51 protein-coding genes and 2 tRNA genes (1 of these 53 running past the window's edge) are annotated in these 57671 nt (G+C 41.8%); 23 read left to right on the top strand and 30 right to left on the bottom strand.

The annotated features are described in order from the left end of the window. The 3 genes from GKD17_RS03360 to GKD17_RS03350 form a co-directional block, all read right to left on the bottom strand. Positions 1-354 carry the 5' portion of a TatD family hydrolase gene (locus GKD17_RS03360; protein ID WP_007836234.1) on the bottom strand. 420 nt of this gene lie to the left of the window's left edge, so only the first 354 of its 774 coding nucleotides appear in the window; its start codon is at positions 352-354; the stop codon falls past the left edge of the window. Position 355: 1 nt separating this feature from the next. Continuing rightward, entirely contained in the window at positions 356-1333 is a 978-nt protein-coding gene (locus GKD17_RS03355; RefSeq protein ID WP_007836235.1) for a polyprenyl synthetase family protein, read from the bottom strand. Between the two features lie 81 nt (positions 1334-1414). Further along, positions 1415-2098, bottom strand: a complete 684-nt coding sequence (locus GKD17_RS03350; RefSeq protein WP_007836236.1) for an energy transducer TonB — start codon at positions 2096-2098, stop codon at positions 1415-1417. 186 nt (positions 2099-2284) lie between these two features. Here GKD17_RS03350 and cmk point away from each other — a divergent pair, with 186 nt between their 5' ends. From cmk to pfkA, 3 genes are all read left to right on the top strand, one after another. Further along, positions 2285-2974: a (d)CMP kinase gene (cmk, locus tag GKD17_RS03345; protein ID WP_007836237.1), complete on the top strand. Its 690-nt coding sequence runs from the start codon at positions 2285-2287 to the stop codon at positions 2972-2974. Beyond that, positions 2967-3833, top strand: coding sequence for a 4-hydroxy-3-methylbut-2-enyl diphosphate reductase (locus GKD17_RS03340; RefSeq protein ID WP_007836238.1), 867 nt, complete (start codon positions 2967-2969; stop codon positions 3831-3833). Before cmk ends, GKD17_RS03340 begins: the two co-directional genes overlap by 8 nt. 81 nt (positions 3834-3914) lie before the next feature. After that, a complete protein-coding gene (pfkA, locus tag GKD17_RS03335) occupies positions 3915-4895 on the top strand; it encodes a 6-phosphofructokinase (protein ID WP_005845845.1) in 981 nt (326 codons plus the stop codon). Between the two features lie 90 nt (positions 4896-4985). Here the strand turns inward: pfkA and meaB are convergent, their stop codons facing one another. Together meaB and GKD17_RS03325 are read right to left on the bottom strand one after the other, a co-directional pair. Continuing rightward, positions 4986-6083 carry a methylmalonyl Co-A mutase-associated GTPase MeaB gene (gene meaB, locus GKD17_RS03330; RefSeq protein ID WP_005845843.1) on the bottom strand — a complete coding sequence of 366 codons (1098 nt, stop codon included), beginning with the start codon at positions 6081-6083 and terminating at the stop codon, positions 4986-4988. Between the two features lie 2 nt (positions 6084-6085). After that, positions 6086-7162, bottom strand: a complete 1077-nt coding sequence (locus tag GKD17_RS03325) for a DUF1573 domain-containing protein (RefSeq protein ID WP_007836241.1) — start codon at positions 7160-7162, stop codon at positions 6086-6088. A 130-nt stretch (positions 7163-7292) separates the two neighbouring features. On the opposite strand from GKD17_RS03325, the gene GKD17_RS03320 reads away from it, so the two are divergent. Beyond that, on the top strand, positions 7293-7730 hold the full coding sequence (locus GKD17_RS03320; protein ID WP_007836243.1) for a hypothetical protein: 438 nt from the start codon (positions 7293-7295) through the stop codon (positions 7728-7730). Between the two features lie 55 nt (positions 7731-7785). On the opposite strand, the gene GKD17_RS03315 is transcribed toward GKD17_RS03320, so the two are convergent. The 4 genes from GKD17_RS03315 to GKD17_RS03300 all read right to left on the bottom strand — a co-directional run bounded on the left by GKD17_RS03315 (position 7786) and on the right by GKD17_RS03300 (position 15062). Next, positions 7786-13464 (bottom strand): alpha-2-macroglobulin family protein, encoded by a 5679-nt coding sequence (locus GKD17_RS03315; protein ID WP_007836245.1) that lies wholly within the window; start codon positions 13462-13464, stop codon positions 7786-7788. Positions 13465-13576: 112 nt separating this feature from the next. After that, the gene (locus tag GKD17_RS03310; protein ID WP_032936376.1) at positions 13577-14515 is read right to left on the bottom strand and encodes a HipA domain-containing protein; all 939 of its coding nucleotides are present in this window, start codon (positions 14513-14515) and stop codon (positions 13577-13579) included. Beyond that, on the bottom strand, positions 14515-14850 hold the full coding sequence (locus GKD17_RS03305; protein ID WP_007836249.1) for a HipA N-terminal domain-containing protein: 336 nt from the start codon (positions 14848-14850) through the stop codon (positions 14515-14517). Before GKD17_RS03305 ends, GKD17_RS03310 begins: the two co-directional genes overlap by 1 nt. After that, positions 14847-15062 carry a helix-turn-helix transcriptional regulator gene (locus GKD17_RS03300; protein ID WP_007836250.1) on the bottom strand — a complete coding sequence of 72 codons (216 nt, stop codon included), beginning with the start codon at positions 15060-15062 and terminating at the stop codon, positions 14847-14849. Before GKD17_RS03300 ends, GKD17_RS03305 begins: the two co-directional genes overlap by 4 nt. A 914-nt stretch (positions 15063-15976) precedes the next feature. On the opposite strand from GKD17_RS03300, the gene GKD17_RS03295 reads away from it, so the two are divergent. Next, positions 15977-16444 carry a nucleoside deaminase gene (locus GKD17_RS03295; RefSeq protein WP_007840695.1) on the top strand — a complete coding sequence of 156 codons (468 nt, stop codon included), beginning with the start codon at positions 15977-15979 and terminating at the stop codon, positions 16442-16444. 65 nt (positions 16445-16509) lie between these two features. Here GKD17_RS03295 and GKD17_RS03290 read toward each other — a convergent pair whose 3' ends face one another. Both GKD17_RS03290 and GKD17_RS03285 read right to left on the bottom strand, forming a co-directional pair. Further along, on the bottom strand, positions 16510-17970 hold the full coding sequence (locus GKD17_RS03290; RefSeq protein WP_007836257.1) for an aminoacyl-histidine dipeptidase: 1461 nt from the start codon (positions 17968-17970) through the stop codon (positions 16510-16512). Next, positions 17967-18971, bottom strand: a complete 1005-nt coding sequence (locus GKD17_RS03285) for a lysylphosphatidylglycerol synthase transmembrane domain-containing protein (RefSeq protein WP_007836258.1) — start codon at positions 18969-18971, stop codon at positions 17967-17969. Before GKD17_RS03285 ends, GKD17_RS03290 begins: the two co-directional genes overlap by 4 nt. 98 nt (positions 18972-19069) lie before the next feature. Here GKD17_RS03285 and rsmA point away from each other — a divergent pair, with 98 nt between their 5' ends. The 3 genes from rsmA to GKD17_RS03270 all read left to right on the top strand — a co-directional run bounded on the left by rsmA (position 19070) and on the right by GKD17_RS03270 (position 23354). Then, entirely contained in the window at positions 19070-19912 is an 843-nt protein-coding gene (gene rsmA / locus GKD17_RS03280; RefSeq protein ID WP_007836259.1) for a 16S rRNA (adenine(1518)-N(6)/adenine(1519)-N(6))-dimethyltransferase RsmA, read from the top strand. 31 nt (positions 19913-19943) lie between these two features. Continuing rightward, the gene (mgtE, locus tag GKD17_RS03275) at positions 19944-21284 is read left to right on the top strand and encodes a magnesium transporter (protein WP_005845823.1); all 1341 of its coding nucleotides are present in this window, start codon (positions 19944-19946) and stop codon (positions 21282-21284) included. A gap of 261 nt (positions 21285-21545) precedes the next feature. Further along, complete coding sequence (locus GKD17_RS03270; protein WP_007836261.1) at positions 21546-23354, top strand: DUF349 domain-containing protein; 1809 nt, start codon at positions 21546-21548, stop codon at positions 23352-23354. Between the two features lie 334 nt (positions 23355-23688). On the opposite strand, the gene GKD17_RS03265 is transcribed toward GKD17_RS03270, so the two are convergent. Beyond that, positions 23689-23759 (bottom strand) — tRNA-Gln (locus tag GKD17_RS03265). A 319-nt stretch (positions 23760-24078) separates the two neighbouring features. Between GKD17_RS03265 and rsfS the strand changes: the two genes are divergently transcribed. From rsfS to GKD17_RS03250, 3 genes are all read left to right on the top strand, one after another. Continuing rightward, complete coding sequence (gene rsfS, locus GKD17_RS03260; protein WP_007836264.1) at positions 24079-24438, top strand: ribosome silencing factor; 360 nt, start codon at positions 24079-24081, stop codon at positions 24436-24438. Between the two features lie 17 nt (positions 24439-24455). Continuing rightward, complete coding sequence (gene ftsH, locus GKD17_RS03255; protein ID WP_007836269.1) at positions 24456-26462, top strand: ATP-dependent zinc metalloprotease FtsH; 2007 nt, start codon at positions 24456-24458, stop codon at positions 26460-26462. Between the two features lie 151 nt (positions 26463-26613). Further along, on the top strand, positions 26614-27453 hold the full coding sequence (locus tag GKD17_RS03250; RefSeq protein WP_007836270.1) for a phosphatidate cytidylyltransferase: 840 nt from the start codon (positions 26614-26616) through the stop codon (positions 27451-27453). On the opposite strand, the gene GKD17_RS03245 is transcribed toward GKD17_RS03250, so the two are convergent. From GKD17_RS03245 to surE, 3 genes are read right to left on the bottom strand one after another with little or no spacing between them, the layout of a single operon-like run. Further along, positions 27445-28179: a NigD1/NigD2 family lipoprotein gene (locus tag GKD17_RS03245; protein ID WP_032936377.1), complete on the bottom strand. Its 735-nt coding sequence runs from the start codon at positions 28177-28179 to the stop codon at positions 27445-27447. The genes GKD17_RS03250 and GKD17_RS03245 overlap by 9 nt on opposite strands. A 55-nt stretch (positions 28180-28234) precedes the next feature. Continuing rightward, positions 28235-29374 carry a lipid-A-disaccharide synthase gene (gene lpxB / locus GKD17_RS03240; RefSeq protein ID WP_007836272.1) on the bottom strand — a complete coding sequence of 380 codons (1140 nt, stop codon included), beginning with the start codon at positions 29372-29374 and terminating at the stop codon, positions 28235-28237. After that, positions 29371-30144 (bottom strand): 5'/3'-nucleotidase SurE, encoded by a 774-nt coding sequence (gene surE, locus GKD17_RS03235; RefSeq protein WP_007836273.1) that lies wholly within the window; start codon positions 30142-30144, stop codon positions 29371-29373. The genes lpxB and surE overlap by 4 nt, the downstream gene beginning before the upstream one ends. Positions 30145-30401: 257 nt before the next feature. Between surE and GKD17_RS03230 the strand changes: the two genes are divergently transcribed. The 5 genes from GKD17_RS03230 (at position 30402) to GKD17_RS03210 (ending at position 36485) form a co-directional block, all read left to right on the top strand. After that, positions 30402-31169 (top strand): ParA family protein, encoded by a 768-nt coding sequence (locus tag GKD17_RS03230; RefSeq protein WP_032936379.1) that lies wholly within the window; start codon positions 30402-30404, stop codon positions 31167-31169. Positions 31170-31172: 3 nt separating this feature from the next. Then, a complete protein-coding gene (locus tag GKD17_RS03225; RefSeq protein WP_005845804.1) occupies positions 31173-32069 on the top strand; it encodes a ParB/RepB/Spo0J family partition protein in 897 nt (298 codons plus the stop codon). Positions 32070-32084: 15 nt separating this feature from the next. Then, entirely contained in the window at positions 32085-32846 is a 762-nt protein-coding gene (locus GKD17_RS03220) for a DUF5683 domain-containing protein (protein ID WP_229103351.1), read from the top strand. A 4-nt stretch (positions 32847-32850) separates the two neighbouring features. After that, a complete protein-coding gene (locus GKD17_RS03215; protein ID WP_007836276.1) occupies positions 32851-34113 on the top strand; it encodes a lytic transglycosylase domain-containing protein in 1263 nt (420 codons plus the stop codon). Positions 34114-34214: 101 nt separating this feature from the next. Beyond that, on the top strand, positions 34215-36485 hold the full coding sequence (locus tag GKD17_RS03210) for a RelA/SpoT family protein (RefSeq protein ID WP_007836277.1): 2271 nt from the start codon (positions 34215-34217) through the stop codon (positions 36483-36485). A 90-nt stretch (positions 36486-36575) separates the two neighbouring features. Here the strand turns inward: GKD17_RS03210 and GKD17_RS03205 are convergent, their stop codons facing one another. Both GKD17_RS03205 and GKD17_RS03200 read right to left on the bottom strand, forming a co-directional pair. After that, on the bottom strand, positions 36576-36923 hold the full coding sequence (locus GKD17_RS03205) for a MerR family transcriptional regulator (RefSeq protein ID WP_007836278.1): 348 nt from the start codon (positions 36921-36923) through the stop codon (positions 36576-36578). Between the two features lie 33 nt (positions 36924-36956). After that, the gene (locus tag GKD17_RS03200) at positions 36957-37925 is read right to left on the bottom strand and encodes a M23 family metallopeptidase (RefSeq protein ID WP_007840678.1); all 969 of its coding nucleotides are present in this window, start codon (positions 37923-37925) and stop codon (positions 36957-36959) included. Between the two features lie 137 nt (positions 37926-38062). Between GKD17_RS03200 and alaS the strand changes: the two genes are divergently transcribed. Then, the gene (gene alaS / locus GKD17_RS03195; RefSeq protein ID WP_007836280.1) at positions 38063-40681 is read left to right on the top strand and encodes an alanine--tRNA ligase; all 2619 of its coding nucleotides are present in this window, start codon (positions 38063-38065) and stop codon (positions 40679-40681) included. A 323-nt stretch (positions 40682-41004) separates the two neighbouring features. Here the strand turns inward: alaS and GKD17_RS03190 are convergent, their stop codons facing one another. After that, on the bottom strand, positions 41005-42423 hold the full coding sequence (locus GKD17_RS03190) for an ATP-dependent DNA helicase (protein ID WP_007836283.1): 1419 nt from the start codon (positions 42421-42423) through the stop codon (positions 41005-41007). Positions 42424-42520: 97 nt separating this feature from the next. Here GKD17_RS03190 and GKD17_RS03185 point away from each other — a divergent pair, with 97 nt between their 5' ends. From GKD17_RS03185 to GKD17_RS03175, 3 genes are read left to right on the top strand one after another with little or no spacing between them, the layout of a single operon-like run. Next, positions 42521-43207 (top strand): hypothetical protein, encoded by a 687-nt coding sequence (locus GKD17_RS03185; RefSeq protein ID WP_007836284.1) that lies wholly within the window; start codon positions 42521-42523, stop codon positions 43205-43207. 2 nt (positions 43208-43209) lie between these two features. After that, positions 43210-44028: a DUF3822 family protein gene (locus tag GKD17_RS03180; protein WP_007836286.1), complete on the top strand. Its 819-nt coding sequence runs from the start codon at positions 43210-43212 to the stop codon at positions 44026-44028. Beyond that, positions 44019-44579 carry an RsmD family RNA methyltransferase gene (locus GKD17_RS03175; RefSeq protein WP_007836288.1) on the top strand — a complete coding sequence of 187 codons (561 nt, stop codon included), beginning with the start codon at positions 44019-44021 and terminating at the stop codon, positions 44577-44579. The genes GKD17_RS03180 and GKD17_RS03175 overlap by 10 nt, the downstream gene beginning before the upstream one ends. Here the strand turns inward: GKD17_RS03175 and cls are convergent. From cls to GKD17_RS03160, 3 genes are all read right to left on the bottom strand, one after another. After that, a complete protein-coding gene (gene cls, locus GKD17_RS03170; protein ID WP_007836290.1) occupies positions 44548-45984 on the bottom strand; it encodes a cardiolipin synthase in 1437 nt (478 codons plus the stop codon). The genes GKD17_RS03175 and cls overlap by 32 nt on opposite strands. Before the next feature lie 93 nt (positions 45985-46077). Further along, positions 46078-48975, bottom strand: coding sequence for a TonB-dependent receptor (locus tag GKD17_RS03165; RefSeq protein WP_007836292.1), 2898 nt, complete (start codon positions 48973-48975; stop codon positions 46078-46080). 75 nt (positions 48976-49050) lie between these two features. Beyond that, positions 49051-49455, bottom strand: coding sequence for a hypothetical protein (locus tag GKD17_RS03160; protein WP_007845871.1), 405 nt, complete (start codon positions 49453-49455; stop codon positions 49051-49053). 97 nt (positions 49456-49552) lie between these two features. Here GKD17_RS03160 and aroB point away from each other — a divergent pair, with 97 nt between their 5' ends. Together aroB and GKD17_RS03150 are read left to right on the top strand one after the other, a co-directional pair. After that, on the top strand, positions 49553-50614 hold the full coding sequence (gene aroB, locus GKD17_RS03155) for a 3-dehydroquinate synthase (RefSeq protein WP_007836297.1): 1062 nt from the start codon (positions 49553-49555) through the stop codon (positions 50612-50614). A gap of 272 nt (positions 50615-50886) precedes the next feature. Next, complete coding sequence (locus tag GKD17_RS03150; RefSeq protein WP_007836303.1) at positions 50887-51747, top strand: AraC family transcriptional regulator; 861 nt, start codon at positions 50887-50889, stop codon at positions 51745-51747. 403 nt (positions 51748-52150) lie between these two features. Here GKD17_RS03150 and GKD17_RS23140 read toward each other — a convergent pair whose 3' ends face one another. The 9 genes from GKD17_RS23140 to GKD17_RS03105 all read right to left on the bottom strand — a co-directional run bounded on the left by GKD17_RS23140 (position 52151) and on the right by GKD17_RS03105 (position 57018). After that, positions 52151-52279, bottom strand: coding sequence for an SEL1-like repeat protein (locus GKD17_RS23140; RefSeq protein WP_227191478.1), 129 nt, complete (start codon positions 52277-52279; stop codon positions 52151-52153). A 107-nt stretch (positions 52280-52386) separates the two neighbouring features. After that, on the bottom strand, positions 52387-52590 hold the full coding sequence (locus tag GKD17_RS03140) for an SEL1-like repeat protein (protein ID WP_007836306.1): 204 nt from the start codon (positions 52588-52590) through the stop codon (positions 52387-52389). A 475-nt stretch (positions 52591-53065) separates the two neighbouring features. Next, on the bottom strand, positions 53066-53386 hold the full coding sequence (locus tag GKD17_RS03135) for a HigA family addiction module antitoxin (protein ID WP_007836307.1): 321 nt from the start codon (positions 53384-53386) through the stop codon (positions 53066-53068). A gap of 8 nt (positions 53387-53394) precedes the next feature. Next, positions 53395-53715: a type II toxin-antitoxin system RelE/ParE family toxin gene (locus GKD17_RS03130; protein WP_007836308.1), complete on the bottom strand. Its 321-nt coding sequence runs from the start codon at positions 53713-53715 to the stop codon at positions 53395-53397. A 189-nt stretch (positions 53716-53904) separates the two neighbouring features. Then, entirely contained in the window at positions 53905-54078 is a 174-nt protein-coding gene (locus GKD17_RS03125) for a hypothetical protein (RefSeq protein ID WP_227191524.1), read from the bottom strand. Between the two features lie 27 nt (positions 54079-54105). Further along, on the bottom strand, positions 54106-54705 hold the full coding sequence (locus GKD17_RS03120) for a hypothetical protein (protein ID WP_007836312.1): 600 nt from the start codon (positions 54703-54705) through the stop codon (positions 54106-54108). Between the two features lie 39 nt (positions 54706-54744). After that, a complete protein-coding gene (locus GKD17_RS03115) occupies positions 54745-54927 on the bottom strand; it encodes a hypothetical protein (RefSeq protein WP_007836314.1) in 183 nt (60 codons plus the stop codon). 76 nt (positions 54928-55003) lie between these two features. Then, entirely contained in the window at positions 55004-55771 is a 768-nt protein-coding gene (locus GKD17_RS03110) for a helix-turn-helix domain-containing protein (RefSeq protein ID WP_007836317.1), read from the bottom strand. Positions 55772-55773: 2 nt separating this feature from the next. Then, positions 55774-57018: a site-specific integrase gene (locus tag GKD17_RS03105; RefSeq protein ID WP_007836322.1), complete on the bottom strand. Its 1245-nt coding sequence runs from the start codon at positions 57016-57018 to the stop codon at positions 55774-55776. Positions 57019-57497: 479 nt separating this feature from the next. Here GKD17_RS03105 and GKD17_RS03100 point away from each other — a divergent pair. Next, positions 57498-57572: transfer RNA gene (locus GKD17_RS03100), tRNA-Pro, on the top strand. Positions 57573-57671 lie beyond the last annotated feature (99 nt).

The following is a 57671-nucleotide window of genomic DNA, read 5'->3' as shown; positions in this document are numbered from 1 at the left end:
CCACTGAACCTGTATATCCAATGCTTTCTGCTGTTCTTTCAAATAGGTTTTATCCCAATACAAATCCATCCCCACCTCCCCTATAGCAATAAAAGGATGCCCATCGGAGAATATTTTTTTCATTTCATGAATACGGAACAATGAATCTGCATCAACAGAAGTAGGATGAAATCCGATCATTGGAAAACAATATCCCTGATATGCCGTGCAAACACTCAGCATCGCCTCTATAGTAGTATCATCAATATTAGGCATGAGAACTTTAGAAACTCCAGCAGCCTTGGCACGTTCTATCACCGCCGGCAAATCTTCCGTAAATTCTTCGGCAAACAAATGAGAATGTGTATCAATCATATCACACTTTCCTATTCATTAAATGACAAACAAAAGATTTCAACTCTTCTTTTTTCCCGGAAGGCATAGCTATACTTTCCAATAAAGAAAGTCCTTCAGCATAATAAGCATTAATTTTCTCTTCACAAATCCTGCCGATGCCAATCTTATCATAAAGTTCTGTCACAGCCTTTATCTTTTCCTCCGGATAGAAATCAGTAGATGAAATCCATTTTTCCAATTCTTTCCGTTGATGTCCGTCGGCCAAAGTTAAGGCATTAATCAGCATAAACGTTTTTTTATTACACAAGATATCCCCTCCAATATTCTTTCCAAATACTTTCGGATTCCCATATACATCCAGAAAATCATCCTGTAATTGAAATGCTAATCCCATTTTAATACCGAAATCGTATAATTTTTGTGCATCCTCTTCCGAAGCATCCCCTAACACCGCACCAATTTTTAAAGCGGCAGACAAAAGTACCGATGTCTTCAAACGAATCATCTCAATATATTCAGATACGGTAACATCACTACGTGTCTCAAATTCCATATCCCACTGCTGCCCCTCACAAATTTCCAAAGCTGTCTGACTGAAAATATCCATTACTTGCTTTAAATAGCTATCCGGACAATTATTCATCAGCCGATAAGCCAATACCAACATGGCGTCTCCTGAAAGAATAGCCGTATTTTCATCCCAAACCTTATGCACTGTAGGCTTATTTCTGCGCATATCCGCACGATCCATCAAATCATCATGCAACAATGTATAATTATGATAAGTTTCTATACCTGCCGCCTGTGATAAAATATCATCCACATTTTCTTTATAAAGCTGATAAGACAGCAACATCAAGACAGGACGTATACGTTTGCCACCTAATGAAAGGACATATTCTATAGGAGCATATAACCCTTTCGGTTCACGCATATAGGGCATTGTAGCAAGGTAGGTATTTACCTTATCTAATAATTGTTCTGCAGAAAAAGCCATAAGATTGTTTTAATTAAGGGATTATTAGAAAAAGAGGCTGCCTCAAAGCAGCCTCTCAATTAAGATATTGAAGTATTTTTATTACTGTAATTTGAAAGTTACAGGCACTGTATATTTCACACGTACAGCCTTACCACGTTGTTTTCCAGGTTTCCATTTCGGCATGGTCTTGATTACGCGGAGAGCTTCCTTATCCAAGTAGGGGTCTACACTACGTACAACCACCGGGTCAACGATAGAACCGTCCTTATTAACGACAAACTGAACGATAACCTTACCTTGTACACCATTTTCCTGAGAAATAGTGGGATATTTAATATTCTTACCTAAGAATTTCAAACATTCAGCCATACCCCCAGGGAATTCAGGCATTTCTTCTACTACTTGGAAAATTTGTTGTTCTTCGGGTTCTTCTTCTTCAACTTCAACCGGAACGTATTTAACTTCTACTGCCTGACCGGTTTCTTCTGAAGCCTGAATAGTCGTTTCTTCTACTTTAGCATCGTTTTCAACGATCTGAAGCACTTCTTCTACTTTAGGAGCTTCGGGAGGAGGAGGAGCTTGTTTTTGTTCCTGTTCCGTAATAGGGATAATTTCTTCTTCAAATACGACATCAGTTATACCTGTATCCGTAGTCACTTGCTTGTCGCGATCAGTCCATTCGAAAGCTACAAACATGAGAGCAAGGATAAACACATAACCGATAAGCAGCCAGGTACTCTTTTTACCTTCGAGATCTGCTTTAGGCGATTTTTTAACTTCCATAAATTGTGTTTTAAAAATTAAGTGTTTCTCACTGAGGGCAAATGTAACACAAATCTTTTAAATAAAAAGTATTTTCACATGAAAAATATGCTAATTCATTTTATTTTCATCCGATTTCATAGACATACACCCAACTTTTATCTATCTTTGAAGCGTTTTTAATAGTCACCTATACATTAATTATATATGAAGAAAATAACTATTGCCATTGACGGTTATTCATCATGTGGAAAAAGCACTATGGCCAAAGACTTGGCACGTGAAATAGGATATATCTATATTGATAGCGGTGCCATGTATCGTGCTGTTACATTATATAGTCTACAGAAAGGGTTCTTTTCGGAAAAAGGTATCGACACCGAAGCGTTAAAAACAGCAATGCCCGATATACATATTTCATTCCGGTTGAATCCGGAAACACAACGTCCCATGACTTTTCTGAACGATACAAATGTAGAGGATGCCATCCGCAGCATGGAGGTTTCTTCTCATGTAAGCCCTATCGCCGCCTTGGGCTTTGTACGTGAGGCTTTGGTAAAACAACAACAGGAAATGGGAAAGGCCAAAGGAATTGTCATGGACGGAAGGGACATTGGAACCGTTGTTTTCCCCGATGCCGAACTGAAAATATTTGTAACCGCCTCGGCTGCCATACGTGCACAGCGCCGTTATGATGAATTGAGGAGTAAAGGGCAAGAGGCCTCTTATGAAAAAATCCTGGAAAATGTGGAAGAACGTGACCGTATAGACCAAACCCGTGAAGTCGGTCCGTTACGACAAGCGGATGACGCTATCTTATTAGACAACAGCCACATGAGCATTGCCGAACAGAAAGAGTGGCTGACCGAAAAATTTCAAGCAGCTATAAATGGTTAACATAGAGATAGACGAAGGATCTGGGTTCTGCTTTGGAGTCACTACGGCCATCCGTAAAGCAGAAGAAGAACTGGCAAAAGGAAACACTCTTTATTGCCTGGGAGACATTGTACACAACGGACAGGAATGTGAACGACTAAAAAAAATGGGGCTTATCACAATCAACCACGAAGAGTTTGCCCAATTACACGATGCCAAAGTACTGTTACGTGCACATGGAGAACCTCCTGAAACATACGCTATAGCTCGTACCAACAACATCGAGATCATTGACGCCACCTGTCCAGTAGTATTACGTCTTCAAAAGCGCATCAAACAGGAGTATGATAATGTTCCGGCAAGTCAAGACACACAAATCGTGATTTATGGCAAAAACGGTCATGCCGAAGTACTGGGGCTGGTAGGCCAAACTCATGGAAAAGCAATTGTCATAGAAACACCTGCTGAAGCTGCTCATTTAGACTTCACTAAAGACATACGCTTGTACTCCCAGACAACCAAATCTCTGGAAGAATTCTGGCAAATCATAGAATATATCAAGGAACACATTTCACCCGATGCCACTTTTGAATTTTACGACACAATCTGCCGGCAAGTGGCCAACCGGATGCCTAACATCCGCAAATTTGCAGCAGCGCATGATCTGATCTTTTTTGTCTGCGGACGAAAAAGTTCAAACGGAAAGATCTTATATCAAGAATGCAAAAAGATTAATCCGAATTCATACCTCATTGACCAGCCGGAAGAAATAGACCGGAACTTGCTCGAGAACGTCCGTTCCATCGGCATTTGTGGAGCAACTTCCACCCCCAAATGGTTGATGGAAGAATGTAAAAAAGCAATCTTAAACGAAAAATAGACCAATAAAAAATAGAAAATTATCGTTGTCCAACTGATAATTTGTTAACTTTGCGACATAAAAATATTAAAATGGGTATTTATGGGAACGATTAAAAGCATTGGTATTTTAACCTCTGGAGGAGATGCTCCGGGAATGAACGCTGCCATTCGTGCAGTCACACGTTCTGCCATCTATAACGGCTTGAAAGTATATGGCATTTATAGAGGATACAAAGGATTGGTAACAGATGAAATTCAGGAATTCAAAAGCCAAAATGTTAGTAACATCATACAAATGGGAGGTACCATTCTGAAGACCGCCCGTTGCAAAGAATTCACGACACCCGAAGGACGGGCACAAGCTTACGAAAACATGAAGAAGCATGAAATCGACGCTTTAGTCATTATAGGTGGTGATGGTTCTTTGACTGGTGCACGTATTTTCGCACAAGAATTTGATGTTCCTTGTATCGGTCTGCCCGGAACGATTGACAACGACCTGTATGGAACCGACACCACCATCGGCTATGATACAGCTTTGAACACAATTTTAGATGCAGTAGATAAAATCCGTGATACGGCAACTTCTCACGAACGTTTATTTTTTGTTGAAGTAATGGGACGTGATGCAGGCTTCTTGGCATTGAACGGTGCTATTGCCGCAGGTGCAGAAGCAGCTATTATTCCGGAATTCAGCACAGAAGTTGACCAATTGGAAGAATTCATCGAACATGGTTTCCGCAAATCCAAGAGCAGTAGTATCGTATTAGTAGCCGAAAGCGAACTGACCGGGGGTGCAATGCACTATGCCGAACGTGTGAAGAACGAATATCCGCAATACGATGTGCGTGTAACGATATTAGGACATTTGCAACGTGGCGGACGCCCCACAGCGCATGACCGAATTATTGCCAGCCGTATGGGAGTGGCTAGCATCCAAGCACTATTGGAAGGACAACGTAATGTAATGATTGGTATTGATGATGATAAGATTGTTTATGTACCTTTCGCTAAAGCTATAAAGAACGACAAGCCTATAGACAGAGAATTGGTGAACGTACTTCATGAACTTTCTATCTAATTTTTATCCACCACAGGTACACAAAAAACGCAGATTATAATTATTCATTAAATCTGCGTTTTTTATGTTACCTGTAGTAGTAGGAAAACCTTATTTCAAGGTTGAGAAATAAGCATCCAATAACTTTTTGGCAGCAACAAACGAAGTCAGTTTGCCATTCAGCACCTCTTCCTCTTTTGCAGCCAACATAGAAATTATCTTTTCATTATTATAGAAACTATCACGCAGATGCTCGTTGATAGACTCATACATCCAATACTTAGCCTGTTCATTTCTGCGATATTCAAAATACCCATTCGCTTTCACAAAAGCGAAGTATTCATAGATCATATCCCAGATTTCTTTAATTCCAATACCATAAAAGCCGGAATACGTCATTACTTTAGGACTCCAGCCCGAATCAGGAGCAGGAAACAAATGTAAAGCATTACGGAAATGACTGGCAGCCAGTTTTGCTTTCTCAATATTGCTGCCGTCAGCTTTATTGATAACGATTCCATCCGCCATTTCCATGATACCTCTCTTAATCCCCTGCAATTCATCACCAGTACCGGCCAGTTGGATCAGCAAAAAGAAATCCACCATAGAATGCACTGCTGTTTCGCTCTGCCCTACTCCAACCGTTTCAACAAAAATCTTATCAAAGCCCGCCGCCTCACAAAGTATGATCGTTTCACGAGTCTTACGAGCTACTCCTCCCAACGAACCTGCTGACGGACTAGGCCGTATAAAAGACTTCGGATGGACAGATAGTTTCTCCATGCGGGTCTTATCTCCCAAAATACTGCCTTTAGAACGCTCACTACTGGGATCAATAGCTAAAACAGCTAATTTTCCTCCCTTCTCAAGCACATGCAATCCAAATACATCAATAGATGTACTCTTGCCGGCACCGGGCACACCACTGATACCGATTCGCATAGAATTTCCGGAATAAGGCAGACACTTCTCTATCACTTCCTGGGCAATAGCCTGATGTTCCGGTTTTACACTCTCCACTAAAGTAACCGCCTGACTCAATACGGTCACATCACCTTTTACGATGCCTTCTACATATTCACCTACGGAAAACTCACGACGACGAGGTTTTTTACGTAGTTTCAAATAAGGATTCACAATAGATGGTTGCTCAATACCTTTGTTCACTGTCAATCCCTTATATTCTTCACTATTTTCAGGATGTTCCATAGCTATTTTTTTGAGGTTACTTTTACTTTAATAATTATCTTCGGATTGTTAGGATCATTGGTTATCATCAGGACACGTGGAGTACCCTTTACTTTCTTCAAATTTTGACCGAAAGCAGTAATCTTCAACTTGGTAGACGCACCCGGTTTCAAGACACGTTTCTTCAACTGGACCCCCAAAGCAGAATTGAACACCTGCAAATCACGAATTTCCAGATTAGATTTTCCTACATTTTTAATAATAATCGTATGTGCTTTCTTTTCATCACTTTCCAGTTCTCCCATCTGCAACTCTTCGGCAGAAAGATGAATGGCAGGCGGATTCAAGCGTTCCTGCTGACTGATATGTGAGAAATCCGGCAACAATACGGCAGAAACCGGAATTTCATTTTCTTCTCCCACCTTATCTCCCAGGAAACGGGAAAGATAAACAGACGCCGTTGTCAAACCCAGTTTAGGTAACTTTTCCGTATCAAGAGTTATCTTGATTTTACCTGTACGTCCTCTTCCCAGTTTTTCCGGAATGGCAACAGCACTGAGGTAAGGAGGCAAATGCATCAACACAGGGGTGTATAACCTATCTGACGTATTGGCAACCAACAGTTCCATAGTTGGTTTATCCCCTTTATTAGCATCTTCAAATTCTATTTCCTCCTTATTCAAACGGATAGCTCCAATCTGAAAAGGATGAGTGAAAGTATAGTTTTTAGGATCGGCAGTCACTTCTCCCCGAATAGCCAGATAGATAGGTTTATTGGAGGCATTGCAATAAATGCCTACGCTCTTCTGAAAACGTCCGATGGCTTTGGCGTCAAAAGTAGAACTGACACTCCCGGTCTTTCCCGGGGCAATCGGTTCTTTGGTCCAATCAGCAACCGTGCAGCCACAAGAAGTTGTCACATTAGATATCACTAAAGGTTTATCTCCTTTATTAGTGATTTTAAAGGTAGCCGTCACCGGATTTTTCCATAAAATAGTTCCAAATTCATGCGTTGTCTTATCAAATAATGCTTTGGGTTGTGCCTGTACTCCCAAAGTCACTCCCATTAACAAACTTACTATCAGTATAATATGTTTCATACAATTATTTTATGCTTTTTAGATAGCAAAGATAGACAAAAAACATCCTTTACCCATTTTTTCAGCCTATAATTTATTTTATCTTATGAATAACCTTTATCTTTGTCCCGCATTAAAAATCAGATAAATTATGAAAATAGTAAAACATTACTGGTTCATTGCCATTGCATTGATTACAATGATAAGTTTTTCTTCATGTGAAAGCGATGAAGAAAGAGGATTTGATATTTCAGGATTATACGGTAAGACTTGGTGGGGCGAAATGGGATTTGAGGACCCATACGGAGAACGGCTTTACAGTTATATTACATTCACCTCAGGTGCTTTCCCGGATCATGGTGTAGGTACGGAAGAACGCTGTTACTATGATGATGAACTTTATAGGGTATATAAGTTTGACTGGGAAATTCAAAACGGTTGGTTATATCTATATTATTCAGATGGTTATACATTTATAATTGAATATCCATCCGTTTCAGGCCGCTATTTTTATGGCACGGCTGAAGATGGTTTTGAAATAAGATTAGAATGGGTGGACGGCAGAAGCATAAGAAAAAAAGTAAGTTAGCAAGCTAACTTACTTTTTATGAAATCACACAACTAATTCCAGACATCCTGTTTCTCTATTCCACCATCACCCGATATCCTCCCGTATGCCCTCCGAATTCCGGAGCATAAGCAGACTGAACAGTTGCAATTCCAGCCTGATATTCTCCTGTCCGGTTCACATACACCTGATACTCTATCACATAAGTTCCTTTTCTCATCTGATCGATAAAGAACTGGGTCGAAGCATCTTTGGTAGCCTGATAATATCCCAGCCCGTTGCTCCAACGAAATCCCGAAACTGCCTGTAACGGTTCCATACAAGCTGCACGGTCATCCTTGATCTGAACAAAATCCATATCACGGTCAGCCTTCACAGTCAGGCGAACGGTAATCTTATCGCCAACTTTCAATGGAGCTGATTCATTCAAAGCCTCATCCCCTTTATATAATTGACGGCTGACAGACAATCCGTTTCCCTGCCCGCTAATTTGATCCATACTTTCCAGATATTGGGCATAAACGGCTCCCCAACCCATTCCGGCTCCTTCTTTATCCACCCTTATTTTCTTGATATTCATCACATCACCGGACATCGTCTTCTTGATATAACCGATGGCATCATCTGCCGGAGTCCGGATCACTTCTTTACCTAAAGTAATCTCTACTCCTCCTGTATTTGCCAATAAATCCGAAGTTCCTGTAGCCATCAATACATACACCGCATCAGCCGTAGCTATCGGCGTTTCCCAAGTCTGTGTCTGTTTCTGCTTCAACAGCCAGCGTTTCATTTCATCAATAGCTTTCGTATCTTTTGTTATACGCTGTATAGCTTCCATAGCAGCCACTTCAGTCGGAATTTTATAACTGAACCATGAATATCGGGCTTTAGGAGTATCAAAGTAACGCCCCATTTCATCCGTCACAACAGAATACTCCATCAATGACTGCATAAACAACTTGGCCTCTGCCACCTTACCGGCTTGCTGCAAGATGATAGCTCCCAACGCCTTTCCATAAATCGTCAGTTCTTTTCCCTCACCGGACAACTTGTCTATGAAATACCGGTTCACCTTTTCATCAACCGGAGCCTTGCCATCCAAAGCGCAGATATACAAATACCTGAGAACCTGTTCTGACGGACGGATACCGACAGCCCCTTTCTTTTCAGCTTCTTTCATAGACTTATACTCTTCGGCAGCCTGCTTGCCTAAATACTCGAACCCTTTTTGAATCATAGGCTGCATCCGGCTGTCAGCATCCTGAGGAGTCAATGCATTCAGCCGGACAAGCATTTCCATTACCTGAGTGGTTACATAGCGGCTGCCTTGCATACCTTTATACCAACTCCATGCGCCATCTCCATTTTGCAATTCTCTCAGTTTCTCTACAGAAACTGCCAGTCCGCTGTTCATTGTATTCAGGTCAAACAAAGTGGCGATACGCTGTTTTTGTTCGGCTTCATTGGTAGCTTCTGTCAGCCAGGGAGTTTCAGCCAGCAGGATATTTTTCAGTTCCTGATTCTTTTGCAGATTGCTCATAAAAGTCTCCTTTGTACCACCTTGAGCCTTCCAGCTATCAAAGACTTGCTTGATACGGGGATTTTCTTTGACTATACATGCAGCCAATGAATGGGCATAATAAGCGGTAGCCCAGGAAAGAGCATCTTCATTCTGAGGATTAGCCACTACAGGCAAAGCCTGCACGGCATACCAAGCCGGATGGGCAGTAAATTCTACGGTCAACCGTTGTTCGGAAGCCGTTTTGCTATGCTTGTTAAACAGATTTTCCAAAGAGAAAGTATGCACACCTTCCCCATTCACGTTCAGAGGAACGGTTTCCGTCACCCACTGTTTGTCTGTCAGAACGGGAATGTAACGCTGTTCTCCATCACTGAAGGTATCTCCATCCGCTACCATCCGGCATGCCATTACCGCATATTTGTCACTCACTTCAAAAGCAAAGTTCACATGCCCGGTTTCTCCTCCCTTCATATCGAACTTCTGTTTTTGTGAATAGAATACCTTTTCTGTTTCCGGATTAAACAATTCCATGCGGACAGTCCCTTTCACCCCCTTGTCCGACAGATTCATCAGTGAAGCGGCAATATTCGCTTTATCTCCCACGCGGACAAAACGGGGCATATTAGGTTGAAGCATAAATTCCTTGCTGGCAGTAGCGGTAGCTTCTATTTTTCCATAATCCACATTCTGGGTATGTGCCAAGCCCATAAACTTCCATCGGGTAAGGCTCTCGGGCAATACAAAGGAAATACTGACTTCACCTGTTTCATTGGTGCGGAGCTGTGGATAAAAGAATGCCGTTTCCGCAAAGTTTTCACGTATCTGTATATCACCTGTTTCTGCCAGTTCTTCAGAACTGCCCATTTCTGCCTTTTCCTGTGCAGACGTCTCTACCATTTCTTCCTGGAGCACCATATCAGTAACAGCCTCCTGGTTCATCACAGCATTTGCGGCACTCCTGCCTCTAATCTTCAAAGCTCCTGTAAGAGTGGCACGAGGACTGCCTCCGTAACCTACCACCACAGCCTCCATTCTTCCTGTAGATGGAATGATCAATTCACTATATTCCAAAGGAACCGCACGGAACCTCTTCAACGGGAAATCAACATACAAATAAGCATTCCGCATATAGGATGTATTCCAATAAGTCAAAGGAACCACATAATGAAAGTCCACTCCAAAGTCCAGCTTATGTGCACTATAGATTTTATCCAGAGAAGCATCATACATGGTAGCCAGCATTTCAGCCTCAGCCGGACGTCCATCCGGATAAAGTACCGTCAGTTTCCATTCCTCTTGCTGTCCCGGACGGAGTTTGTCACGGAACGTAGTCCATTTCAGCTGCAACTTCTTCTCAGGGGCCGGTTTCATAATCCGTGCATTATGACTGTAAAGTCTGCCGTCTTTCACAAATGCCATACTTACCAGAATGCCGTCACCATATTCCTTCTTATAAGGGAAGCGGAAACTGATCACCGAGTCCGAAAGCTGTATACGTTTGCTTTCCAAGCGCTTATTGCCTGCAAACACATCATAAAGCAGATAGACATTCTTTTCGCTGCTACCTATATATATAGTAGCTGGAGATGCTGCATCAAATTCCAGACCATCCTGATAGAACCAATCCGTTATCACGAAAGGCGGACGCTTGTCGTTCAATGAGAACAAAAGGAAATTCTTAGATGCCGTACACTCTCTGCCTTGTGTATCCTTAGCCGAAAGCTTCAAACGATAATTACCGGAAGGCAGGGCATAAATAGCCTCAGGAATAAAACTTTTGTTAGCTTCCACCGTACCGGTCAATACCTTTCTGCCTTCTTTTTCCTGACCGTCTTTCTGCTTCTCCATCTCGACTACCTGATAAGTAACCGGAGTATCTACCGGCTCACCCGAAAGATTCATGGCTGTCAGTTTTATTTCCAACTTCTTTTCTTTAACCCAATTATCGGGCAGATTATCCATATTCAGCACCATTGAAGTGCTTCCTAAAGGCAATGACAAATTAGCTTGCTGTGTCTCACCTGCACCATCCGTCACATCCGCCTGTATGTTGTACGTATAATACCACAACGGAGATTCTCTCCTGTCCGAGTCTATTTCAAAATGCACCGGAACGGTGAACTTACCATCCGCATCGGTCATTGCCTCTCCCTCCCAACGGGCTGAACCTCTGCCCATAAACCGCCAGAACCAAGCATAGGAACGGGATATATTATAGTGTACCCTGGCATTCTGCACAGGCGCACCGGCAAAAGTCTTTGCCATACCCGCCACTTCTATAGAGTCACCCACTTGATACTCCACTTTCACGGGTTCAAACGTGACATCAAAGGTGGGACATTTATATTCTTCTACCTTAAAACTGACAGAAGTATCGGCCGCACGCAAGCTAAAATAACCGGTCAGGCAAGGAGAGGGCAAAACAAATTGTCCGCTGAACGAACCAAAACCATTCGTCCATACTTCTACTTTTCCTGTTTCATTATTATTCGCATCATATAGGGATACCGTATATTTTTTATCCGCAAGCACACGCGTAGAATCCTTTTCCATTTCATAAGCCAAGCCGGATACATATACGGTTTGACCGGGACGGTAAATGGATCGGTCGGTAAATAATTGCAAAACTTCTTTTTTCTTGCTCTCTTTATAGTAATAATCGTTTTTCCAAAGATTCAAGATGGGCATCGCATTATCAGCCGCCGTATGTGCATTATACCAGTATTTGTTACTATTCAGGAAATCCAGTTTCAAAGTACCCTGTTTATCCGCCTGATAGGTCTGTTGAGGAGAATAGCCTCCTCCCTTCTCCGTATAAATGGTTACTTCCGCCTCAGAAACAGGCTGTCCGCTCACTGCATTTACCACCACCAGTTCCAACGTACCATCCGGCAGAGGACGATAAATGGTCTTTAAAGCGGTGACATTCATTAATGTTCCGTCCGAAACGCCCTTCTTCCCATCGGGCACTGCCTTTAAGAAATAAATTCCCGCTTGAGGAGCCTGTATGGTCAGGGTGGTATCGATATTCAAATAATCTGTAGTAGGTTTCAAAGAAAAATGCTCCTCGCGTTGCAAACAGGCATATTTACTTTCAAAATGGGTGGTTCTGTTCTGCAATACGGCAGAGGTAACGGGTAAATTCACCTTATATAACTGCAAAGTGATGCCGATAAGGTTTTTATAATTTACTTTCACCGACTGCTGTTCACCAGGATAAGCCGTAGCTATTTCCAGTGAAAGGCTTGCATTCAGAATTTCCTTTTCTATATTCTTCAGTTGGTTGATACCTTCGTAACGGGGGTATCCGGCTATTCCTTCACGAACTATCCGCAAGCGCTCTACCTGATTATTTTGATACTGTAGGAATTGTGCCAAAGCCAGATAAGCTTCAGGGACTGTTTTCACAGCCGGATAAGTATGAATCCACTTCCGGAGTTCCTGTTGGCATACGTCATTCGAGAAGTTTCCGGAAAAATTGCGGTACAGGTAATTCAATGCATCCACAGCGGTCAGCAACCAACCCTCGCGCTCCGTTTCCGTATCATATGCTTTCAGCAAGGACTGATAAGCCTGCATGACAGCTGCTGTCAAGTCACAATCAGAGACAGGAACAAACTGATAAGTAACAAACTTATCCATATCCGTCATATCCGCAGGCAGACTGTTTGTCTGATTTGCTTTAGCAGCCGCCTGCCACCTGTACTGCTGCATGATTTGTATGGCACGACGTGCCAACAAGTTGTACAGATTATCACGAAAATACCGTTTACTAGCCTCTCCCACTCTCACCATAGATCTCAATTTCTCGACCGGGACAAGCAATAACCGGTCTTTATCCTTGAGAGAGGCCTGCAAATAGCCCAATCCCTTTTTTACGTCGGCAGACATGGCCATTTCACCCAGAATGGAATACAATATAGCTTTGTCTTCCACACTGCCGGTTTGGGAAGCCCATTGTTCCAAACCATTCATATCTACCTTCAAGCTATCGGGAGTTAAAAGGGAACGGTACTGCATGGCAGTGAGATAGGCTTTCATCATTTGCGGTACATTCTGTTCCGCTTTTGCTTTATCGTAGATTTTCATTGCTTTGGAAATGACCGATTGGGGCAGATCCTTTCGTTCCAACACCTCCAGTTCTTTCCACAAATTGTCATAGGTTTGTGCCTGTATAGGAGCAAATACGCTCATTACCAGTAACACTATCAAAGATAAATAACGAATTTTCATATCTACAATCTTTTAGTTCATACTAAGTCTTCTGTAACAAAGAAACGAAATAGATGTTTAAAGACTGCATACGTTTTAATTAAAATAACTAAAACAGAAAAGGAAAGATCTTTCAGCGCAGCCAAAGCAGACGTTGCAGCACCAGTCTTTTATAGGGTTTCTTCATGTCTTCGGGCAGGAAGGAAACATCTATCAGTTCCATCCATTTAATGATGGAACGTCGGAATTTCCGGGCGATGTTCTCTATTACCTTGCCACTGACCCCCGATGCGATTATCGACTTCTCGAAATCGCTTCTCCATATTTTCCTTTTTTTCCCATTAAGAGTCAATGCCAGTTCCTCCGTATCCTCGGGCATGACAATAACCGTGGACAGCAAATCGTATGCAGGCGTCAGACTATAGCCCATCCCCGTGTCATACAATGAAAAGTTCTTCAAGTGCATATCCGAGTTTCCCACAATCCACGAGAACACCACCACTTCCCAGAAATTCACCAGATCAAGCTGCGGCACTGCAGAATACTTCTTGATAGTCTTGGCTATCTGCTCATACGAGCCCTTATATTTGTATTCGGTGAGACGTTCCGTCAACTGGCACATGTCCTCCATGGCAATCTTTCCACCATCCGGGCGACGGTCTATGCGCCGGGTGATGTATCCCAATTCGCCATCGGCAAAACGCACCAACCCGTGGGGAACCACCGCTATTTTGGCTGCTTCCGCCATGTGCATGGTCAAATCCTCCAGCTCAGGTAATGCCCGGTAAAAATCAGTCTGGGGCTTTAAAATAAACTTTCCCCACAAGCCCACAATAGTAAAACGGTCCGGCTCGTTCTTTCCGCCGGGATTCACATCGAGCGACAATTTGGCCTGCACACCTGTCAGCGTAATCTGTGCCCTCACTACCTGTTTGGCCAGTTCACCTATTTCACTCCGTACGTAAGGCAACTGAGGCGCCTGACGAGTACCGAAAAGTTTCCGGGCACAAGCCGGATGATAGTCCACCTGTCCTTCCTTCAGTTCCTTATAACAATACAAACACCTTTCCATCATGTTTCCGGTTTATCAGGTTCATCCTCTACTACACTTACTGCCCCGATGCAATCCTTGCAACAGGCCAGCAACAGCGACATACGGTCGCGCCGGTTTATCTTCCAACTGTTTTCGGCAATGTTCAGCAACCATCCTTCGGGTATCAGGCCGTCAAAGAACGGGAACAAGACGGTGTCGTGATAGGGTTTGTCCGTCAGTGGCAGTGTCAGACTGACGGCTTCCGCCTTGCCGGAACGCAAGAATCCGGCATCATAGGCAAAGGTGAAACCATTCTCATCTTCCGTCAACAACCCTGCATAGATATCATTCAAGTATATTTTTCCCCTTCTCATGCGCTATGCTCCTTTCCTAAGGGCACAGCCCCTACTTCATGTCCGAAGAGGGCAAGCACCTGGTTTACCTTGTCTATCCGCAAAGTCTGCTTTCCTTGCTCCAACTCGCGCACAAAGCGAAGTCCCACTCCCGCCTTAGCTGCCAAATCTACTTGCGTAAGTCCGAACCGCTTACGCATTTCTTTTACAAACAATGACAATGAATCACTCATAATTACACCCTTTAGGGTACAAATATAGCAAAACCAGCGATAATTACACCCTAATGGGTATAATTTATTGGTTTCTTTCGTATAATATACCCGAAAGGGTGCAAAGTATTAGCCCGGGCCGACGCATTACGGAAAACCAGGAGTATTCAGCAAATTTGTGATACAAGAAAAAAGGAAAGGAAAATTCCTTCAAAAGCTTCAGCCTCTCCGCAAACCCTTTGCCAGTGGGCATTCCGGCTGAAGAATTACACCAGAAAATGCTTCAGCCCGAAGAAAAATCCTTCAGCCGCACCCTTTGGGAGTATGCATACTCCGCACAGACTGGTTCCCCAATGCTTCAAAAGTCCTATATCCAGGCACTTGTCACCGTATCGCACCCCTAAATAAGCAAACTGACACAACCGGAAACATATTCTCTTTCATCAGGATAAGTTTGTATTTTCCGTCCATCACCTAGGTAAACACGCCATCCCACTCTGGTGAAGATCCGTTGTCACCTGTGTGAAATGGCTGCTTCACTAAGGTGAAGCAATAAAGCCATTACGGCACAAAGCAAACTCTTCCTAATAGTAACATCATTTCCAACAGGCATAAAAGCACTAAAAAAAATGAACTTACACACAGACACATCCCGAACAGCCAAAAACTGAAGCTTCCATAATCGGGCTGAAGAAATTTCCAAAGGCAATCCTTCAGCCGCTTCGCCCTATTGACGGGCTTTTGCGGAGAGGCTGAAGCTTCTGAAACAAAAAACAGGGCAATGTCCCCGGAGGCACTGATAATCACCTCAATGGTAGCAGAAACCGACAAGTGTACACATGAAGCGGCAACTTCCGAATAAAATAAGCCCACTCCCGCAGTATATAGCCGGAAATATTGTATATTTGCTCTGTACAAAAAGAAATAGAACCACTATGAAGAAAGAAGAATTAATGCGGAAAGCCATTGAGCTTTCTATAGAGAACGTGGCAAACGGCGGCGGACCCTTTGGAGCTGTAATTGCCAAAGATGGTGAAATCATTGCGACCGGAGTCAATCGCGTCACTTCTCAATGCGACCCTACCGCCCATGCGGAAGTCAGCGCCATCCGTGCGGCGGCAACCAAACTGGGAACATTCAACCTGAGTGGGTGTGAAATTTATACTTCGTGTGAGCCGTGTCCTATGTGCCTGGGAGCCATTTACTGGGCACGACTGGATAAAATGTATTATGCAAACAACAAGACGGATGCCAAGAATATAGGTTTTGATGACTCTTTTATCTATGATGAGTTAAGCCTGAAACCTTCGGCACGCAAGCTGCCCTCCGAAATTCTTTTGGCGGAAGAGGCAATAAAGGCATTCCAACAATGGACAGAGAAAAGTGACAAAGTGGAATATTAATTAATAGAAAGGCGCGGACGAAATCCCTATCGTCCGCGCCCGAAATCTTTATAAGATCTTAAAGACTATTCTTTTACCGGCGTATTTTCCAACGTAGCTACTACGAAATCATAGAACTTACCTACAGAAGGAATAAAGCAGCGTTCATCCGGTGAGTGAGGAGAACGCAAGGTAGGGCCGAAAGAAATCATATCCAAGCCGGGAACTACCGCACCGATGATACCGCATTCCAAACCGGCATGAATCACTTTCACAGCAGGTTCTTTACCGAATTGTGCCTGATAAGACTCCTTCATCGCTTTCAGAATAGGAGAATCCACATTGGGCTCCCAGCCTGAATAACCACCTGAACGGGTCACTTCCATGCCTGCCATAGAGAAACAGCTTTCCAATGCAGTATTCAGATAATCCTTCATCGAGTCACGCGAGCTACGGGCCAATATCTTAATCTCCGCCTTACCACCGCCTATAGAAACAATAGCCAGATTAGAAGAGGTTTCTACAGTATCGGGGATAGTAGGAATCATACGCATTACCCCATTTTGACAAGCATAAATGGCATCCACCAGATTATCTTTGATTTCATCGGGAACCATCATCTTCGGCAATTCCACACGTTCTGCCTTGAAGCTGATCGGAGTTTCGTGTACATGATACTCTTCATTCCACAATTCTTCGCACTCCTTCACATAGTCCAGTACGTCCGCTTCTTCATCAGCCGGCACTGTAATAACGACTTCACATTCACGAGGAATCGCGTTACGCATATTGCCACCTTGCCAGGAAACCAGGCAAGCCTCATCGTAAGTTATCACCTGATTCATGAAACGAGCCATCAGCTTGTTAGCATTGGCACGTCCTTCATTGATTTCCAATCCGGAATGACCACCGCGCAGCCCTTTCAAGGTAACTTTCAAAGCGATGTCAGCCGGATCTGTTTCCACTTCTTTATATTCCAACACAGCTGTCAGGTCTTCTCCGCCTGCACAACCGATATACAATTCTCCTTCTTCTTCCGAATCCAGATTCAACAGAATATCACCGTCTACCGTTCCCGGCTTTAAGCCGAACGCACCAAACATACCTGTTTCCTCGTCGGCAGTAATCAGTGCCTCCAACGGACCATGTTTCAGCGTTTTATCTTCCATGATAGCCATGATAGCGGCAACACCCATACCATCATCAGCTCCCAAAGTCGTGCCTTTAGCTTTCACCCAATCTCCGTCAATGTAAGTTTCGATAGGATCATTTTCAAAATCATGCACTGTATCGTTATTCTTCTGAGGAACCATGTCCATGTGTGCCTGAAGAATCACCTTCTTGCGGTTTTCCATCCCCGGAGTGGCAGGCTTGCGATAAATGATATTACCGGCTTCATCCTGGAATGACTCTACGCCTACACTTTTTCCAAAGTTCAGCAAGAACTCTTGAACCTTCTTCAAGTAGCCCGAAGGACGGGGAACCTGAGTCAATGAATAGAAATGCTTCCACACATTCTGCGGAGCGAGAGAGAGAATTGTACTCATAACTTCTTAGTTTTATTTGTGAACGGCAAAGCCGCTAATCCATATATACCCAACAAAATTAATAAAAAAGTTTGTATTCCATGCACTAATAAGGCAAAAATTCCCGCATCTTCTTTTCCTACTCCATAGAGCATCATCATCGTTATGACAGCAAAATGCCACGGACCCGCCCCATTAGGAGTCGGAACCACTACCGCAATGCTACCTACGGCAAACATCACCAATCCTGCCATCACACCTAAATCATCAGAAAAATCGAAACAAAAGAAGGAAACATAGAATTGCAGGAAATAGCAAGTCCAAATGCCAACGGTATAAAGAATGAACAGAGGCATCCGCTTTACATGACGCAAAGACAGCACACCCACCCACACATTATGGAGAATGCCTTTCACTTTGGCAAAGACCGTCACATTCCTGATCAGAAAAAAGGCCAGTACCAATACAGCCAACACACAGATGATAGTAATATAGAAATGCCCCGAAGTAAAGACCTGTGCCAAAACCGTGGTATCCGTGCCGGTTTCTTTAAAAAAAGTATCGAACACTCTTGCCTGCATTATAAGAGTTACCCCTGTAATCAACGACACACACAGCGTATCAATCAACCGTTCCGCAACCACCGTACCCAGCGATTTGGAAAAAGATGTACCATCATATTTAGCCAACACCCCGCAACGGGAAATCTCACCTACACGGGGAACAACCAAGTTGGCGGCATAAGACACAAAGATGGCATACACACAATCGGATGTTTTGGGATACTCGCCCAACGGAGCCAGCGTAAGCTTCCACCGCCAGCCACGAAAAATATGACTAAACACGCCAAACACTAATGACACTAACATCCACCAATAATTCATTCCTCCATCCAAGACCTCCCATACCCGGGAAAAATTGAATCCGTGATACATCCATATCAGTATCGCAGCCCCCAAAAATAACGGAAATGCAATCTGCAAACCTTTATTTATAATCTTTTTTAATCGAGTTCGTTCCAAAATCTGTGTATATTAATTTAGAATGTTTACCTTTGCACGATGCAAAGATACTATCTTAGCGAAATAAACCTATTTATAAACGATAGAAAAATAACGGAATGGGATTAGTAAAGCCAAAAAAATTTCTAGGACAACACTTCTTGAAAGATCTCAGTATTGCAAAAGATATAGCCGATACAGTAGATGTGTGCCCTGACTTGCCAATTTTGGAAGTAGGACCGGGGATGGGGGTACTAACCCAGTTTATTATGCAGAAAAACCGTGCGGTAAAAGTGGTGGAACTGGACTATGAATCTGTAACCTATCTCCGTGAGAACTTTCCTGCCTTGGAAGATAATATCATTGAAGACGACTTTTTGAAACTGAACCTCGAAAAATTATTTGACGGGAAACCTTTTGTTCTGACCGGCAACTACCCTTATAATATATCCAGCCAGATATTCTTTAAAATGCTGGATTACAAAGACCTGATACCCTGTTGTACCGGAATGATCCAAAAAGAAGTGGCCGAACGCATTGCCGCCGGTCCCGGAAGCAAGACATACGGCATTCTCAGTATCCTGATACAAGCCTGGTACAAAGTAGAATACCTGTTCACCGTACACGAACATGTATTCAATCCGCCTCCCAAGGTGAAAAGTGCGGTCATCCGTATGACACGCAATGAAACGACGGAACTGGGATGCAATGAAAAATTGTTCAAGCTCATTGTAAAAACAACATTCAACCAACGGCGTAAAACTTTGAGAAATTCTATTTCTTCCATTTTAGACAAAGAGAATCCATTGAGCGCAGACCTGATTTTCAACAAACGCCCGGAACAGTTGTCTGTATCAGAGTTTATCGAACTGACTAACAGAGTGGAAGCGGCACTGAAAAATAAAACGGATATAGTTTACAGTAACGATATCGCCCGGAAAGGAACAAACAAGAAAGAATAACACCTATTTATTATATTAACGGAAGAGTAGGATGAATAAAGAGGAATTAGAAAAAGTAGAGCAGCTGATCGAGCAAAAAGACTCAGAGCAACTTAAGGACTTGCTTGCCGGTCTACATCCTGCCGACATAGCAGAGCTGTGCAATGAACTGGATGCGGAAGAAGCACGGTTCATATACCTGTTACTGGACAATGAGACTGCCGCCGACGTCCTTATCGAAATGGACGAAGACGCCCGTAAGGAATTCCTGGAAATCCTTCCCTCTGAAACAATCGCCAAACGGTTCGTTGACTACATGGATTCGGATGATGCCGTGGACATTATCCGTGAAATGGACGAGGACAAACAAGAAGAAGTCCTCTCACACATTGAAGACATAGAACAAGCCGGAGACATTGTCGATTTGTTGAAATATGACGAAGACACTGCCGGTGGATTGATGGGTACCGAAATGGTAATCGTAAACGAAAACTGGAGTATGCCCGAATGTCTGAAGGAAATGCGCATCCAGGCGGAAGATATGGACGAAATCTATTATGTATATGTAGTAGACGATGACCAGCGGCTGCGCGGTGTGTTCCCGTTGAAGAAAATGATCACCAGCCCTTCCGTATCCAAAGTGAAGCACGTGATGAGGAAAGAACCGATATCCGTCCATGTAGATACCCCTATAGACGAAGTGGTACAAACCATTGAAAAATATGACCTGGTCGCCGTTCCGGTAGTGGACAGTATCGGACGCCTGGTAGGACGGATTACGGTAGACGATGTGATGGACGAAGTACGTGAACAGGCTGAACGCGACTACCAGCTGGCATCAGGTTTGTCACAAGACGTGGAAACAGACGATAATGTATTCCGCCAGACTACAGCCCGTCTGCCCTGGCTGCTCATCGGCATGATAGGCGGAATAGGCAACTCCATGATTCTGGGCAACTTTGACAGTACTTTTGCCGCACATCCCGAAATGGCCCTCTATATCCCCCTTATCGGCGGAACAGGCGGTAACGTAGGAACACAGTCCTCGGCACTTATCGTACAAGGACTGGCAAACAGCTCGCTGGATGCCCAAAACACCTGGAAACAAATAGTAAAGGAATCTGTAGTGGCCGTAATCAATGCTACTATTATTTCTATGCTGGTATATATCTATAATTTCATCCGTTTCGGGGCAAGTGCCACCGTGACTTATTCGGTTTCATTCAGCCTGTTTGCAGTAGTCATGTTCGCTTCCATCTTTGGGACCCTGGTTCCTATGACACTGGAAAAACTAAAAATAGATCCGGCCATCGCTACAGGTCCGTTCATATCCATCACCAATGACATTATAGGTATGATGCTTTATATGGGCATCACCGTATTACTATCCTGACACGTTTCACTACAGATTACATAGATTGAAATTCAGAGAAAAAACAGATTCACACAGAAACCGGCAAAGAATCACAATAAAAGAGAATCTGTATGAATCTATGTAATCTGCAGTGCATTTATCCCCCTTGATTCTCCTATTTTCTCCACTTTTAAGGATTTTCCTAAAAAAATCGGGAAAAACAGTATGAAGTTCTAATTTATTTCTTTTAATTTGTAAATTGTTGTTATAACAAAAACGCTTACTTTAAAAATCTATACGATGGACTCGAATGAAACTATCCGCCCTTTAACCGAAGTTCCAGTGGAACAGACATCTGAAACTTTGGTATCATCTTCCGCTACTGCAGAAGAAAATAACGCTACGTATGTACCTAAACAAACGAAAGAAGAGGTCATCGAACGTTTAAAAGAAATCAACGAAGACGCCTGCAATGCAGACAAACAAGAGTTGGATTTATTGAAACAGAACTTCTACAAGCTGCACAAGGCTGAGCAAGAAGCCGCCCGTAAGGCATTTATTGATGGCGGAGGTGCTCCTGAGGCATTTATTCCCCAACCGGACGATGCTGAAAGCCGTTTCAAAGATATCATGAGCTCTATCAAAGAGAAAAGAAGCGCCATGCAAGCAGAACAAGATAAAGAAAAAGAAGATAACCTGGTGAAAAAGCTCGCCATTATCGACCGCTTGAAAGAACTTGCCGAATCTCCCGAAGATGCCAACAAAGCATACAATGAATTCAAGAAACTGCAACAGGAATGGAACGATATAAAACAGGTGCCGGCTGCCAAAGTCAATGAACTCTGGAAAAATTATCAGCACTATGCAGAAAAGTTCTATGACTTGATAAAGTTGAACAACGAATTCCGTGAGTATGATTTTAAAAAGAACCTTGAAATAAAGACTCATCTTTGTGAAGCCGCAGAGAAATTGGCTGATGAAGAAGATGTGATTTCCGCTTTCCATCAATTACAAAAGTTACATCAGGAATTCCGGAATACGGGTCCTGTTGCAAAAGAATTGCGCGAAGATATCTGGACCCGGTTCAAAACCGCCTCTACAGCCGTAAACCGTCGTCACCAGCAACATTTCGAAGCCTTAAAAGAAAAAGAGCAACGTAACTTGGATGAAAAGACCGTAATCTGTGAAATTGTGGAAGCGATGGAATACGATACGTTCACTACCTTCCAAGACTGGGAAAACAAAACTCAGGAAATCATTGCTTTGCAAGCCAAATGGAAAACAATTGGTTACGCACCTCAAAAAATGAACGTGAAGATATTCGAACGTTTCCGTGCCGCTTGTGATGAATTTTTCAAACGCAAAGCCGAGTTCTTCAAGTCCATCAAGGAAAGTATGGCAGGTAATCTGGAAAAGAAGAAAGCATTATGTGAAAAAGCAGAAGCACTAAAAGAAAGCACAGACTGGAAAGCAACTGCTGATATTCTAAGCAAATTACAAAAGGAATGGAAAACAATTGGTCCTGTACCTAAAAAGTATTCGGATGCCGTATGGAAACGATTCATTGCCGCATGTGATTATTTCTTCGAGCAAAAGAACAAGGCGACTTCTTCACAACGCTCAGTTGAACAGGAAAACATGGTTCAGAAAAAGGCGATCATTGAAAAGTTAAATACAATTGACGCACAGGAAACACCGGAAGAAGATGCCGGAAACACCATTCGAGAATTAATGAAAGAATGGAATAGCATCGGTCATGTACCGTTTAAAGAGAAAGATAAATTATACAAGCAATATCATGGTGTCATTGATAAGTTGTTTGACAAGTTGAATCTTTCCGCATCACAGAAAAAATTAAGTAACTTTAAATCAAGCATCAGTAAGGAAGGCAACCTTTATCGTGAACGCGAAAAACTGGTTCGTGCTTACGAAAACATGAAGAATGAAATTCAAACATACGAGAACAATTTGGGCTTCTTGACCAGTTCTTCCAAAAAAGGTAGCAGTTTGGTTACGGAAATGAATCGTAAAGTGGAAAAACTCAAGGCAGACCTAGAATTGATCTTAAAAAAAATAGAGGTGATCGACCAATCAATGAAAGACGAATAAAAACAGTTATAAAAAGAGTTTAATGCAAATGCGTTAGACTCTTTTTTTACTAACGTACTACTGATTTTTTGCACCTTTTTCATCCTGCGTGTTTTCATGGCCTACTAAAAAAGACAAATAGAACAATTGAGAGAAAGCAAAACCCCGAATTACTCCCGGATTGGCGTTGCATTGTTTTCGGACTGCCCCGCTTTTTTCATGAGTCTTACGGAAAAATAGAGAGTTGACACCAATTTTGATTGGTCTATTTTTAAGATAGCTAGCCCAAAATGAAAAAAATTCTTCTAAAATTGCAATTTTAGAAGAACTTTGTCTTTAATAAGTGGTTTATGTGTTGGGATACCAGGATTCGAACCTGGAAAAACAGGACCAGAATCTGTTGTGTTACCATTACACCATATCCCAATTTTCCTATCAAAACGCCCGTTTTGATTTTGACGCTGCAAAGATACGGTTTTTTATTTAATCCACAAATTTTTGAAGCTTTTTTTTCTAATCAAGATTCTTTTTTCTCCATTTGCTTTCTTTTCCAGCCTTCCTTATCCTTCTTGACCGTGTATCTTCACTCTAGGCTTAACATAACAATAAAAAGATTCTCTAACTAAAAAAAACAAAAACCGAATATATTTAATGCACATTTTTTCGCTAGAATGAGAAAACCAAGTATCTTTGTGCATTGTTGTAAATACATATATTAGAATAATCAGTTGTTAATAACATTATAATGAACGAAGCAGAGACTTTAGTAAAAAAAATAACAGAAGGCATTCAAGAAAAGAAAGGTAAAAACATTGTAATAGCGGACCTCACCGCCATTGATGATACCATTTGCAGCTATTTCGTAATCTGTCAAGGTAATTCCCCAAGTCAAGTTATAGCTATCGTTGACTCAGTCAAGGAATATGTACATAAAGAAATAGATGACAAGCCTACGGGAATAGACGGACTGAGAAACGCAGAATGGGTTGCAATGGACTACAGCGATGTACTGGTACATGTCTTTTTGCCGGAAACAAGAAATTTTTATAATCTGGAACATTTATGGGCAGATGCCAAACTGACCCAAATTCCTGATCTAGACTAATCCAATACAGAATCAAAATGAGTGAAAATACCAATAATAGACCAAAGATAAACATGCCACGCTTCAATTTGAGTTGGCTGTATGTTATCATTGCCATGAGTTTTGCCATCCTCTATTTTTCCAATCAAGAAGGAGGAATTGACAAACAAATAACATATACCGAGTTTAAAGATATGATAAACAAGGGATATGCCAATAAAATAATTGCATACGATGACAATACGGTAGAAATGTACATTAAACCGGAATTTGTTAAAGATGTATTTAAAAATGACTATAAAAAAGTAGGGCGTAACCCAGCATTGAACGTAGAAATAGGTTCCATGGAGTCATTGGATAAATTCATGGAAAAGGCACAGGAAGAAGGTCACTTTACCGGATCTATCAGTTATGAAAAGAAACGCGACTACTTCGGCGCATTATTTTGGAATATCGCTCCGTTTTTACTATTGATCGGTATCTGGATGTTTGCCATGCGTCGCATGAGCGGCGGAGCAGGGGCCGGAGGCGCCAATCCGTTCAACGTAGGCAAAAGCAAAGCTCAGGTATACGAAAAAGGAGACAAGACTAACCGGATTACTTTTAAAGATGTAGCCGGACAAGCGGAAGCTAAACAAGAAGTGGAAGAAATTGTAGAGTTTCTGAAACAACCTCAGAAATACACGGAGTTGGGAGGTAAGATACCTAAAGGCGCTTTACTGGTAGGCCCTCCGGGAACCGGTAAGACTTTGCTGGCAAAAGCTGTTGCCGGTGAAGCAGATGTACCTTTCTTTTCGCTTTCGGGTTCCGACTTTGTGGAAATGTTCGTTGGAGTAGGTGCATCCCGTGTACGTGACTTGTTCCGCCAGGCGAAAGAGAAAGCTCCTTGTATTATATTCATTGATGAAATTGACGCAGTAGGACGTGCCCGTGGCAAAAATCCAAGCATGGGTGGAAATGATGAACGCGAAAATACATTAAACCAATTATTGACAGAAATGGATGGTTTTGGTTCAAATAGCGGTGTGATCATTTTGGCCGCTACCAACCGTGCGGATATATTGGATAAAGCATTATTGCGTGCTGGTCGTTTTGACCGCCAGATTCATGTTGACTTACCCGACTTAAACGAACGTAAAGAAGTATTTGGAGTACATTTGAAGCCCTTAAAGCTGGATGAAAGTGTCGATCTGGATTTGCTCGCCCGTCAAACTCCGGGATTCAGTGGGGCAGATATTGCCAATGTATGTAATGAAGCAGCACTGATCGCCGCCCGCCATGGTAAGAATGCGGTTGGGAAACAAGATTTTCTAGATGCTGTAGACCGTATTATCGGTGGTTTGGAAAAGAAAACCAAAATCATGACTGCCGAAGAAAAGCGTACTATTGCTTTACACGAAGCCGGTCACGCTACGCTGTCTTGGTTTTTGGAACATGCCAATCCTTTGATTAAGGTAACCATTGTTCCCCGTGGACGCGCATTGGGAGCCGCATGGTATTTGCCCGAAGAACGGCAGATCACAACCAAAGAACAAATGCTGGATGAAATGTGTGCCACTTTAGGGGGACGTGCAGCCGAAGAGCTGTTCACCGGACATATTTCAACCGGTGCCATGAATGATTTGGAACGTGTGACAAAACAATCATATGGAATGATTGCTTACGCCGGAATGAGTGAAAAGTTACCCAACTTATGTTATTACAGCAACGATGAATACTCTTTCAGCAAGCCTTACAGCGAACGTACAGCCGAACTGATTGACGAAGAAGTGAAAAGAATGATCAACGAACAATATGATCGGGCAAAGGCAATATTGTCCGAACATAAAGATGGTCACAACGAGCTGGCCCGTCTGTTGGTTGAAAAAGAAGTAATTTTCGCCGAAGACGTGGAACGCATTTTTGGCAAACGTCCCTGGACCTCACGTTCAGAAGAAATTATGGCTTTAGAAGCTACAGTAAAACCAGTAGAAGTAACCGAAGATTTTGAAGAGAAGAAATCTTCAGATTCTGAGGAAAAGGAAAAAGAAAAAAAAGAAGCATAACATTGTAGAAAGATCTGTCAATCATAATCATGTCATTCTGAATGATATAAAGAGTCTGTAGTAATCCAGATACGGGTTCTTCATTATCACTCAGAATGATTAAACAACAGATCTTCTATTTTGATTTTTGAATCACTTAAGACTAACGACCGTGAAAAGCAATTTCTTACAACGTGCCATAACCGGAATTATTTTCGTTGCAGTACTGATAGGCTGCATAGTGGGTGGGGCTGTTTCTTTCGGTATCCTATTTGCCATTATCAGCGCATTGGCTATCAATGAATTCTGTAATTTGGTCAATCATGTAGAAGGAATACAAGTAAATAAACGCATATGTATTCTCAGCGGAATTTTTCTTTTCCTGTGCTTTTTTTATTTTGGAATAGATCCTTCACAAACAGGTATATTTATTCCTTATCTGGCTTTATTCATCTACCTGATGGTCAGCGAACTTTATTTGAAAAAAGAAAATCCTCTGAACAACTGGGCATACGCCATGCTAAGCCAAATGTACATCGCTCTGCCATTTGCTTTGTTGAATGTATTGGCTTTCCACTCGGACGAAACAGCGAGTATTTCACAATACAATGCTATTCTCCCACTATCTATTTTTATTTTTAACTGGGTGAATGATACGGGGGCTTATTGCACGGGGATGCTGTTTGGCAAACACAAACTGTTCGAGCGTATTTCCCCTAAAAAATCGTGGGAAGGTTCTATCGGTGGCAGTGTATTCTGCATCATATCCTCCTTCATACTGGCTCATTTCTTTCCCTTCATGTCCACCGGGGTATGGATTGGACTAGCATTAACAGTAGTAATATTCGGTACATGGGGTGATTTGACGGAATCTTTATTGAAGCGCCGTTTAGGTATCAAAGATTCGGGTAATATTTTGCCGGGACATGGTGGAATGCTCGATCGTTTCGACAGCGCAATCCTCGCTATCCCTGCAGCAGTAGTCTATTTGTATGTAGTTTCTTTATTTTAATTCCGCCAGATCCAAAAGATTAAAATCAGGCGTACTCTTGTCAGTAAGCGGGTAAAAGAAGATATATGTTTTTTCTTCACCGCCTACAGGACGTACCAGCACCTTTAATCCTTTTAATTCACTGTTTTCCGGTGAGTAACTTCCTAATTTGAAAGAAACCAGACCAGGTACCAACCGTCCTTGGCTGCCATTATTGTTATAGCGGAGTTCCAAATGCGCATACCCGTCATTTACCAAAGGAATCATCTCATTGACAACCAGATTGAGAATAGGCCTTTGGGGATTGGGAAAATTCAGCATAAAACGCACATTCATATACTCATTGGAAAACCATATATTTTTAATCTGCACTTTCATATTTCCTATACTATCCATATTATCAGGATTCAGTCCGATAATATCTTGAACAGGTACCATGGCATAGTCATTCAAACGGATATCATAGACAAAACCACTCTCACCAGCTTCCAGAAAGGTATAACTTCCAAAGATACGCTCTCCCGTCTTCAAATCCCGGTAAGGTACAGCATTCTGTACCACCCACAATTTCTCTCCATTATCCAATATAAAATAAGGAGCGTCATACTGAGGTTGCTTTTCTACTGTAGCCATAGCTATAGTTACTGTACTATCGGGATAACTTTCGTCATTGCCACAAGCTGAAAAGGCGAATACTCCGCTAAAAAGAAGTACCGCCCCTAACATCGATGAAAAAGAATATTTCATATTTTCCGGGGTTTAGGTTATTTACCCGAAAGAACAAAAAAACAGCGTGAAAAGTTTATTTCTTCAGTAAGGCCACCATCTTGCGTGCCGCTGCCTCCGAAGCTCCTGCCGGACCTAAAATTTGAATTATACGATCATACTCTTCCAACATCTTATTCCTATATACCTTATTATATAGAAGAGCTTCCAACTCCGAACGTACATTATCTACCGTCATCGTATCGGCTACCAGTTCACGCACCACTTCCTTATCGGCTACCAGATTAACCAACGAAATATATTTCACTTTTAGAATATGCCGGCGAAGAAAAGCGATAAACGTCCCTACCGGAGTATAGTAACACACCACTTGAGGAACACGGAAAAGAGCTGTTTCCAAAGTTGCAGTACCCGAAGTCACCAATGCCGCCTGCGCGTGCTGCAACAGCCTGTAAGTCTGTCCGAAAATGATTTTAACCGGTACATTCGGATTTATATAACCCGCATAATAGGCAGGGTCCATCCCCGGAGCCCCTGCCAACACCAATTGATAATCTTTGGTAAACGGAGCAGCAGCCTCCAGCATCATCGGTAGGTTGTCTTTGATTTCCTGTTTCCGGCTGCCCGCCAACAATGCGATAACAGGCTTTTCGGACAAACCATTATCCGCCACAAATTCCGGAAACCCATCCGGATGTTTCTTACAATAAGCATCCACTGCATCTACACAAGGATTACCCACATAATGAACAGGGTACTGATGTCCGGCAAAAAACTCAATCTCAAAAGGCAGGATAGAAAACAATTCGTCCACATCCCGCTTGATATTTTTAATCCTATACTCTTTCCAAGCCCATATTTTAGGAGAAATATAATAGTAGACAGGTATTTGCGTCTGCTTCTTTATAAACTCGGCTATTTTCAGGTTAAAGCCAGGATAATCCACCAGAATCACTACATCAGGAGCCCAACGAACAATGTCCTGCTTACATTCTTTCATATTCCGAAAGATAGTACGCAAATGCAACAACACCGGGATAAAACCCATATAAGCCAGTTCTTTGTAATGCTTCACCCGCGTTCCACCAACAGCCGTCATCAAGTCCCCGCCAAAGAAACGGAATTCTGCTTCCGGATCTTCCTGTATCAAGGCACACATCAAATTAGATGCGTGCAAATCGCCTGATGCCTCGCCTACTATCAAATAGTATTTCATACTTCCAGATTCCAGTTTTTCAACTCATTCATCATCCCATAAGCGGTCACATCAATTTGGGTAGGAGTTACCGCCACATACCCATGCCCTAATGCCCAGTGGTCCGAATCTTCCGCTTCCGGTTCATAGTTATCAAACTCTCCGGTCAGCCAGAAATACTCTCCACCCCGAGGATGCAGACTACGCTTCCATTCATTAATCCAAGCCCCATTCGTCTGACGGCAGATGCGTACCCCTTTCAAAGAAGCCGTATCCGGAAAGTTCACATTCAAGCAAATACCCAAAGGCAAGCCATGCTCCAGGACCTGCTCAGTAATACGGCGTATATAAGGCAGCGATGAAGAGAAATCAGCATCCGCAAAATGATTACATAATGAATATCCGATAGAAGAAATCCCCTTCAGGCACCCTTCAATCACTACCCCCATCGTACCGGAATAATGCACATTCACTGAAGAATTATCACCGTGGTTTATTCCACCTATCACCACATCGGGACGACGGGGAACAACTGTATGCAATGCCAGTTTCACACAATCTACCGGTGTACCCGTACATTTATACACAGTCAAGTCCTCCTCTTCACGTACCTTGTAATACCGCACAGGATGTTCGGAAGTGATCGCCCCCGAAGCTCCCGAACGAGGACCATCCGGCGCCATTACGATCATTTCACCCACTCCACGCAACCCACGTATCAACTCATTCAATCCCTTAGCTTCCACGCCGTCATCATTTGACAGCAATATCAACGGTTTTTCTCTCTTCATATTTTTCCACTCTTTTTCTCGGAGCGTAAAGATACAACTCTTTGCCGGAACTACCCCTCGCCAGAAAAGAAAATTATCTTAATGTTCTACAACCCAGTGCTAAAAATAGAATAGAATTGAATGAAAATTTCTATCTTTGCCGCCGTTGAGTTATTAACAAAACCAATGAGTTATCAACAGTTTTGCTAATGTCTGCCGTTTTTTATAGGTACAATCACCTATTATTTGTTACTTCGCAGCGAGAAAAACTGATTAATATGGGAAAAATTATTGCTTTAGCCAATCAAAAAGGTGGCGTAGGTAAAACTACCACAACGATTAACCTCGCAGCTTCTCTGGCAACGCTGGAGAAAAAAGTGCTGGTTATTGATGCAGACCCTCAGGCCAACGCATCATCAGGATTGGGTGTGAACATCAAAGAGGTAGAATGCTCTATCTATGAATGTATTATCAACGAAGCCGATATACGGGAAGCAATTTATACCACCGACATTGACGGACTCGACATTGTATCTTCACACATCGACCTGGTTGGCGCAGAAATAGAAATGTTGAACCTGGAAGACCGCGAGAAGATCATGAAAAAAGTATTAGCCCCCATGCGGGACGAATATGACTATATCCTGATAGACTGCTCCCCGTCATTAGGCTTGATAACGATCAATGCGCTGACAGCAGCCGATTCAGTAATTATCCCTGTTCAATGCGAATATTTTGCATTAGAGGGCATCAGCAAATTGCTGAATACCATTAAGATTATTAAATCGAAACTGAATCCTTCACTGGAAATAGAAGGCTTCCTGCTGACAATGTTCGATTCACGTCTGCGTCTGGCCAACCAGATTTATGATGAAGTGAAACGCCATTTTCAAGAATTGGTATTCAAGACAATTGTACAGCGTAACGTCAAACTGAGCGAAGCTCCCAGCCACGGCATTCCTGCAATATTGTATGATGCCGACTCTACCGGAGCCAAGAATCATTTGGCATTGGCACAAGAAATTATAACACGTAACAGAAAGTAAACAATGGCAGTACAGAAAAAATTTGCTTTAGGACGCGGGCTTGACGCACTGATCTCGACCGAAGAAGTAAAGACAGCCGGCTCATCTTCTATCAATGAGATAGAACTGAGCAAAATATCCGTCAACCCTAACCAACCGCGCCGTGAATTTGATCCGGTGGCGTTACAGGAGTTGGCTGACTCTATTGCCGAAATTGGTATCATCCAACCCATTACGTTGCGTCAACTGAGTGAAGACTCTTACCAGATCATAGCCGGAGAACGTCGTTACCGCGCCTCCATACAGGCAGGACTTAAATCTATTCCGGCATACATCCGCACAGCCGATGACGAGAATGTAATGGAAATGGCGTTGATTGAAAATATTCAGCGTGAAGATTTGAATTCATTGGAGATTGCACTGGCTTATCAACATTTATTGGAACAATATGCATTGACACAGGAACGGCTGAGCGAACGTGTCGGAAAAAAACGTACCACTATCGCCAATTATCTGCGTCTGCTGAAACTTCCGGCTCAGATTCAAGTAGCATTGAAAAACCGCGAAATAGACATGGGACACGCCCGTGCCTTATTGTCCTTAGATGATCCTAAGACCCAAATACGTATCTTTAATGAAATACAGTCACAAGGCTATTCTGTCCGCAAAGTGGAAGAAATTGTCAAGGCACTGAGCAGTGGCGAGACAGTGGACAGCGGTGGGAAGAAGATCAAACCAAAAGGTTCCAAACTATCCGAGGAATACACTTTGCTGCAAAGCCATCTCTGCGGATTCTTCGGTTCAAAAGTACAGCTTTCATGCACAGCCAAAGGAAAAGGCAAGATCAGTATTCCGTTCAACAACGAAGAGGACTTGGAACGAATCATGGAAATATTGGATTCACTGAAAAAGAAAGAATAAAGCGTTATTACTACATTGAAAAGAAAAACATCCACATATAAAGTGTTTACATTCATGCTTTTATGCCTTATGATGGCTGGAAGCCTGAATGTTCACGCCCAAAAGGCACGCAACCGCCGTATGGGTATAAAGGCAGATTCTATCATACAAGTCAAAGATTCACTTGTCATTGACAGCCTAAGATTGTTGGAAGAACGACAAAAGATAGAAAATATGGAAGCACCTGTTGATACTGCCGCTTTAGTCCGTAAAAATGATTCCATACAGAAAGCAATGGCTGCCGAAACAAAACCCCGATTTATTCCGAACTCCAACCGTGCCATCTGGCTGGCGTTGGTAATTCCCGGCGGAGGACAGATATACAACCGTAAATATTGGAAACTGCCGATAGTATATGGAGGATTTGTGGGATGTGCATATGCGCTGACCTGGAACAACAGAATGTACAAGGACTATTCGCAAGCCTATCTGGATATTATGGACGATGACCCTAATACCAAAAGCTACGAAGACTTCCTGCCTCATGGCGTGAGTGCGGAAGGTATGGAGGATACCTTTAAAAAACGAAAAGATTTTTATCGCCGATATCGGGATTTAAGCATATTCTGTTTTATCGGTGTATATATACTATCTGTCATAGACGCATACGTGGATGCTGAACTATCTGATTTTGATATATCCAAAGACTTAGGTCTTCAAATACAACCTGTTATTTTTAATGATGGCCGGAGCAGGATACCTAATACAATAGGCCTGCAATGCAGCTTCAAATTTTAATCGCATGAAAAACTTTTTAATTGGTTTATTTACATTTATAGGAACAACGGGAATCAACGCACAAACCCAAAGTATTACCGTTCACTCGCAAACTACAGGAAAAGAAGAAATTATTGATGTTCCTGAAAGTATGCAGTCAGAAATGGACAGTCTTTACTGGGACTGGCAATCTAAGAATTACATCACATTGGGAGAGAACTGCACAATGGCCTCTACCAACCCTGTTGTAAGTGATTCCATCTATATGGATCGTCTGTCACGTATCCCCTCTATCATAGAAATGCCTTACAACGAGGCTGTACGCAAATTCATTGATATGTATGCCGTCCGTCTGCGCAATAAAGTATCCTTTATGCTTGCGGCAACCAATTTTTATATGCCTATCTTTGAAGAAGCACTTGATTTATACGACCTTCCTCAAGAACTGAAATATCTGCCGGTTATAGAATCTGCCTTAAATCCTGTTGCAGTTTCCCGCCAGGGAGCTACCGGTTTGTGGCAGTTTATGCTGGGTACAGGAAAAATATACGGGCTGAAAAACAATAGTCTGATAGACGAAAGGCGGGACCCGGTCAAATCAACTTGGGCGGCGGCACGTTATCTGAAAGACTTATATGACATCTATCAAGACTGGAACCTGGTATTGGCAGCTTACAACTGCGGGCCAGGCACTATCAACAAAGCCATACGCCGTGCCGGAGGAGCCACAGATTATTGGACAATCTACAACTACCTGCCCAAAGAAACCCGTGGGTACGTTCCTGCTTTCATTGCAGCAAACTACATCATGACTTATTATTGCGAACATGACATCTGTCCCATGGAAACACAGCTCCCCAACGCTACAGACACCATTCACATAAACAAAGACCTCCACTTACAACAAGTGGCAGAAGTATGCAACATCAACCTCGACCAGCTTCGCAGCCTGAATCCCCAATACAAAAAGGATATTATTCCCGGTAACAGCGAGTTGTGTGTACTTCGTTTGCCCAATAACTTTGTCAGTACTTTCATTGACCGCCAAGACAGTGTATTCGCTTATAAACCCAATGAATATCTGACCAAAAGAAAAACGGTAGCTATCAAAGAAACAACCAGTAGCAGAAACCGCTCATCCAAGGGAACTCTTTATCATAAAATCAAACAAGGAGACACATTGGGAGGAATTGCCGCCAAATACCACGTATCCATCAGTCAATTACGTAATCTAAACGGTATAAAGGGCAATAATATCAGAGCCGGAAAAAGTTTGCGGATCAGATGATTGATAAAAAATACAGATTTAACACTATACATTTTCTGAAAATACTTGCTTGAATATGTTTTTTGTATATTTTTGCAGTATAGATTATAGGAGGCAAAGATATGACGGATGAAAAGCAGACTCAGGAACAGGCGGATGAGGAAATGATAAACCAAGGGTTTCAGGAACTTTTGGACAGTTATCTAGCGACCAAACACCGTAAAAAAGTAGAAATCATCACAAAGGCATTCAATTTTGCCAAACAAGCACACAAAGGAGTAAAACGACGCTCGGGTGAACCATACATCATGCATCCCATAGCCGTTGCTAAAATTGTATGTACCGAAATAGGACTGGGATCAACTTCCATTTGTTCGGCTTTACTGCATGATGTAGTTGAAGATACAGACTACACTGTGGAAGACATCGAAAATCTGTTTGGTCCTAAAATTGCACAGATTGTAGATGGCCTGACTAAAATATCCGGCGGTATATTCGGAGACCGGGCTTCCGCACAAGCCGAGAATTTCAAGAAATTGCTACTGACCATGAGTGATGATATCCGGGTTATCCTCATCAAAATAGCCGACCGTCTGCATAATATGCGTACGCTTGGCTCCATGCTTCCCAACAAGCAATACAAAATTGCCGGAGAAACCTTATACATCTATGCGCCATTGGCTAACCGCTTGGGGTTAAACAAAATAAAGACAGAACTGGAAGATCTCAGTTTCAAATATGAGCATCCGGAAGAATATGCACAGATAGAATCCAAGCTACAAGAAACACAAGCGGAACGCGAAGAAGTATTCCGTGAATTTACAGCACCTATCCGCGCACAACTGGACAAAATGGGTATCAGTTATCAATTGATAGCACGAGTAAAATCCCCTTATTCCATTTGGAACAAGATGCAGACCAAGCATATCACATTTGAAGAAATATATGATATCCTGGCTGTCCGTATCATTTTCTGTCCCAAAAATCCGGAAGAAGAACTTAATGAGTGCTTTAACATATACGTATCCATATCTAAGATTTATAAACCGCACCCAGACCGCTTGCGCGACTGGGTAAGCCACCCTAAAGCCAACGGCTATCAGGCACTTCACGTAACCCTGATGAGTAACAAAGGCCAATGGATAGAAGTGCAGATACGCAGTGAGCGGATGAATGACGTAGCCGAACAAGGCTTTGCCGCACACTGGAAATATAAAGAAGGCGGAGGCAGTGAGGACGAGGGTGAACTGGAAAAATGGCTGCGTACCATCAAGGAGATTCTGGACGATCCGCAACCGGATGCCATGGACTTTCTGGATACCATCAAACTGAACCTGTTCGCTTCTGAAATATTTGTCTTCACTCCGAAAGGTGAAATCAAAACAATGCCGCAAAACTGTACGGCACTGGATTTTGCATTCTCCATCCATACATTCTTGGGCAGCCATTGCATCGGAGCTAAAGTCAACCACAAGCTGGTGCCCTTGAGCCACAAACTGCAAAGTGGCGACCAGGTGGAGATTCTTACTTCCAAATCACAGCATGTACAGCCTTCGTGGATAAACTTTGCCACCACCGCAAAGGCCAAAGCCAAGATTCTGGCCATACTGAAACGCGAACAGCGAGGCATGCAGCAGGCCGGTGAGGAAATGTTACGGGAATTCTTTTCCAGGGAAGGAGTAGAGTACACTCCCGAAAATATACGAAAGATCTGTAATCTGCATACCATCAAAACACAGGAAGAATTGTTTGCCGCCATCGGATTAAAAACAATCATTCTAGGAGAAAACGACAAGAACGAACTGAAAGACAAACCGACTTCCAGTAACTGGAAAAAGTATATCTCTTTCGCCTTCGGAGGCAGCAAGACAAACAAGGAGAAACCGACAGAAGAGAAGGAACCCTTACAAAAGATAGACAGCAAGAAAATATTGAAACTGACTCCCGAAGCTATCCAAAAGAACTATGTGATAGCTGAATGCTGCAAGCCTATTCCGGGAGATGACGTTTTGGGATATATAGGCGACAATAATCGTATCATCATCCACAAACGCCAATGCCCGTTGGCTACCAAACTGAAGAGCAGTTACGGCAACCGCCTGTTGGCTGTCCAATGGGAGACTGGAAAATCCTTGTACTTTCCTGTAAATATCTACATAAAAGGTATTGACCACATCGGTCTGTTAAATAAGGTAACAGAAGTCATTTCACAACAATTGAATGTAAATATCCACAAGTTGAATATTGAAAGTAACGACGGTATCTTTGAAGGAAGAATACAGCTATTTGTGCACGATGTGGATGATGTAAAATCCATCACTACCAATCTAAGAAAGATAGATGAGATAAAAACCGTCACCCGTATCGAGAAGTTCGAAGACCAGCCGAATTAGCCAATACCAATTTCACCGCAGACTACACTGATTGTTCATAACGATTATCCGCAACTCGTTTTTAATCCGTGCAATCTGTGGTGAATATTCTTAAGTCAGATAATCCAGTTCTTTACGCATACTAACCAATTCCTCACGTATCAGTTTCAATCTGTCCAAAATCTCCGCAGTACGGATAGTGGTTTCTCTGTTCATCTTCAGTTTCTGCTTGGCCCCCTGTAAAGTCATCCCTTTCTCTTTCACCAGATGATAGACCAGCCGGATATTCTCAATATCCTCTTTACGATACTGACGGACATTCCCTCCCGCCTTCTTGGGAGAAATAATAGGAAATTCCTTTTCCCAATAACGCAACAAGGATTCATTTACATCAAACATCTTTGCCACTTCCCCTATGGAATAGTAAAGTTTCAGTTCTTTATTAGGATTATAGGCCATGGTAAATTAAAATTGAGAATTAAAAATTCACGGCTAGTCAAATACCTTACCGTGGTTGGCTGCAATCTGTATCATCTTATCATAATCTTCCGCGCTCAAATCCATGAAATAATAATTCACAGGATTCTGCACTTTTCCTTTCACGTGCACTTCATAGTGCAAGTGAGGTCCGGTACTTTTACCTGTACTTCCCACAGCTCCAATCACTTCACCCCTGACCACCTTCTGTCCCGGTCTTACCTTGTAAGCACTCAGATGTGCATAGCGCGTTAGATAACCAAAGCCATGATTCACTTCGATGGTATTCCCATAACCTGTCTCCCATCCGGCCTTCACCACAACACCATCACCGGTGGCATACACCGGCGTGCCCGGACTAGCAGAAAAGTCCATCCCCGCATGAAACTTGGTTGTCTTATAAATAGGATCTATACGGACACCGTAACCGGAAGCCGTCTTCTTCAAATCCTTATTGGAAACAGGCTGGATGGCCGGAATACATTTCAGCATCTCGTCATGGCTCTTACACAAATCCACCACCTCGTCAAAAGATTTGGACTGGATATAAAGCTGCCGGTTCAACATATCCAGTTTCTGAGTGGTATTGATAACCAGATCGGCATTCGCCATATCCCGTAACTGTTCATAGCGGTTTGTCCCCCCATAACCGGCCTTACGGACAGCATCCGAAACAGGATCGGCCTGCAACACCACCCGATACAAATTATCATCACGCTGCTGGATATCCTGCATCACCCCCATAGCCTCATCCAGACGATGAGACAACACATTATACTGGGCCAGTAAGCGAGCATTCTCTATACGGAGCTCTTTCTCGGACGGAGAACCAAAGATCAATAATAAAATAATGAAACTACCTGCCCCCAAGCCCATTCCTACAAACAAACGGCGCAAGATGCTTAAGGCGCGCTGCCTCACTGTGGGGTAAATGCGGTCATAAGTTCGGGTCTTAGGATTATAAATATAGTAGACTTTACGCATCTAATTCTGCTTTTTGAAGTTTTTAATGCACAACACATCAATATTTTGCACAATTCTTGTCGACAAAAATAATAAAACCAATTATCTTTGCAAATCCTTTTTGAGAATATTAACTAGAAGACAATATATTAAGCGACATGATGACAGCTAAAGAAATTAGAGATTCTTTCAAAAGCTTTTTCGAGTCGAAAGGACACCAGATTGTCCCATCGGCTCCGATGGTCATTAAAGATGACCCCACATTGATGTTCACCAATGCAGGAATGAACCAGTTCAAAGACATTATTCTGGGCAATCACCCGGCCAAATACAAAAGAGTTGCGGACTCACAAAAATGTTTGCGTGTAAGCGGCAAGCACAATGACCTGGAAGAAGTGGGACATGATACCTACCACCATACTATGTTCGAGATGCTGGGCAACTGGTCTTTCGGAGATTACTTCAAGAAAGAAGCTATCGGCTGGGCATGGGAATATCTGGTAGATGTACTGAAAATAGATCCGAAAGATCTGTATGCCACCGTATTCGAAGGAAGTCCCGAAGAAGGACTGGAACGGGACAATGAAGCCGCCTCTTACTGGGAACAGTTCCTGCCGAAAGACCATATCCTCAATGGCAACAAACATGACAATTTCTGGGAAATGGGTGATACAGGTCCCTGCGGCCCGTGTTCTGAAATCCATATCGACTCACGTTCGGAAGAAGAAAAAGCTCAAATCCCCGGCAACCAACTGGTAAATAAGGATCATCCGCAAGTAATCGAGATCTGGAATCTTGTATTCATGCAGTTCAACCGCAAAGCAGACGGTTCACTGGAAGGTCTTCCCGCCAAAGTAATCGATACCGGTATGGGATTCGAACGTTTGGTGCGCACACTGCAAGGCAAGACATCCAACTATGACACTGACGTGTTCCAACCGATGCTGAAAGCCATCGCCGAAATGGCAGGAACCACCTATGGCCAAGACAACCAGAAAGATATCGCCATGCGCGTTATAGCCGACCATATCCGTACCATCGCATTCTCAATCACCGACGGTCAGTTGCCCAGTAACGCAAAAGCCGGCTATGTAATCCGCCGTATCCTCCGCCGTGCCGTCCGTTACGGATATACTTTCCTGGGACAGAAACAAGCATTCATGTACAAGCTGCTGCCTGTATTAATTGAGAATATGGGCGAGGCCTATCCAGAGTTGAACGCACAAAAAATACTGATCGAGAAAGTGATCAAAGAAGAAGAAGAATCTTTCCTGCGCACACTGGAAACAGGTATCCGTCTGTTGGACAAGACTATGAACGATGCCAAAGCTGCCGGGAAAAAAGAGATCAGCGGTGTGGATGCCTTTACATTATATGACACTTTCGGTTTCCCCCTCGACCTGACAGAACTGATTCTCCGCGAAAACGGCATGACTGTAAACGAAGAAGAGTTCAACGCCGAAATGCAGAAACAAAAAGAACGCGCCCGTAACGCGGCAGCCGTTGAAACTGGCGACTGGATCACCATAAAGGAAGGTGACACCCACTTTGTAGGTTATGACTTTACCGAATATGAAACCAGCATCCTGCGCTATCGCCAGATCAAGCAGAAAAACCAGACACTGTATCAAATTGTACTGAGCGATACTCCTTTCTATGCCGAAAGTGGTGGTCAGGTAGGTGATACAGGGGTGATCGTAAGCGAATTCGAAACCATCGAAATCATTGATACCAAGAAGGAAAACAACCTTCCTATCCATATCACCAAAAAACTGCCCGAACACCTTGACGTTCCGATGATGGCTTGTGTAGATACAGAAAAACGTGCCGCCTGTGCCGCCAACCACTCTTGTACTCATTTGCTGGACGAAGCGTTGCGCCAGGTATTAGGAACTCACGTAGAACAAAAAGGTTCTTTGGTGACTCCTGAGTCATTACGTTTCGATTTCTCTCACTTCCAGAAAGTGACTGACGAGCAACTTCGTGAAGTGGAACATTTGGTAAATGCCAAAATCCGTGAGAATATCCCTTTGACGGAATACCGCAATCTTCCTATCGAAAAGGCAAAAGAACTGGGTGCCATTGCTTTGTTCGGTGAAAAATACGGTGATGAGGTACGTGTTGTCCAATTCGGCAACTCTATTGAATTCTGCGGAGGTACCCACGTTTCGGCTACAGGCAAGATCGGTATGGTTCGTATTATCAGCGAAAGCTCTGTTGCTGCCGGTGTGCGCCGTATCGAAGCTATCACGGGTGCCAAAGTAGAGGAATTGATGGATACGGTCCAGGATACGCTGAATGACTTGAAGGCATTGTTCAACAATGCTCCCGATCTGAAAGTCGCCATCCGCAAGTATATTGACGAAAATGCAGGATTGAAGAAGCAGGTGGAAGAGTTCATGAAAGAAAAGGGCGCCGCACTGAAAGCCAGACTGGTAGAGAATGCCAAAGAAATAAATGGTGTGAAAGTGGTGAAAGCCATCATTCCGATGTCTGCCGACGTAGTGAAAGATATTGCCTTCCAGCTGAAAGGTGAAATTCCTGCCAATCTGTTCGTTGTAATAGGCAGTGTGGACAATAACAAACCGATGCTGACTGTCATGATTAGCGAAGACCTGGTAAAAGCCGGACAGAATGCAGGCAAACTGGTCCGTGAAGCAGCCAAACTGATTCAAGGCGGCGGCGGTGGTCAGCCCCACTTCGCAACGGCAGGCGGTAAGAATCCTGACGGTTTGAATGCGGCTGTTGATAAAGTGATAGAGCTGGCTGCATTGTAATCTATTCGAATTTCGTCCATATTTCGTATATATCAAAACTCCGCCATTCTGGTCTGAAAGCCGGTGGCGGAGTTTTTTTCATCTGGTTCACTAAGCCTTTTCTCCTCTATGGATAAGGGAAACAGAAAAGAAGATTTCTATCTCCCAAGCCTTTGGAGTTATCTCCATAACCTTTGGAGTCAACTCCATAAGCTTGGGAGTTAACTCCAAAGGTTATGGAGATAGAACATAAACGTTCAAAAAAGCTTAGCCATAAGAAAAAAAAAACTAACCAAACGGCTGGAAGCATATAATCAGTCATTAACACCTCACTGACTGTCTGCTTATTCCGTCTGCTCCTTCGGCCAGTTCACTAGATACAGAATTTCCGTAGCACGGGTGAAAGCCGTATACAGCCAACGGAAATAATCCGGAGTCAGCATATTCTCCGTCATATAGCCCTGATCCAAAAAGACCCGTTTCCACTGGCCACCCTGCGCTTTGTGACAAGTAACGGCATACGCATATTTCACCTGTAAGGCATTGTAATGAGGATCGGCTTTCATTTTCTTCATCCGCTCACGTTTCACAGTTATATCAGCATAATCCTCCAATACCGAATAAAATAACTTGTCATTCAATTCTTTAGGCAATGCGGGTGTTTCAGTATGCAAGGTATCCAACAAAAGTTTCACCTCCAGTTCCATACCATCATAGTCGGGGAACGCCAGCACCACATCGGCAAAACGAAAGCCGTATGCCTCACGCACCCGACGAACACGGCGAATTACAGCTATATCTCCATTGGCTATAAAATCAATCTCCTTACAGCCCTCCGTCCAAAAATAGTTATTCTTCGCCACCATCAGCAGGTCACCGCTGTTCAGTTCATCCTCCCGAAACAAAATCGTATTCCTGATTCCCTTATTATAAATATTCGCCCGTTTATTGGAACGGCAGACCACAATCGTTTCGTCCATACCTGCCTGACCGTAACAATCATTAATAACCTCAATCAGCTCACTACCAGAAACCATCCGGATATCCGGAAACCCTTCCACACGGACAGAAGGCAAAGTGAGAAAATCTTCCGCGGATATGTAGCGGCGCAATTCTGTCGCATTCCAAAGAATCCCCGAATCGTGCATCTGACGGACCACCTCAGTGAGCTGCGCCTCATATACTTCCATGCCATACCCGCGTAACTTATCGGCCGAAAGAGACGGACTCTCCTCTTCTCCTACCGGAGGAAGCTGCGCCGTATCCCCTACCAGCATCAAACGGCAACCTGTTCCGGCATATACATATTGAATCAAGTCGTCCAGCAAACGCCCTGTACCAAAGACTGCCCCCGCCAATCCGTCATTAGCGATCATCGACGCCTCATCCACAATAAACAAAGTATGCTGATGCAAGTTATCATCCAAAGAAAAGTTATCCAGGTCATTTGAAAAGTTGCGCTGGCGGTAAATCTTCTTATGAATAGTATAAGCCGGATGCTGTGCATAATGTGAAAAGACTTTAGCCGCCCTGCCCGTCGGAGCAAGTAGAACACACTTTTGCTGTAACTGGTCCAAGGTCTTCACCAATGCCCCGATAAGGGATGTTTTACCCGTACCGGCATATCCCTTTAAGAGAAAAACCGAGTCCGATTGGTGAGAAAAGAGAAAATCTGCTAAAAATTTAACAGCTTTTTCTTGTTCTAAAGTTGGTTTATATAGAAAATTTCCCTTAATTTGCTGCACTAAATAACTATTAATCATAATTGCGTAATAAAAAGTTCCTTGAACTGTGCGTTATTAGATTTATTTGTTTTATTTTTGCGATGCGAATATAAACTAAAAAAAACACATATTTATCATGAAAACAGTTATTAATATTGTATTGGCTGCTTGCGTTATCGGTTTGATATACGTTTGCTACGGCAGTATCATGGGACCGATTAACTTCGATGACGCTAAAAAAGCTAGAGAGAAACAAGTTATTGCACGCTTAATTGACATCCGTAAGGCACAGTTGGAATACCGCAACCTGCACAACGGACAATACACTGCAAGTTTCGACACCTTGATTGATTTCGTCAAAACTGCAAAACTTCCATTTGTAAAGAAAGAAGGAGTTTTGTCTGATACGCAACTGGAAGCTGGCATGACTGAAAAGAAAGCTATGGCAATCATCAACAAAGCCAAAAAAACTGGTAACTGGAAAGAAGTTGAAAAAGAAGGTTTAATGAACTTCAAACGTGATACTTTATGGGTTGCCGTAACAGATACAATCTATGCTCCGGGATTCAATGCAGACTCTTTAAGATATGTTCCTTTCGGAAATGGTGCACAGTTTGAAATGGCTATCCGTAACGATACAACAAAATCAGGTGCCCCTTTGCATTTATTCCAAGCTCAAACTCCGTATGAAACATATTTGGGTGGTTTGAATGCTCAAGAATTGGCTAACCTTAAAGACCTTCAAACCAAACTGGGCAAATATTGCGGTTTAAGAGTGGGTGATATCGAACAGCCTAACAATAACGCAGGTAACTGGGAATAAGAATGACTGAACGTATCGATTTTACAAAATCGGAACAATATACATTATCCATCCGCCTCAGTGCGGATGGATTTTCTTTTTCTATCTATAACCCACTGACAGATAATGATTTCTGCTTTGTTCCGTATCCTGTCAATACCGGATACTCTATGACGGCTAATCTAAAGGAAATGTTAACCGAGACAGAAACTCTAAGATATCCGTATAAACGGGTTAACATTCTGTATGACTCCCCCCGTTTCACACCTGTTCCTTTAGAATTATTCGAAGACGAACAAATGGATACTGTTTTCTATCATAATTTTCCTAAAGGAAATAACGAGATTGTACTTTGCAATGTTCTGGGAAGGAGTAATGTGGTAATACTTTTTGCTATAGACAAACATACCCATTTGTTACTGACTGAACATTTTCCTACAGCTCGTTACTTCTCCACCGCCAGCCCGCTGACTGAATATTTCGCCCGGAAAAGCCGGTTGGGCAACAGCCGGAAACTATACACACACATACGCGAGCAACAAATGGAAGTTTTTTGTTTTGATAAGGGCAACTTATTACTGATTAACTCATTTCCATGCAAACAAACCACAGACCGTGTGTATTACCTATTATATATATGGCAACAATTAAATTATAATCAGGAAAAAGACGAACTGCACTTGACAGGAAAATTAGAGGACAAAGAAGAATTATTGAAAGAATTGCGCAACTATCTGCGTCAGGTATTCGTCATCAACCCCAAAGCGGAATTCAACCGCTCCGAGATAAGTAAAATAGAAGAGATACCTTTTGACATGCAAACCTTATTATTATGCGAGTAATCAGCGGTATATACAAACGGCGCCGTTTCGACGTGCCTCATACATTCAAGGCACGTCCAACAACGGATTTTGCCAAAGAGAACCTTTTCAATGTATTAAGTAATAATTATTTTGACTTCGAGAACGGAGTTACAGCTTTGGACCTTTTTGCCGGTACGGGCAGCATCAGTATAGAACTGGTTTCACGCGGTTGTGACCGGGTTATCTCAGTGGAAAAAGATCCCCAGCATCTTTCTTTCATCTCGCAGGTGATGCGTGAAGTGAAGACTGACAAATGTTTTCCTATCCGTGCTGATGTCTTTAGATTTATAGACAAATGCAGCGAGCAGTTTGATTTCATCTTCGCCGATCCTCCATACGCCTTGAAAGATCTGGAAAGTATCCCCACCCGTATTTTCGAAAGCGGGATTTTAAAGGAAGACGGATTATTGGTATTGGAACATGGCAAAGAGAACCATTTCGAGGATAATCCCCATTTTATTGAGCGCCGTGTATATGGCAGTGTGAACTTCTCTTTCTTCAAAGCAATGGTGCCAGCAACCGAACAATAGATTCTTGTGCTTTTTGATACCAAGGACGCTTCATCCATGTTTTTCTCTGTAACAGGATAGCGTCCTTCTGGTCTTGCAGGAAAATACCCTTCAACATCAATGCTGAGGCCGGATCATACATAAAGGCATTCACCTCAAAATTATGCTCAAAGCTACGGAAGTCCATATTAGTAGAACCTACCGTAGAGAGAGTATCATCACTAACCATCAACTTGGAATGCAAAAAACCTTTCTGATAAAGGTAAATCCTGACACCCGCACGCATGATATCATCCAAATAAGATAACGAACCTAAATGTGTTATCCACGTATCGGCACGTGCCGGTATCATAATGCGAACATCCACACCTGCTAAAGCTGCCGTTTTCAATGCCATCAGAATAGGTTCGGTAGGCAACAGGTAAGGGGTTTGTATATAAAAATATTTTCGGGAACTACTGATAGCTATCAGTAACCCTTGCATAATATCCCGCCATTCGCCTACAGGATCGGAAGTAACAATCTGTATCAGAGCCTTCCCAAAGATTCCAACTTCGGGGAAATAACGGGAGGAAGTGATAAGAGTACGGTCTACCACATACCAATCGGTCAAAAAAGCAGTCTGTAACCCATATACCGCTTTTCCTTCTATCTTAATGTGAGTATCCCGCCATATCCCCCATGGAAAGCCTTTCATATAGCGCAAAGCAATGTTCATTCCTCCCATATAAGCCACACGACCGTCAATTACCACTATTTTACGGTGATTACGATAATTTACCTTACTGGTAAATAAAGGGAAACGAACTTTCAAAAAACTACGTGCTTCAATACCTGCTCCCCGCATTTCATCAAAAAAAGCATGGGGAACTTTCCAACAGCCCACGTCATCGTATAGTAAACGCACTTCTACTCCCTGCCGCGCTTTATCTATCAACACATCGCGCAGCAGCCTGCCTGCCGGATCATCCTCAAAAATATAAAACTGTAAATGGATGTGGTGCTTTGCTTTACTGATTTCTTTCATCAATGAATACAGCATGGAATAACCATCCGTAAAAACTTCCGTCGCATTTCCTTCAAAGGGCAAAGCATTATTCACTTTCCGGAAAAAACGCATCAACTGGTACTGTTCATCAGGACACTTAAACGCCTTTTGCGCTTGGTATTCTGCCATAGGACGTTTTATAAGACGGGTGAACCCTTTCTTGCTGATCAATTTCTCCTTACGTGTGCTTCTGCCGAAAAAGAAATAGAATACAAGCCCCACAATGGGCAGGAAAAAGAGTACAAGTACCCATGCCATTGTTTTAACAGGATTACGATTATCAAGTATCACTATAAAGATAGTTCCGATGATAATCACAAAATAAAGCACGTTAAAAGCAACAGCAAAGATTTCATTAAAGATACTCCACTCTACCATATAATTCCAAGTAATTTACTTATAAGCAAACTTATAAAAAAAATCCCAACCTATAACAATATAGATTGGGAAAAGATTAAGATATAGTTTCATTTAAAAAGGACGCCGGCCATGTCTTCCTGGACCGGGACCAAAACCGGGACCACCGAATCCCCTATGGCTATTCATCATCTTGTCACGAGCGGCTTTACTTCCAAAAATATTCAGACGATAGATAAAATGCACCATACAGTAACTATTGATACTGTTGTATTCGGTAACCGAACGTACATCTGCAGTCAAAGAACGGCTGATATTGCTCTGTTGTTTTAAAATGTCATACATTTCAAAACTAACAGTTGCTGCTCCCTTCAATAAACTTTGTGCTATTTGGGCATTCCAAATCAGTTCATTATTGTTCAAACTGGCATCATCATATCCTCTACGGGACTGGTTGGTGATATTAGTAGACAATGTCATCTGCCATGGTAGAGTGACATTGGTACTCGCTCCATATGAGAATGTATAAGGATTTTGGTTCTTTTCAGGACGCAGCTTGCTACGTTCCGCTGTATATTCAATAGAACCATTCAATGAAAATTCAAACCAGTCATTCCGATAGGACCCATTCAGATTCTCCGCCAAAGTCAAGCCGGTAGTCGTATTCTTATCATCATGCAATGTTTCCTTATTGTATAAGAACGCTACTTGATTCCGGTAGTTAACACGAGAAAAAGAATTTATAGTAAACTTTTTATTCTTCAAAGCCGAATTAAAACCGAACATACCAAACGCATTCCAGTTTCCATTGATATTCTGAGGAGTTGAAGTAGTACCACCCGTATTCTCATCATATATCGTACTATTACTGATACTATTCTGAGTAGCAGTGAAATTTACATGGGTCATTATCCCACGCTGTTTCTCGGCATTATAAGTGTTATAAAACAAACGCATGGTATGGGCAAACGAAGGCTTCAAACCAGGATTACCCACACGGATATTCAACGGATTGGAATTATCGACAATCGGCAGCAGGTTTTCCATACTAGGCTGACTACTACGCCCACGATAAGTGATACGCAGCTGACTTACCTTAGAGAAGCGATAACGAAAATCCAGATTCGGAGCAAAATTGAATACCGTTCTTGTGGTATCAGTCATGTAATCTCCCTTCTTATAGGACAATTTCGTATTTTGAGGCTGTAAGGACATGCCGGCACTCAACTGATATTTCTCCCGGATAAATCGTAGTCCTAAAGAGATATCATGATTAAAGTATTTATATTCAGCATCCTTACTCAAGCTATCTACATAAGCAGTTTCATAGTCTTCGGGTAATCCGTCATTTATATTCCAAGGATACCCCAAATCATATGTCGATTTATCACTCTTGCTATTCTTATATTGGAATCTATAACTAAATTGCAGGAAAGTAGCCCGTGCTATAGGTTCGCTATAAGTAAATTGTGCTGTATAATTATAATTTTTAGTAGGCATCGTAATGTATTGATTACGATATTCAATGGAGTCCCCTCCTAAATAATTCTTTATCTGATAATAACGGGTTTCCGATTGAGCATACTGATCGCTGTCATCATCTCCATATCCAAACGAACCACGGAATGTAATATTACGTCCTTTATCATTCAGTTTCCGATTCAGCTGTAAAGTTGCATTAGCCGACAAACTATTTGATTTTGACAAATTGTGTTCATTGGTAGCATTAATACGAGTATCCCTTAACGGGTCATCGGTACCTATATTGTTAAAGTTCAGATAATCATTGGGATTTACCACATATTGGTAAGGGTCCTCATTAAAAGTTCCTGATTCTGTTGCCGAAGTCCCTTTTGTTTTATTATAAGAAACATTCGGCCGAAAAATAATATTGGTCATTGAATCGGGACGCCATTCCATACGAAAATCCGCATTGAAATCAGTCACTTTATTACGATCGGCTTTGTTTGAATTGGAATAAGAATCCCCCGACTGCAAAAAACGCTGTGAAGATCCTACTGTTACTACATCCGCATCACGATAGTTGTAACGCATGCTACCTCCCACTTCCATTTTTTCTGTTTCTGTAGCAAAATTCGCTCCTAGCATTTTAGTTGCGTTCAATCCATTGTTACGCCTCCAACGAGGTCCTCCTCCCGAAAATCCCTGATCATTCACATTATTGGCGGAACCAATAATAGAGAATTGAGTTTTATCATAAAAACGGTTAATCATAGCTCTTCCCGCATAACGGTCTTCCGTACCGGCCGCCAAATCCACATTTCCAAACCAACCCTGATTCATCCCCTTCTTTACCGTCAAATCGAGCACTGTTTCCTCCTCACCATCATCAATACCCGTAATGCGTGCCAAATCGGACTTCTTATCATATGTTTTCAGTTTTTCCACCATATCGACTGGCAGATTCTTCAAACCGGTCTTCACATCGCCACCAAAAAACTCTTTGCCGTCTACCATAATCTTTTTTACTTCCTTACCATTGATTTTGATATTACCATCGTCATCTATTTCTGCTCCCGGAAGTTTTTTCACCAACTCTTCCAACATTGCCCCCTCAGGAGTACGATAAGCAGAAGCATTATAACCAATAGTATCTTCTGAAATGGTTACTTGCGGAGCCTCGGCTACAATAACTGCCTCACCCAACATGATAGCATCGGTAGGTAAAGTGACCGTTCCAATATTAACGCTCGGTTTACCAGCTGTCAGCTGCAAAGATTTTTCCTGAGTAAGATAACCTACAAATGAAATTTTAAGTACATATTTTCCCGGACGGGCGGCAATAGAGAATACTCCGTTGTTATTGGTAACATTTCCTACCACCATTGTACTATCGGGTAGAGAAAGTAATTGTACGGTAGCTTGTCCAACCGGGCTTTTATCATCACCATCAATCACAGATCCCGTCACGGTTATGCGCTTGCCACTTTGCGCCCAAGAGAGAGTTGCACAGGTACATACCAGTAACAACAATAATATTAACTTCTTCATTTTTTTCCTTGAAATTTTAATGCCTAATGTCCTTTGGACACTCTTGTCAACAAAAGGTTTAACGGAAAAATGTATTTATTTCTTAAATAATCGGTCAACCCGGCTTTTTTGTACGCCAAATTCCAGACAAATAACATTAAAAGCCATATAAACTATAGCAATGGAATTATCCGCTTCTTCCAGATTTCCATTATATACTCCTCTGACCAACATTACAATATAATAAATGCCCAGCAAATAAATAGCATAACAAATAGCCTTGACACGTATTCGGGAAATCTTCTCATTCTCATCCTTCACTTTTGCCAAGAAGATCATAAACAGAGAAAACCAGATAAGTAACTTGATAGAAGCCTTTGTAAACAACAAGTTACTATCATTTATCATGCCAAACATAAACATGAGCAACGGTACGAAAACAGACAACAACAGAACAACATATCCCATCGTCCTACAATAAACCGGTAAAATTCCTTTCATTATTTTATATTTTAACGTACAAAAGTAATTATTTGTAAGCAAAGAACGGTCATCTTTTTGCTTTTTTACCTAAATTTGCAGGCAAATAATAGAAAATATGAGTAAACAAGAAGTTATTATCTGCCATAACTTAGAAGAAAATCTCAATAAGGCAATAACCCAATGCCCACATGACAAATTATTTGTCTTGGCTGATGAACATACGCGTAAACTTTGCATTCCTGTTTTATCTGGATTTGATTGTATTAAAAATGCCCATTTTATTTATATAGGGGCCGAAGATGTGCACAAAAACTTGGAAACATTGGCATATGTATGGAAAGAGTTGGGAGATAAAGGCGCAAGCCGTCATTCGTTACTTATCAATTTAGGTGGAGGGATGGTTACAGATTTAGGAGGATTCGCCGCATCAACTTTCAAACGAGGGATCAAATATATCAATATTCCTACCACGCTACTGGCTATGGTTGATGCATCTGTAGGAGGCAAGACCGGAATCAATTTCAACGGATTAAAGAATGAGATCGGAGTCTTCTCCCCTGCCGAAAGTGTATTGATTGACGCTGATTTTCTAAAATCACTGGATCTTCGAAATCTATTGTCCGGATACGCTGAAATGTTGAAACATGGTCTTATCAGCACCCATGATCATTGGATAGAATTGCTGAGATTTGACTTCAACAATATAGATTACAAGGTCTTACAGACTTTAGTCGGAAAATCTGTACAGATTAAAGAAAATATAGTGGAACAGGACCCTTTTGAAAGAGGAATCCGCAAAGCTTTAAATCTGGGACACACCGTAGGGCATGCTTTCGAAAGTCTGGCATTAGAGACACAGCATCCTATATTACATGGTTACGCTGTGGCATGGGGGATAGTTTGTGAACTTTATTTCTCCCACATCAAAACAGGTTTTCCCAAAGACAAGCTACGTCAAACCATCTTGTTCATCAAAGAACATTATGGAGTTATGCCTTTTGATTGCAAACAATATGAACGCCTCTATGAATTCATGAAACATGATAAGAAGAACTCAGCAGGCATCATTAATTTCACCCTATTAACTGAAATAGGAGATATACAGATTAACCAATCGGCAAGTAAAGACGAAATTTTTGAAATGCTGGATTTTTATCGTGAATCCATGGGTTGCTGATCCCCCTTTAAACAGATGGAAAGATTGTACAATCTTTCCATCTGTCCGATACAATAAAAAACATCTTTTATTTATCCCCAATTATGCTCAGACAAACTTTTAACAATCAAGAAATTAGAGTATTTATGATATATTAGTTAAAAAACCAAGCTTATCATTTAAAAAAGACAAATACAAAGTGCTTTTTTTCCGTAAAATTGTTCCTAAACACCATTGATCAACTTTTCAATGCTTCAGAAATCCTATTTTTGCACTATAATTGGTTGGTATAAATGTTATATAAGGAATTTGAAAAGAATAGAGAAGATATATTAGAGAATGAATTTTGCATGCAATCTGATGCATCAACATTGCCCATTACAGATTGCCCCTCTTATACCCCTATATGTACTATTGGAATCTGTATACAAGGAAATGCTAAAATAAGAATGGATTCTCAAGAATATACTATACATCCACATGATGTTTTTGTCTTTATGCCGGGATTGCTAGTCTCAGTCATAGAGACAAGTCCTAATTTCACAACAAACTATTTTACACTTTCAAACACATTTTTCTATGATGTAATAAAAACTATCAGAAGTTTTTCTCCTCAATTTTTCTCTTACATGAAATCTCGTTTCCTTTATCCCTTGCCGGAACAAGAGATGCAGTATTTCATGAATTATTATGCATTACTGAAGAGTCGGAGCAAACTTCCCAAAAGTTTTTCCAGAGAAGCAATTATAGCTCTGCTAAGAATTATATTCCTAGATTTATATAATGACTTTGAAAATTATATCAATCATAGAAATAATACAAGTACAACACGTAAAGAAGATTTAACACATAGATTCTACACGCTAATGATGGATAACTACAGAGAACATAAAGAGGTTATCTTTTATGCCGACAAACTTCATGTTTCTTCCAAATATTTGTCTGAAGTAGTTAAAGAAACCAGTGGAAAATCTCCTAAGGACTGGATTATAGATTATTCATTACTGGAGATAAAAGAATTATTGAAAAACAGTTCTCTTAATATTCAGGAAATAACAATCAGAACTAAGTTCCTGAACCAGTCTGCTTTAGGTCGTTTTTTTAAAAGACACACCAATATGTCTCCCTCTGAATATAGGGAATCGACTTATTAGTTTTATCAATACCTTGCATAAAAAGATGTACTTTTAATGTAAAAAAGTACAGAGAATATTTGCAAATACAAAAAAGCCGTACCTTTGCATCCGCAATTCGGGATGTAGCCCAGCCCGGTTAGAGTACGCGTCTGGGGAAATTGAATAAGATTACCGATAATAAAATTACAATAATATATAAATCAAGGAGTTAAATAAATACTTAACTCCTTATTTTTTACCTGCGGATACCTTACGAATAAGGTTTTCGGGAAACTTGGCTTATTTTATCCGACTATTGCCTTTTATTATGCGGATTTTGCATTATTGCATTGAAGAATTTTCCAAATACATTAAATAAGTGGTAAAGCAAATAATCACCTCCTCTCTGCTTATTGTTCAGTCACCACAAAAGGCTCTTCTTTTAAGGCTGAAATAGCATAGCAGCAGTACACCCTAAATTCGCAGACTCACGATATAATCTTATCGCCTCGTCTTTGTCTTTAGACACTCCCCATAAACCGTTTTCATGAGCCTTACCTAACAAATACATTGCATAGGGAATTTCCAATTGGCTCATAAACACCAACAGACTAACACCTCTATATTCATTTAGAGGTGTTCCTCCAAACCATATAAGAATAAATTTATAGCTTCCCACTATACAATTTCATCACTGGGGTTTGTCATTGACGCACACACAAAGAGTTCGGCAGCTTTTAAAGGGTCTGGCTTCAAATCCCATGCTCCTACTTTATACAGATATCCACTTATCATTTGTGACTCAGAATGCCCCAAATCTGTAGCCTGTTGAAAATAAAAGAGTACTCTTCGGGTATCTTGAGGAATTTTTGTGCCATTCATGTACTACTTTCCTAACTCAAATGCAGCATCCTTATCCGTATTAGCCTGTTTCATTAACGACAAAAGATATTCAGAATCTAATGCCTGTACTTCCTTGTTTTCCATAATCTCATTTTTTAATATTATAACTTACTTATGTATATCACTAACTATTTTACAATAACACGCTGATATACAATTAGGGGCATCACGTATAAGATAACTATTCCAACACAAATACAATTGATTTCTCATACCAAACTTTTTATAAGTTGCATGAATATAACGAAGAATTTATGACCGAGATTTAAATATTTGTGCTAATTTTTATTGGATTACTGATTTTCAATCTATTAAACAAGTATTTTCGAGTACAAAGGAACTCTTTTTTACACTCTTAGAGGAGTAAACAATAAGGGTGGAGCAGCTTGCCCCACCTTATCTTAAATACCTCGTTAAAAACTTTATTTCTATAATATCATACCAAGAACTGTTTTCAAAACACGGCAGCTATTTTCTTTATATTGTTTAGCTTTTCACGCAAGGAGTTATTCTTTCGTGCTACCTGTATATTATAATCCGTTTGCATTCTTACAAGCAAATCGGCATTGACACCCAAAGCCGCCTCTAAAAACAAGGCAAATTCGGTAGTTATCGGACGTTTTGCATTTAATGTTTCATTTAAGGCAGAATAAGACAAGCCAAATCTCTTTGCAAAGTCTTTTTGCCTTATGCCTCTACATTCCAATTCTTCCTTTATCAATTCACCCGGATGATAGGGACGGAATGACTGCAAATTATTTGTTGCTATACCCATAGTTCCTCCTATTTATAATGATTTGTAATGTCTATCAAAGAACAGACTTCTATGATTGTTTGATTACCCGCATTGGTGATTTCCTTAAATTCCAATCTGTATTGGTCATTGATGCGTAAAGAAGAAAGTCCTTTTTTATCACCTTTCAACTTTTCATAGTTTAAAGACCTATACTGATATAAATCTTCCATTCGAGAGGCATTTAGTAGAGCTTTGACACACTTCAAATAACCATTGACTATTTGAGGTTGGAAACGATGCTTCTTATCATTAGTTTTTCCTTTTTCATAAAGTTCTGCCAAATATTCCTTTTCAAATTCTACGTTCATATAACCGTTCTTTGATGACACAAAGATAACACATATTTGCACAATTCGCAATATTAGCGAATTATTTTTATATCCTACCGAGTACTTTTATTGTGTTAGATAAGTTTTTGGCCGTGCACGCCCAATAGACACCTCATTTAAAAGATAAGGCTTGGTAATCATCTGAAGAATAAACTTAGGAAGTGAAGTTTACACTCTCTGATGATTACCAAGTCTTATTTGAATAAGAAGAGGATTAACAGCGGTATTGAATATTCGTCGTTCCTCCGCGATGCCCATCCTGTCTGCCGACTGCTCCAACAGCCAAGCAAGATATTGTTCTATTTTGCCTGTCAGTTCCAAGGTCAGGTTAGGGAGAGCCAAATGTTTTTTGCCCCACTCCAACGCTTCCTAGATTTTCTTTTGAATTTGCCTACGTAGGACACGGTCGGCTGGCTGCGGATTTGTCCGAAGTTTAAAAAGGACGTGCTTTACATAATAAGACAGGTTTTGGTCGGCATTTGCTATACAAATGCACCACTTGGCAAAGTCCTTGGCGCTCTCAAAAATACGGTAATCCGCATCCCAACAATCATTAGGCAGTTTCACCATATCCTCATAATATCCAAACCACTCTGCAACCAGCGTCCAAAACACCTGTTTACTCCAAAGTTCCTCTGCTACTATATCCCTGCCAAACAACCTACTCAGTCCTTTGGTGCTAAATGTCACCTCATACCTCAATAAGTTCTTTGGCAAGTTCTCTCTTCCATATTTAGGCAGTTCACGCTTCTTCTTCGTTTCCTGTATTTTGTCATAAAACTTGCAACGCACTTCCCCGTTATCCATATATTTAGTACCACTCCAACCATTAGGTCTAAATGCTTTCATAGCATCCAACTTCTGCATATACATAATAGGAGGCTCTGTCATGCTAAAGTTATGTGCAAACTCCGCAGACTCCACCACTGCCTTATACATGGGCACACCCAAATCCTTACTTAACCTCATATAAGTCCCTCTACTTCCTTTAATGATAAGGTCTTTAGGTTATGTTTTCATAGACATGCCCTCGAATGACACATACGTGTCTATAACTATGACTCTACGTCCAAGCCAATACCCCTTACCACCTGTACCATTGGCAAAATAGTCAACTGTACGTTGCAGGACTGTTTGCCAGTTGTACCCTATTGGCAGGTCATATAGCATTAATTTGATTTTGTCATACATGGCTGTGAGATTGGAATGTATATAGAAAGTTATACATAATAAAGCATATTAACTATTTACGGAGCCGTGCAGCCAACTAGCTTTCCATTCGTTTTATAAATTCGTCCTTGGTTTCCTGCTTTCGGGCAGTCATCCACGCTACGATTTCGTCACGCTTGAACACAAGTTTGCGTCCGTTTGTCCCGGAACGATGACAAGGTATTTCACGGGTACGGGTCCACTTGTAAATAGTATCCTTTGCATAATTCGTAAGTTCACAATAAAGTGTAATGTCAAACACTTCGGGATAATCCTCTATCCGTTTTGGCTCTCTTTTGGCATTCTGTGGTTCGGTTTCAGGTGTCGTTGGTACTGTTCCCAGCATGGAAACAATGACTGCCCGCAACGACCTTATTTGAGCCAGAGCGTAATATTCCCATTGCTGTTGCAAAAACTCCATGTCGTGAAACAGCCATGCACTCTCTATCGCATCACGGTGGTGTTCATTGATAAAGCCGTATTGGGCTATGGAATCATACAGGAAATCTGCAACCAAACCTGTTTTGCCCTCTTTTTGTAAATAGGTTTCCTCGTTATAGATGTCTTCCAACTCTTGACTATCCATGTTCAGTTTGCCTTGTCGGACAGCTGATAACTTTTCATCATAAGTGGATATGAAGAAACCGTTCCGCCATTGGTTTATAGCCTCATCTACCTCATTTAAAGCCTGTTTTAGCTTTGTCTTATTACCTTTCGTCAGTCTTTTTACATAGGTGCGCAACCATTCCTCATGCGCAAAACGGGCTTCCCCTTTGGGAGACTTGTCTATCAAGTCGCCCAAAGGCATATTTATTGTCATACTCATAATTAAAGGATTTTAGCTACTCTGTCTAATACACTTGTTGAAAAACTGTCAAAATATACATTTGTCGTTGTAAGATTACGATGCCCCAACGCTTGGCTGGTAAATTCACGGGGGACATCATTGCCTTGTAAGGTCATGGCCATCGTATGACGGCTGACATAGGTGGTCAGGTTCATACGGATATGAAGCAATTTGCCCAATTGCTTTAAACCGTCATTTATACGTTTGTAACGGCTGCGGATATGGTCATACAGTTGCTTCCCCTCATAATCCCTTGTTATTATTGGCAGCAAATAGTCGCCTGTCAAAGTAGTATTTGCCTTAAACCACTCCAACTGCTCTCTTATGGCAGGAGTTACAGGTATCGTTATAGGCTTTACATTTTTAGCGTTTTGTGTCTTTTGCCTTTTGTAAACGATGTGCTCCTCTGCCCCAAAAGTATTGATATTGTTTTTAGTCAGCATGGCTTCGTCTATAAAACTCATACCGAAACATAAATAGGAAAACAGGAATACCCTACGGGATAACTCCAACACAGGATTTTGTTGAGGCGAGTTTTTTATCAACTCCAAATCATGTGGTGAAAGGTAGCGCTTGGCTGTTTCCTCTGCCAGCTTACCGATTTCAAAGCCACCCTTACCGAAAGGATAGGTATTTAATGAGGCTTCACGTTCTTTTATCGCCTTGTTTATAACCGCCCTCAATGTTTTGAGGTAGTATTTACGGGTGTTTCCGCAACAGCCGTCTTTTTCCATTTCAAGGTTAAACCGATTGATATACTTCACGTCCAACTCCGAAAACAGCCGTTCCTCAATCTTGTCGTCATACTTTGCCAGCATGTGCAAGGTACGTTCATAGACTTTTGCGTTACCGATATGCCGTGTGGCTTTTAAGTTTTCCACCTGTCGCATAAAGTAGTCGTAAACCTTGCCCTGCTTTGACATACCAAGAAACTCCTCCTCGAACTGGTTAAGCGTCCAGTTTATCCGTTCCTCCATGAACTTTTGCAGGATTTCATCTTTCCGGACTTCATAACGGTTCAGCAACGCATTGTAATTTTCGTAGTTAGGATTGACACGCTTGTCTTTTTTAAATCGGGATGCCTGTTCATCCCATTGACCTTTCGTTGCCGACAGTTGTAAGTCGATGTACTTTGTTTTGTCCTCTTTTGCTACCCTTAAACAGACGGGGCAGCTTCCGTCTTTTCTAATGTTGCTCTTAAAGAGCGTAATTTTAAATCTTGCCATAGCAAATTAATTTTAAATTAGCTACGAAATTATTTAGGGCATCCTCAACGGATGCATCGCAAAGATATGTAATTTCGATGATTAAAACTATATCATTGCAATAGCTCAACAAGGAAGGTTCCTTAAAACATTGCGAAATTGGGACAGACTTTAACCTACATTAACTTTATAATCTGTTTGCATCCTAATTGTGCATCCTGTTTTTCGATTAAGGTTTGATTAAGGTTCCGGGATGATTTGAAACTCTTTATTGCTATAAGTCGAGGCTTTCTGCATATATTTTGTACTATGTAGGATACTAAACAGCCTCCGAAACAGTCTTGGAGTTATTTTGAATATTGTCTAAATAATAGTTTTTAATATGACCATATTGCATTAATAACAAGCTATATACGATAATCATAGAAGATGCTCACTTGTATTTTTACAGCGATTTATTTGCAGATTAAAAATAAAGCACTACCTTTGCATCCGCAATTCGGGGTGTAGCTCAGCCCGGTTAGAGTACGCGTCTGGGGGGCGTGTGGTCGCTGGTTCGAATCCAGTCACCCCGACTGGAAGAAAGCATTGATAATCTGATGATTGTCAATGCTTTTTGCTTTTTAGACAATTCTCGTAACTATGGCAGTTTGGGGGTCAACGTAAAAACCTGA

It is taken from the genome of Phocaeicola dorei, assembly GCF_013009555.1.
In the GTDB taxonomy this organism is placed as follows: Bacteria; Bacteroidota; Bacteroidia; order Bacteroidales; family Bacteroidaceae; genus Phocaeicola; species Phocaeicola dorei.
The sequence above is the reverse complement of the archived record's forward strand: the minus strand, read 5'-3'. Positions and strand labels throughout refer to the sequence as shown.

What these genes read in the sequence shown, in the direction of transcription:
- GKD17_RS03200 (WP_007840678.1), bottom strand. Translation starts at nt 37,925, where the DNA reads ATGCGTAAAGTCTACTATATTTATAATCCTAAGACCCGAACTTATGAC.
- GKD17_RS03230 (WP_032936379.1), top strand. Translation starts at nt 30,402, where the DNA reads ATGGGAAAAATTATTGCTTTAGCCAATCAAAAAGGTGGCGTAGGTAAA.
- GKD17_RS03140 (WP_007836306.1), bottom strand. Translation starts at nt 52,590, where the DNA reads ATGAATGGCACAAAAATTCCTCAAGATACCCGAAGAGTACTCTTTTAT.
- GKD17_RS03315 (WP_007836245.1), bottom strand. Translation starts at nt 13,464, where the DNA reads ATGAAAATTCGTTATTTATCTTTGATAGTGTTACTGGTAATGAGCGTA.
- GKD17_RS03350 (WP_007836236.1), bottom strand. Translation starts at nt 2,098, where the DNA reads ATGGAAGTTAAAAAATCGCCTAAAGCAGATCTCGAAGGTAAAAAGAGT.
- GKD17_RS03215 (WP_007836276.1), top strand. Translation starts at nt 32,851, where the DNA reads ATGAAAAACTTTTTAATTGGTTTATTTACATTTATAGGAACAACGGGA.
- GKD17_RS03290 (WP_007836257.1), bottom strand. Translation starts at nt 17,970, where the DNA reads ATGAGTACAATTCTCTCTCTCGCTCCGCAGAATGTGTGGAAGCATTTC.
- pfkA (WP_005845845.1), top strand. Translation starts at nt 3,915, where the DNA reads ATGGGAACGATTAAAAGCATTGGTATTTTAACCTCTGGAGGAGATGCT.
- GKD17_RS03175 (WP_007836288.1), top strand. Translation starts at nt 44,019, where the DNA reads ATGCGAGTAATCAGCGGTATATACAAACGGCGCCGTTTCGACGTGCCT.
- GKD17_RS03225 (WP_005845804.1), top strand. Translation starts at nt 31,173, where the DNA reads ATGGCAGTACAGAAAAAATTTGCTTTAGGACGCGGGCTTGACGCACTG.
- GKD17_RS03185 (WP_007836284.1), top strand. Translation starts at nt 42,521, where the DNA reads ATGAAAACAGTTATTAATATTGTATTGGCTGCTTGCGTTATCGGTTTG.
- aroB (WP_007836297.1), top strand. Translation starts at nt 49,553, where the DNA reads ATGAGTAAACAAGAAGTTATTATCTGCCATAACTTAGAAGAAAATCTC.
- GKD17_RS03300 (WP_007836250.1), bottom strand. Translation starts at nt 15,062, where the DNA reads ATGAGTGATTCATTGTCATTGTTTGTAAAAGAAATGCGTAAGCGGTTC.
- GKD17_RS03210 (WP_007836277.1), top strand. Translation starts at nt 34,215, where the DNA reads ATGACGGATGAAAAGCAGACTCAGGAACAGGCGGATGAGGAAATGATA.
- GKD17_RS03310 (WP_032936376.1), bottom strand. Translation starts at nt 14,515, where the DNA reads ATGGAAAGGTGTTTGTATTGTTATAAGGAACTGAAGGAAGGACAGGTG.
- GKD17_RS03325 (WP_007836241.1), bottom strand. Translation starts at nt 7,162, where the DNA reads ATGAAACATATTATACTGATAGTAAGTTTGTTAATGGGAGTGACTTTG.
- GKD17_RS03110 (WP_007836317.1), bottom strand. Translation starts at nt 55,771, where the DNA reads ATGAGTATGACAATAAATATGCCTTTGGGCGACTTGATAGACAAGTCT.
- surE (WP_007836273.1), bottom strand. Translation starts at nt 30,144, where the DNA reads ATGAAGAGAGAAAAACCGTTGATATTGCTGTCAAATGATGACGGCGTG.
- GKD17_RS03245 (WP_032936377.1), bottom strand. Translation starts at nt 28,179, where the DNA reads ATGAAATATTCTTTTTCATCGATGTTAGGGGCGGTACTTCTTTTTAGC.
- cmk (WP_007836237.1), top strand. Translation starts at nt 2,285, where the DNA reads ATGAAGAAAATAACTATTGCCATTGACGGTTATTCATCATGTGGAAAA.
- GKD17_RS03190 (WP_007836283.1), bottom strand. Translation starts at nt 42,423, where the DNA reads ATGATTAATAGTTATTTAGTGCAGCAAATTAAGGGAAATTTTCTATAT.
- alaS (WP_007836280.1), top strand. Translation starts at nt 38,063, where the DNA reads ATGATGACAGCTAAAGAAATTAGAGATTCTTTCAAAAGCTTTTTCGAG.
- GKD17_RS03135 (WP_007836307.1), bottom strand. Translation starts at nt 53,386, where the DNA reads ATGGGTATAGCAACAAATAATTTGCAGTCATTCCGTCCCTATCATCCG.
- GKD17_RS03105 (WP_007836322.1), bottom strand. Translation starts at nt 57,018, where the DNA reads ATGGCAAGATTTAAAATTACGCTCTTTAAGAGCAACATTAGAAAAGAC.
- rsfS (WP_007836264.1), top strand. Translation starts at nt 24,079, where the DNA reads ATGAACGAAGCAGAGACTTTAGTAAAAAAAATAACAGAAGGCATTCAA.
- GKD17_RS03160 (WP_007845871.1), bottom strand. Translation starts at nt 49,455, where the DNA reads ATGAAAGGAATTTTACCGGTTTATTGTAGGACGATGGGATATGTTGTT.
- GKD17_RS03120 (WP_007836312.1), bottom strand. Translation starts at nt 54,705, where the DNA reads ATGAGGTTAAGTAAGGATTTGGGTGTGCCCATGTATAAGGCAGTGGTG.
- GKD17_RS03320 (WP_007836243.1), top strand. Translation starts at nt 7,293, where the DNA reads ATGAAAATAGTAAAACATTACTGGTTCATTGCCATTGCATTGATTACA.
- ftsH (WP_007836269.1), top strand. Translation starts at nt 24,456, where the DNA reads ATGAGTGAAAATACCAATAATAGACCAAAGATAAACATGCCACGCTTC.
- GKD17_RS23140 (WP_227191478.1), bottom strand. Translation starts at nt 52,279, where the DNA reads ATGTATTTGTTAGGTAAGGCTCATGAAAACGGTTTATGGGGAGTGTCT.
- GKD17_RS03270 (WP_007836261.1), top strand. Translation starts at nt 21,546, where the DNA reads ATGGACTCGAATGAAACTATCCGCCCTTTAACCGAAGTTCCAGTGGAA.
- GKD17_RS03305 (WP_007836249.1), bottom strand. Translation starts at nt 14,850, where the DNA reads ATGAGAAGGGGAAAAATATACTTGAATGATATCTATGCAGGGTTGTTG.
- lpxB (WP_007836272.1), bottom strand. Translation starts at nt 29,374, where the DNA reads ATGAAATACTATTTGATAGTAGGCGAGGCATCAGGCGATTTGCACGCA.
- GKD17_RS03180 (WP_007836286.1), top strand. Translation starts at nt 43,210, where the DNA reads ATGACTGAACGTATCGATTTTACAAAATCGGAACAATATACATTATCC.
- GKD17_RS03150 (WP_007836303.1), top strand. Translation starts at nt 50,887, where the DNA reads ATGTTATATAAGGAATTTGAAAAGAATAGAGAAGATATATTAGAGAAT.
- GKD17_RS03355 (WP_007836235.1), bottom strand. Translation starts at nt 1,333, where the DNA reads ATGGCTTTTTCTGCAGAACAATTATTAGATAAGGTAAATACCTACCTT.
- cls (WP_007836290.1), bottom strand. Translation starts at nt 45,984, where the DNA reads ATGGTAGAGTGGAGTATCTTTAATGAAATCTTTGCTGTTGCTTTTAAC.
- meaB (WP_005845843.1), bottom strand. Translation starts at nt 6,083, where the DNA reads ATGGAACATCCTGAAAATAGTGAAGAATATAAGGGATTGACAGTGAAC.
- GKD17_RS03165 (WP_007836292.1), bottom strand. Translation starts at nt 48,975, where the DNA reads ATGAAGAAGTTAATATTATTGTTGTTACTGGTATGTACCTGTGCAACT.
- GKD17_RS03340 (WP_007836238.1), top strand. Translation starts at nt 2,967, where the DNA reads ATGGTTAACATAGAGATAGACGAAGGATCTGGGTTCTGCTTTGGAGTC.
- GKD17_RS03295 (WP_007840695.1), top strand. Translation starts at nt 15,977, where the DNA reads ATGAAGAAAGAAGAATTAATGCGGAAAGCCATTGAGCTTTCTATAGAG.
- GKD17_RS03130 (WP_007836308.1), bottom strand. Translation starts at nt 53,715, where the DNA reads ATGAACGTAGAATTTGAAAAGGAATATTTGGCAGAACTTTATGAAAAA.
- GKD17_RS03115 (WP_007836314.1), bottom strand. Translation starts at nt 54,927, where the DNA reads ATGTATGACAAAATCAAATTAATGCTATATGACCTGCCAATAGGGTAC.
- GKD17_RS03205 (WP_007836278.1), bottom strand. Translation starts at nt 36,923, where the DNA reads ATGGCCTATAATCCTAATAAAGAACTGAAACTTTACTATTCCATAGGG.
- rsmA (WP_007836259.1), top strand. Translation starts at nt 19,070, where the DNA reads ATGGGATTAGTAAAGCCAAAAAAATTTCTAGGACAACACTTCTTGAAA.
- mgtE (WP_005845823.1), top strand. Translation starts at nt 19,944, where the DNA reads ATGAATAAAGAGGAATTAGAAAAAGTAGAGCAGCTGATCGAGCAAAAA.